The sequence below is a fragment of the Candidatus Bathyarchaeota archaeon genome (assembly GCA_026014465.1).
Lineage (GTDB): Archaea > Thermoproteota > Bathyarchaeia > Bathyarchaeales > Bathycorpusculaceae > JADGNF01.
Map to the genome: position 1 here is coordinate 1,592,231 of JAOZID010000010.1, position 57,671 is coordinate 1,649,901.

A 57,671-nucleotide genomic window follows, 5' to 3' on the forward strand; every position below is an offset into this window, starting at 1 on the left:
TATTTTAGGTCAGTATCGGGTAGGTTGAAGCTGGGTGCTTTCTCTCCTACCTTTGGAGTAACTCTGGCGTGTGGACTGTGTGACATTTGGAAACCTCACCAAACAAATGCGTGTTGCCAAATAAAACACTAACGCTACTTGCCAAAGCTAAACGCGGACGGGCACAACTGGCTTATGACGCACAGGTCGCATTTTGGTTTTTTTGCATTGCACACACGTCTGCCATGAAAAATCAACACATCCGTTAAATGCATCCACTGCTCTTTTGGCACCAACGCCATGAGGTCTTTTTCTATTTTGTCTTGCACTTTGTTTTGCGTAAACCCAAGCCGTTGAGATAACCTGTGAACATGCGTATCCACCGCAACGCCCGCTATGATTCCGTAAGCGTTAAACAAGACAATGTTGGCGGTTTTTCTAGCCACGCCTGGCAGCTCGACTAGTTCTTCCATGGTGTTGGGGACTTTACCGCTGTGTTTTTCCACCAAAATCCTGCTTAGCCCTTGAAGGTTTTTTGCTTTGTTATGGTAAAAGCCCGTGGAGCGTATGTCTTGCTCTAGCTGGGTTATGTCTGCGTTGGCGTAGTCTTGGGCTTTGGTGTATTTCTTGAACAACTTTTGGGTGACAGCGTTCACTTGTTCGTCTGTGCATTGCGCGGAAAGAACCGTAGCTACCAACAACTCTAGAGGGTTAGAAAAATTCAGTGCAATTTTAGCGTCAGGATGCTCTTTCTCTAAAAGCTCTATGATTTTTGCCGCGCGATCTTTAAGCTCAAAATCCTCCACAGACTTACCCAAACAACCACCCAGTTAAGTGTAGAGCCACAAAGTATATGGTTTTCCTCTTCTGTGCCGTTGGTGGCTCTTGTTTGTGTGGGTGCCTATCTGGTTGTGTCTGACTAAAACCGTTTTGTGTGTGCAAACGTGTATGTTTTCATAAATTTTATGAACAAATCTCAACTGGGTTTATATTGTTCAGTACATACGTGTGTGTATCGAAAAAGGTGATAACCAATGACCAGCGAGCTAATGGGAAGATTTGAAGAATACGCCGAAAAAACACACACAAACTGGATTGACTCCGCACTAAGAGAGTACGCATAGGAAAAAGGTTGCTGTTCACCACCCTCCTATGTGTGTGGTGGAGCGGACTTAGCAGTCAGAGTTCGCTTCACCCTCTCATGCGGGTCTATTTTGTCTTTTATCTTAAACGGTTTTTAGCCTGTTAACGCTTGAATGTTTGCCATTTCTCCCGTATCTGCCCAGATTCCCACGGCTATGCGGTTTATCTGCCCTGGATAGGTTTTGTCTAGTTGCAGGGTTATGTACCAGTAAGGAACCAAGGAGAGGTATTCGTCTCTGGGGTGTGGGATGAACTGTACTTTGGCGGGGGTTTCTAGTATGGTAAAGTTGCCGATTTGGGTGCCGTTGACTGTCCATGTGAAGGTTTCTGCGTAGGTTTTGGCGAGTTCTATGGCTTGTTCGCGTTGGATGTTAACTTGGGTGCTGCCTATATTTAGCAGGAACCAGCCGTCGGTAACTTCGACCAAAGTGTTGTCTTGGAAGACTACGCGCAGGCTTTTAGCTGAAAAATCTACGCCGTCCTCTGTATACTGCAGCAAGATTTCCTCTGTGGTTCCCGATGTTACTATGGTGAATTTCATGTTTGCATTGGTTGTTTGGTTGTTGCTGGATTCGTTTATGGCTTCCATAAGCTGCTGCATCTGCGCAAGGTAGGCGTCGCCTGAGTAGGTCTGGTATTTCTCGAGGATGGCTTTTGTGGTGGCTATCGCGTTTGTTGATTGGGGCTGCGTGTAGATGGGGGTGCCTTCTGCTATGTATAGTTGGTATCTGGAGAAGTGGTTGTCTCTGAACCTGAGGACTACGTCGATTTTGCTGTTGGAGCTGGTTAGGGAGTACTTGAGCACTTCCTCTATAACGCCGCCTAAATCTTCGCGGTACTCCACCGTGTCACTAAGCAACGTAGCCTGATAATGGGTCATGTCAATTTCTATGACGTCGCGTATGAATGCTATGGCTTTATCCGTTCCTGTGCCCCATGAAAGCAGCTGCTGGTTTTGGGCTGTGACCCTCTCCAAATCCGACTTTAATGCTTCTTGCTCGCTTGTTAGCTGGTTTAAAGTGTTGTACTGGATAGCCGAGAAACCCGCCAAAAGCACAACTATGACCATGAGCGCCCCAAAAAGAGTTTTCCATTTCAGGGGCAACGTGAAGAGGCTTCTTGATTTTAGGGCGGGGGCTTCTTCTACTCGTTCCATGGTACACACTGAGGCTTCTCCAAAAGCCGAAAGCTTGTATTTGCCGTCCTCCAACTTCGACAACAGTTCCCCCAAGCTTTCAAGATGATACGTCAAATGCGAACTGGAAATCCCAAGCTCCTCAAGCATCTGAGAAAACGTCATCGGCTTTTCCGAAAGCATCCGCAAAATCTTGCGACGCGCGGGATGCTTCAAAGAACTAAAAATGGTTGAGTAAATCTCTTCCTCTGAACCAGACATGCCCTTCACTCAGAAACACTATGGGTAAAACTCTTAGATAACTATGATGCAACCACGGAACACAAGTCAAGAAACCTTGACAAAAAGAACCTGCAGCACATTCTTTCTCTGGTCAAAAAAAGCTTACAAAAAACCATTTATTAAAAAATTTACGTCAAATGAAACATGTTACACACAGGAGAAAACCTCTCGCGGTCAAACATGAACTCCCCTGCAGTTGTTTCCTCAAGTTCTTATATTATCATTGTTTTATCTAAACTTTCAAGGTGGTTTACCTATGGATGAGCTTACTGGTTACGAAAAAGGTTTCGTCCAATGCTGCGACTGCAAAAACCTCGAGAGCTACTGGAAAGACGGCAACGTTGTTTTCTTCCTGTGCCGCTTCAAACCCGTGGCCATGAAAACCCTCTACCAACGCTGGAGACGCTGCAAATTCTTCACATACACCACCCAAACCCCCCTGGACCGAAGAAACAACATCAAATAACCCTCTCCTTCTCCTACAACCTAACCAACCAAAGGCGCTGTCAAGAAATCTTGACCACCCTCCCTGCCTGATTGGTCAATAAACCCTTACAAAAACCGTTTTATCTGCGGATAAGCCCTAGCAGTTGCCTGAGGAAACTAGTATGCAAAGCCGCCTTGTAGCAGAATTGCTTTTGTTATCTCTTTTATGCAGTGCGTTGGCTGCGTGTTTTTCGGGCAGTTTGGTTTACGCGGCTTCTTCCCCAAGAATAACCATCCTCGCCGACGGCACCATAGATGGCACAACCAGCATCCAACGCAGCGGCAACATCTACACCTTATCCGAAAGCCTCACCCTCCCCCTCTATGTGGAACGCGACAACATCATAGTTGACGGGGCAGGATATGCTGTGGACAGTGAAGAAAACCGCGGCGTGGTTTTAGAGCAACGGCAAAACGTGACGGTTAAAAACTTGGTTGTTTTTCTTGACGGCGGCTACCTTTTAGACCTTAGAAGCGCTTCAAACTGCAAAATTATAGATAACGTTTTGGTGGGAACTCCTAAGCCGTTGAGTATTCCTGGGTTGCCTGAGCCTTCTGAGCCCGTGCGGTTAATTGGACCCTTGGGCATGAACCTTTTGTATTCAACAAACAACCACATTGAAAACAACAGCATAACCAAAAGCTTCTACGCCATATCGCTTTCCTCCTCCCAAGACAACACAGTAATCCAAAACCGCTTCTACGACAGCATCGTAGGCATAGACATCGACCGTTCCAACGGCAACTTTCTAAGCGGCAACCAAGCAATCAACTGCGAACAAGGCATAGGAGTTCGCCTATATTCAGGCCACGACTACAACAACACAGTTGATTCCACAAACACCATCAACGGAAAACCCGTATATTACTGGCTAAACCACGCCGACAAAACAGTTCCTTCCAACGCCTCCTATGTTGTCTTGGTTAACTGCACACGCATCCAAGTTCAAGATGTGGATTCGCAAGGCGTGATTTTGATTCTCTCACAAAACTGCACAGTATCTAACAGCATCTTTATTGAAAGAGCCGACGGCGTCAGACTGCTCAACTCCTCTGAAAACACCGTTACAAACTGCACCATAAAAGACCAAGCTATAGGCATCCAGCTTGATGGCTCCCATGATAATCTTGTCACAGGCTGCACGGTTTCTAACTGCACTACCCGCGGCATAAACCTCGCAGGCTCAAACAACAACGTTTTCTCAAACAACAGCATCTCTGATTGCAACTCTGCTATGTCCAACTCTGGCGATGACGCCTCCAACAACAACCTCATACTCGCCAATCTGTTTGCAGACAACGGAAACACCATATCCGTACGCGGCGCACTAAAAATCCAAAACAACACTTTCATCCGTAACCAGCAAGCAATCCTGTGCGCCAGTGGTTCAAACAACATAACCGGCAATGTTTTTTCTGCAAACGGGCAAGCAGTAACTTTTCAGTCAACTAACAACATTCTCACAGACAACCAGTTCTTAGGCAACAATGAAAGCCTATCAATCTCCAGTGACTACTTCGCCAACAACGTTGACTCCTCAAACACCATAGACGCCAAACCCGTCTGTTACTGGGTCAACCAGCACAACCAAACCGTTCCATCCAACGCAGGATTTGTTGCCCTAGTCAACTGCTCCCAAATAACCGTTAAAAACCTAAACCTCGCAAACCAAACCCGCGGCATAACCCTAGCATTTACCCAAAACTCCACCATAACAAACAACCTCATAGCAAACAACACCAACGCCATCTACCTCTACGGCGCCCCAAACAACAACTTTACCGCCAACAACGTAACCAACAACGGCTACGCCGTCTACATAAGCGGCGGCAAAATCACGTTTCTGGGTGGACCCATGACATACACGCCCTCATCTGGCAACCTATTTTACCGCAACAATTTTGTAGGCAACAGCCAGCTTTTGTATGATTTGGCAGGTGCATACGATGTTGGCTCTTCCCCTTCAGCTAACCTTTGGGACAACGGCGAAGAAGGCAACTACTGGAGCAGCTACACTGGAGAAGATGCAGACGGCAATGGCATAGGTGATAGCCGATTTGTAGTCTACGCAAACAACAGCGACTACTACCCACTTATGCAGCCTGTCACCGTAACGATTCCAGAGTTACCCTTTGGAGCAATTCTGCTTTTCGCCGCCGCTTTTACCATTGCAGCTCTGGTAGCCAAGAAAAAACTACAATTCAAAACCCAAGGAGGCAAATTCCCATGAACAAGCCCGCCCTACTTCTTGTAGCTGCCCTATTCTTATCTGCGGTGCTGTTTCCCTTTGCTGTAACCGCTCAAACGCCGCCCACTTTGGTATTCATAATGCCTGATGGTACAGTAGACGGAACCGACTTTATCGAGCGCAGTGGCGACCTTTACACTTTAACCGCGAACACTTCTGCTACCATAACTGTCCAAAAAAGCAACATAGTCCTTGATGGCTTAGGACACGCTTTGGGCGGAGACGAATTTGATGATGACTCCGTCTCTGTTATTTTGGAAGACATATCCAATGTAACCATTCAAAACCTTGACATAAAAACCTCGGGCAGCGGCATGATGCTAACTCGCGCGCCAAACTGCAACGTCCTAAACGTGAACATCTGGGCAGAACGCGCTGGCATTAGGCTGCGTGAAGCAAACTCTACAACTGTAACTGGATGCTATGTGGAAGCGTTTGTCGAGTACGGTTTGAACATGTATGCTTCGCACGGCAGCGTAGTAACCAACAACTCCATCCTAAGCAGCATGATAGATACCCTAAACTGCGGCTCTAGTTCCAACTGCATACTCTCCGATAACCTCATCACCTACATCCCCTCCCAATACCCCTTGGCCCGAGGCATCCAAATCGACAACTCTGCAAACTGCACAATCGCAAACAACCGCATCAAAAATTACCCGCTAAGCGGCATTGACCTGCAACTTCATGCTGACAACAACCGCATACAAGCCAACCAAGTGCTAAACTGCTCCCGCGGCATAAACCTCAACGGCGCAAACAACAACCTCACCGCAAACCTAATTGCAGACAACAACGACACCGGCATAACCCTTAGCTCCGAAAACAACATCCTAAGAAACAATACCCTACAAAACAATGCCCAACCCCTAGCCGTTAGCGCCTACTCTTCTTCAAGCTGGATAAACGACGTCGACACCTCCAACACGGTAGACGGAAAAAGCATCATCTACTGGGTCAACCAAATCGACAGGGCGGTTCCTTTAGACGCAGGCTTTGTAGTGCTGGTTAACTGCACATGCATAACCGTTGAAGGCTTCACCTTTAACCACAACGCCAACTGCCTCATGCTATCTTCCACCACAAACTCCACAATTATCCACAACAACTTCCTCAACGGCTCAACCCTTACCCTTTACTCCTCCTCCGACAACAACCTCACCCAAAACAGCTTCACCAACAACAGCCACGGCATAAAACTAAGTTCCTTCTCCTTCAACAACATCATATTTGCCAACAACTTTGCAACCAACAGCTACGGCATCTACCTCTCAGAAAGCTCAAGCAACACCCTCTCAAGCAACAACTTTACACAAAACCAAAACGCCCTCTACTTTAGCAGCGCCTCAAACAACAACATCCTACTCAACAACTTCCAAAACAACACCAACGACGTAACCGACGCAGGCATGAACAACCCCTACACCGCTGTATCAACCGCCGCATCAACTTCGCCCAAAATTCAAACCCTTGCGTATTTTTCTGTGCAGCCACTTAACTTCATAGGTCCCCCGCCCTTATCCGCAAACAACTACGACAACGGCAAAGAAGGCAACTACTGGAGCAATTACACAGGCACCGACGCAAACGGTGATGGCATAGGTGATACTTCGCATTTTCTGTATGGCAACAACGCTGACAACTACCCGCTTATGCTACCCGCTGCAGTTACGATTCCAGAATTCTCTTCCCTGCTTGTGGTGGCTTTACTCTTCGCAGCTACCTCCCTGCTGCTTGGCTACACCCGTAAAACCCGCAAAAAACCCTAACCCTTTTTGTTTGTTGGTTGCCAAAAATTTTTTACCCTGTTGTGTGCTAAGGTTTTGTGTGAGGTTACCAATTTGGGTATGAAGCTTAAGGTAGATGGCGTGGAGATTCCCATGAACGAGTTTGTGGCGAAAATTTTGGAAGGCACCGTTGTCGGCGGCGTCTCTGCCCTTAAAGGGATAAAAGAAAACTGGGCGAAAATCGAAGTAGAAATCACCAAAACCTAACGTGGTTACTGCCCAGCAAATTCTACATCCACTTTTATTTGGGTGAACATTTCTTTTTTTGCCTTGCAAATCGGGCACACATACGGGGGGTCTTCCCTAAACACTACGTAACCGCATTGTTTGCAGTACCAGAACTTTTGGGTGCCCAATGTTCCCTCTATGAGTTCTTCTTTTTCTGTTTGGGTTTTGTTTTTGACGCGTTTTTTTGGGTTTTGGAATGCTCTGGCTTGTTTTTCTTTGGGGCGGCGTTCTGGAACTGTGGGTAGTTCTTTGGATTTGTGGATGTCTTTTCTTAGGTAGAGTCGGCAGTAGCATGCGCCGTATCGGTTTACGTCGGGGTCGCGGTAGTCGCAGGGGCAGATGATGTCGCGGTCGTATTCTATGGCTCCTGAGGCTAGTCTGCAGGGGCAGCTGGGGTAGCCGTAGCGTTCTTCATTGGTTTTTAAGCCTTCCAGCAAGCCTTGTAGCAGGTCAGGGTCAGAAACCAAACGGTACCCGTAGGTTTGCGCGTCCGCTTCAGCTCTTTTACGCACTTCTTCAATGCTTACCAAGCTCTAAAGCCTCCTTCAACAAATCCTTGCGAAAACCCGTAACCACCGTCTTATCATCAACAATTGTTGTGGGGTACCCCAAACTGGCACCTTTCTCTTGGATGTCCTTGCGAATCGATGCTTTATCCTCTTCACTGCACAAATCCACATCTACATACTCAAACTCAATATCATTATCCTTAAGAAACTGCTTCGTCATCTTACACCAAACACATGTACTGAGCGCGTAAACCAAAACTTTATGCCTCTTATCCCCGCCAGAAACCTTAAAAACATCCATAACAAACCACAACCCTACAAAACCCCCAAGAAACATATAACCCTTTAGCCAAAACAAAAGAACACTGACAAAACTTTTTGATTACAACCAACACGCAGCTGCTGTTTTGGTTAAAACTGCCTGTAGCGGGTCAACAATATTTCTTAACCCCTTGACGTCCATGTAGAAACCCTTAATATCGTTGTTTGGGTGAGTTATGGTGGTGATTTGTTTTTGCCGATTGATAATGATTTTAAGAAGAACTTGAAGGTTTCTGGTGAGCATAATGGTCATAAAGTTTGGGGCGGTGAATCTGGCAAACTTGGCGTTCATGGGACTAATGTGGCGGTTGACTGGGACGCATGTACGGGTGATGGTGTTTGCCTCAGTGCCTGTCCTGTGTCGCTGTATGATTGGGCACAGACTTCTGATGGGCAGAAAAAATCCGACCCCGTGCGCCAAGACGAATGCATCCAATGCTTAGCGTGCGAAACCCAATGCCCCAACCAAGCCATCAAGATCACCCCGCCTGAGTAACCCCGCCTTTTTTGCGGTTGCCCTTTTTTGTTTTTAGTAGTGCTTATTACTGGCTTTTTGGATTGGTTTGGTGTTTAGGAGAATTGTTATGAGCAAAACTGAAAAGAATCTTAAAGACGCGTTTGCTGGGGAGTCTCAGGCTAACCGAAAGTATTTGGCATTTGCCCAGAAAGCTGAAGAGGAAGGTTTTAGCCAAGTTGCCAAGCTTTTCCGCGCCGCCGCTGAAGCCGAAACCGTGCATGCCCTAAACCACCTGCGCATAACAGGCGAAATCCAAGGCACCCTTGATAACCTGTGCGCGGCGCTTACAGGGGAAACTTTGGAATTCGAAAAAATGTATCCCCAATTCATCGAAGAAGCCAAGCAAGAAGAAAACAAGCAAGCTGCCTGGAGCTTTGATGTAGCCAACCAAGTCGAAAAAATCCACGCAAACCTCTACAAAACAGCCATAACCGCCCTCAAAAACAAACAACCCCTACCCAACACCGACTACTACATCTGCAGCGTCTGCGGCAACGCCGTCGAAAACCAAGCCCCAACCAAATGCCCCATCTGCGGCGCACCCCAAACCAAATTCTACAAAGCCCCCTAACCCTTTTCTTCTTTTCTTCAAAACAGCTACGCGCCTTGTCTGCTATGATTTAATGCTGTTTACTCTTGTTTGTAATGTATTTGTAAACCCTTTTGTGGGCAGTCGTCTGGAAAGGTTTATGTTTGACCGCGGAAATCTAACTCTCCGATTTGACGGATCATCCGTGTCCGTTGGGATGTGGCCCTTTGGGCTGAACCGTAAACAGATGAAGACTTGATAGGTGAAAATGAGAGATGTCGTACAAGTATATAGCTGAGGAATGGCGTAAGCCTGAGAATAGTTTCCTTGATGAGCTTATGCGTCAACGTTTGATTCAGTGGCGCAAAGAACCAACCGTGTTGCGTGTTGAGAGGCCACTTCGGCTTGATCGTGCACGTAAACTGGGTTATAAAGCTAAGCAGGGTTTTGTTATTGCCCGTGTGAGCGTTCGCCGTGGTGGCTTGCGCAAGGTTCGCCCAAAAGCTGGACGTCGACCTAAACGCATGGGTGTTAAAAAATTCAAGCCCGCGAAAAGCCTGCGTTTGATTGCTGAGGAACGAGCAGGAAGAAAATTCCCAAACACAGAAGTTTTGAACAGTTACTGGGTAGGCGAAGATGGACGCCACAAATGGTTTGAAGTTATCCTCGTTGACAAGGCGCATCCTGTCATTAAATCTGACAAGGACGTTAACTGGATAACCGAGAAACAGCATAAACGCCGTGCAAACCGCAGCTTAACTAGCGCAGGCAAATCCGTCAGAGGACTGCGGCACCGCGGTATAGGCGCAGAGAAATTCCGCCCCCACCACAAATACGGCAGCACAGGAGTCCACGACTAATGCACCACATAAAACCCATCATCATTTCCCCCGGCGGCAAACCCCGCTTGGGCAAAGGTTTTAGCCCCAAAGAAATCACGGCTGCAGGCTTAACTGCTGTTGACGCACGCCAAATGGGCATACCTATAGACTGGAAACGCAAAAGCTGCCACCAAGACAACACCGACGCCCTCAAAGCCCACATCAAACGCGACAGCGACATATCCGACGATAAACCTTAAAACCAAACCGCCATATTTTTACATGTGCGGTGTTCCCCTTTGTCTTCTAAATTTCCTATCTCTTACATGGAAATCCGAGTTACCAGCCACGCTACTGAGGACTTAGAAAAAGTCCAAACAGCAGTCTGTAACACGCTCCCCGAAACCCTAACTGAAGACTTAACCTTCAACAAGGTCTCCTTAACTGGGCACCATGGTAACCCCATTGTTCTCGTATCCACCAAACTCTCCGACCGCACCACTTTGCCCTGTGCCTTAGAAAAGTTTGCTCAAGACCTAAACACGCTTGACAAAGACGCTTTAGCCGACGAAATTTTACATCACATAGAAAAACACAACCTGTATTTGCGCTTTGACAAACAAGCTGCTTTTTGCGGAGCCCTAAAACTCGCCTCCAACGACCCCATACACTTCAAAATCCACTTCAAAAACAAAACGCCTCAAGAAATCCAAGAGATTTGCAGGCAAAAAGGGCTACTCCCATGAAACGCAACTTCACCGATTTGCACCTGCGCCTCAAAACCAAAACCCCCTCCGACGCCCAAGCATACGCACAAAAACTCGCCGAGTTAGGCTACAAAACCGTAGGCGTCCCCCTCTCACCTGATGCCCGCCCCGAAGAAACTGCGCAATTCAGAGCTGTTTTTGCTGATGCGGGGTTGGATTTTGTTTCTCGCGTAGATTTGCGTCCTAAAAACCAGCCTGACCTGCTAAGCCAGCTGCGTCGGGTAAGGCGAAAATTTGAGGTGGTTTGTGTTTTGTGTGAAAGCAAGGATGTTGCGCGGCAGGCTGCTAAAGACCGTAGGGTGGATTTGCTGAATTTTCCGCTTTTTGATTACCGTCGCCGCTTTTTTGACCGCGCAGAAGCCGAGTTAGCTGATGTGGGTCTTGCGACTTTGGAGGTGGATGTGAAGCCGTTGCTGGTTTTGGAAGGTCCACCCAGGGTACGGCTGCTTTCTTGTCTGCGCCGAGAACTTAGGGTGGCTTTGGGTTTTCACATGTCCGTGGTGGTTTCCAGCGGCGCATCTGAGCTGATGCTTTTGCGCAAACCCCGCGAAGTTGCCCTCATTGCGTCACTGTTTGGCTTAGACGGCCAAGCTGCTTTAGACTCCGTTTCTGCAAACCCCGCGGCGATTGTGGCACGCAACCGTCAAAAACTTAGCCAAAGCTTTGTTGCTCCAGGCATACAAGTTGTCAGGCAGGGAAAACAATGCTAAAACGCGTAAAACGCCGCTACATAGCCTTGCAACTAGATATCCAATGCATGCCTGCTGAGCGCGAATTCATGGATGCCGTTTGGGGCTCCGTGACGCGGCTTTACGGCGAGTTTGGAGCAAGCTTTGCCGGGCTGGTCCTAATTGATTACGTCCCTGAACACAAACTGGCAATGCTACGAGTAAACTTGTGCGCCGCAGATTCCACACGAGTAGCCTTAGCAACTATTAGGAGCATTGCAGAACACGACGCCGCCGTGCATGTCTTGGCGATTTCAGGAACCATAAAAGCCCTGCGCAACAAAATACGCCTCTAACCTCCTTTCTTTTTGCTGCTTCCTTGGTGTACCCTCCCCTTTTTTGAAGAGCCTGTTTTACTTGCCTTTTTTGTTTTAGGGCTCAAAACGGCTGTTTCTTGCGTCACTATGTGTCCCTATGCGTCTCTGTGCGTCTTTTCTCGTCTTTTTGCGTCATGGCCTCTTTGGAGCTTCTTGCCTGCGTTGTCTGTTGATGCTTGCTGATGTCCATCGATGACTGTCGATATCCTTATATGTTCATTTATACATATTAATGGTGGGTAACGCCTTTGAAAGCCTTTTTCACTGTTAAAGCCGACGAGCTTAAAATTGCGCAGCTGCTTTCAAAATTTGCGGACAAATACCGCATGTCCTACAAGCTCAATCGCCGCGGAACTGCTTTCCTGCTAGAAGTCGATTTGAGCAGCGACGATTTAGGAGAATTCATCAGACGCATGAATCACCTCAAAGACGCAGAGTTCAAAATGGAGGAAATCCGCGGAGGCGGTTTTTTAGACCCGCTCAACGTCAGCTTGACAAGGACAAACGCAGATGTGATGATAGGCAAAGAAACATTTGCCAAAAACGACATAACCCCGCTTGACGGCGGAACCGTTCGCGTTGGCGGCGAATTGTGGCTGGCGCGGCCTGCAGATAACGAGGTTATTGCGCAGGGCAGCAAAGTGAGAGTGGTTCGCATCGAAGGGGTCACCCTAATAGTTGAAGGAGTGACTGAATAAAATTGTATGAACTAGAAATAATTGCTGTTATTGTTGTGGTCGTTATTTTTGTGCTGTTTTCAGCATCCGTGAAAAAGGTCAACCAGTACGAAAAGGGCATCGTGGAGCGGTTTAACGCTTACGAAAAAATGGTTGAGCCCGGGCTTCGAATGGTGGTGCCTTTTGTGGAGCGCATCTACCGCGTAAACATGCGCGAACAAGTAATCGATGTGCCGCCGCAGGAAATCATCACTGAAGATAACGTCGTCGTCACCATAGACGCCGTAATCTACTACCAAGTCATAGACGCCAAACGGGCGCTGTACGAAATCGAAGACTTCGAACTCGCCATCATCAAGCTAGCTCAAACCACTTTGCGCAACATCGTAGGTGAGATGTCTTTGGACGTGTGCTTGACAAGCCGCGAAAAAATCAACGTGGAACTGCGCAGCGTACTTGACCAGGCAACTGACAAATGGGGAACCAAGGTGAATCGCATTGAACTGCAACGCATTGACCCGCCCCAAGACATCCAGCTTGCCATGCACAAGCAAAAAACCGCCGAACAAGAAAGACGCCAACTACGCCTGCTCGCTACAGGACGCAAAGAAGCCGCAGAGCAAGAAAAACTTGGAGCCATCCTAACAGCGCAGGGAGCAAAGCAAGCTGCCATACTTGAAGCGGAGGGTGAAGCCAAATCCGTAGAGTTAGTTGCCGAAGCCCAAGCCAAAGCCATCAAAGTCGTCTCAGAATCCGCCAATCAGTACTTCAAAGAAAACGCGCAGCTAAACAAGAGACTAGACGTCGTGCAAGAAACCTTTAGCCAACAAACCAAAATCGTAGTCCCCTCAAACTCTGACATCCTAAACGTCATAGGACTCGAAGGCACAACCGTACTACCCCTAAACAAGGAAGCCAAGAAAACCACAAATGAGCGCGAGTAAACGGGGAAGTGAAACAACATGGACACTTCTCTTTTTATTCCTATACTCTTCCTGCTCCTGTTTGGTGTCGTCATGTTTCTTAGCCTAGTCGCGTCAATGAAGCAAAAAAAATCCTGGAACCAACAGCCATATCAAAGCAGCACAAACCCCCAAAATTCCCAATACAACCAACCCCCCACTGCCCCCCGCTACGTCACTTCCCCCGACGGCTTTAGCGACCAAATGGAACTCGACATCCGCTTACCCTACCGCCAATTCAAACTACTGCACCCAGAAAGCAACCTAGACTACGAACGCTACAAACAAATGCAAATGCAAAAAGCCTTCAAACGCTCCATAAGCTCCCAACAAAACAAACGCATGGTACGATAAAACCGCACCAAACCCCCAACTTTTTTGAAAACAAACAAAGAACGAAAAAGAAGAAAAGAGGTTTAGAGTAGGTGGCGTGCGATGCCTACGAGTTTGGGTTTTCGCATGAGGACTTTGGCTAGGGTGCCTAGTTTTGCGCCTCGGGCGAATTCGATGATGTCTTCGGGTTTAAGGGCATCTACGAGGTCGTTGAGGTCTTGGTCGGAGAGTTTTTCTAGGGTTTCGCGGAGTTTTTCGACTTTTTTGAGGTGGCTGCCGCGTTCGTCCCACCAGACTTCGTTGTAGGTGGAGAGTGCTTTTTTGGAGACATCATCTTTTTTGAGGCATGTTGTTATGGTGTCGGCTGCGAGTTGCCCGGATATGACGGCTTCTTTTATGCCCCCGCCGTGGATTGCGTTGACGTGGTTTGCGCCTTCTCCGCACAGTACGAAACCGTTTGCAACCATGTCTTTGACTAAGCCGCCCACGGGGACACAGCCCGCGTTAACTTCCAAAATCGAGCCCTTGCTAATTTCAGGGTGCTGCGCGAGGAATTGGTTCATGAATTCTTTGGGTTTTTTGTCTTGGGGCACGATGCCTAACCCTACGTTTGCTCGGTGTTCGCCTTTGGGGAAGACCCACACGTAGCCTCTGGGGGCTAGGACGCTGGAGAGGTAGATGTGTATGAAGTCAGGGTCAGTTTCGATGTTAGTCATCTCGTATTGGATGCAGGAGTCAATTAGGTTAACTTTTGAGTACACGCCCAAAGCTTGAGTACGCAAAGGAGACTCAGCGCCCGTAGCGCAGACAACCACTTTGGCTTTGTCCTCACACTCGTTGCCCAAAAACTCGGCTTTCACGCCCGTATAGTAGCCCCTATCGTCTTTGAGTAGGCTTGAAACAAACGTGTTCGCCTGAACCTGTGCGCCTGCTTTGACGGCTTCTTCAGCAAGCCATTTATCGAAAACTTTGCGCTCTAAAACCATGCCGCCCTTCTCCAACACAGCATCTAAGTGTCTGCCATCGGGAGCATATATTCTGGCGCCTTTGATTCTTCGGGCTATGCACCGTTCGGGGACTTTGCCTACGAAGTCTTGGCTGGCTTCGCTTATGCCTTCGCCGCATCGTTTGGGAGCGCCGATTTCAGCTCTTTTCTCATATACTTTGACGGAGAGTCCGTTTTCTGCAAGTTTTTTTGCGCAGGCGGTTCCTGCAGGTCCTGCTCCGATTACTATTACATCGTTCATTGTTTGGTCACCTTTATGGCTTCTACGGGGCATGCGGTTTGGCAGATTCCGCACAGCGTGCAGAGTTGGGTGTTGTTGATTACGTTGTCTTTTAGTTCTAGTGCGGCTGTTGGGCAAACAGAGACGCATCCGCCGCATCGCAGGCATCGGTTATTGTTTATTTTCCATGTCATAAGCTTTAACATCCGTACACAGGGTGTGGTTTTTATACCTTGTTGGATAAGTAAACTTGTGCTGTGGCTCTTATAAATCATAAAGTGAGCCGCCACACACCAGGTGTGCCCTAAATGAGCCCAAAGATTGCTCTAAGCGCTGAGCTGCGCAAACTTATCGAAAACCGCCTAGACCACACCCTCCAAGGCATACAAGCAACGCTCGCCGAAATCACCGAGAAACAAGAACTAAACCCCAAAGCCCTCGAAGAAGAACTAACCAGCCTAGAAGCCACCTTTGATTTGCTCTTCCAAAAATGGAACCTCAAAATCCTCTACACCCTCTTCCTCAAAGAAACCATGGGATTTGGCGAACTAAAAAACGTCCTCAACGTCAACTCGCGCACCCTAAGCGACAAACTCAAAACCCTCCAAACCCACCGCTACATAGACCGCAACGTCCAAAACGGACCACCCCTACGCGTAGAATACAAACTAACCAAAAAAGGCAAAAACACCGTTCTGCTCGCAGTGCCCCTGCTCTACTACGCCGTCACCGAAGAAGACCCAAAAAACTAATCCGTTTGCCGTTTTAGTGGCACCGCAACTTTAGTTGTGTCCTTGACGGTTTCAAAAACCATGCACGTTAGCGTTTTTTCCAGTCCGTTGATTATGCGCAGTTTGTCCACCACGAATTTTCCCACGGCGTCCACGTTTTCGGTTCGCAGCTTGACTAGCAAATCCCAGTCTCCCGTGATTATGTGTACTTCTTGAACTTCTGCGTGCTTGGCGATTTCTTCGGCTACCATGCGCTGCGAGATTGGCAAGCCATTTGCTGCTTTTTCCCGATACGAAACCGATGCTAAGATGAATGCTGCGGTTGCGGCTCCGAGTTTTTCGGGTGCGACGATGGCTCGGTATTGGCGGATTATGCCTTGTTCTTCCATGCGTTTGGTTTTGGCAAAGACGGTGGTTAAGGGGGTATTGGTTTTTTTGGCGATTTGTTTGGCGGTGAGTTTGCTGTTTTCTTGGATGAGCGCAAGTATGGCGAGGTCTTTTTCGTCTAGCCTGATTGCTGGCATAATTTGTAAATATTACAGCTTTAATTATTGAAGGTTATGGTTTTTTGTAAGAATTACAGTTTTTTTTATAAAAAATTTATAATGTAGCTTGCGCACCTACTGTCAATAACAACATCCGAGATGAACAATCATGACCTCAACCTGTTCACCCATAGATATACCCAAACCCCTAGACCAGCTAACCCCAGCTGAGCTTGAAAAAAAATCCCGCATAGGCAAAGTGATGACCTACACGCTTAGGCATCTAACCAGCAAACTCATGGACGATGGTTTCCAATGGCTCTTGCCCGTAGCCCTAAGCCAAAGCACCGACCCCCTATGGCCCGACCCAGGCGCCTCCATAGGCAAACGCATCGAAGTTGACATCTACGACACCACCGTACGCACAACCGCCAGCATGATCATCCACAAACTCGTCGCCTCCAGCCTAGCCTACCCCAAACTATTCATTGTCTCCCCAAACATACGCATCGAAAAAGCAGAACGCGCCAAAACCGGCAAACACATCTACGAATTCACCCAAATCGACTTTGAAGTCCAAGGCGCCTCCTCCAAAGACGTCTTCACCATGGTCGAAGACTGCATAGTCAGCTTGGTAACCAGCGCAAAACGCGACCTCAAAGACGAACTAACAGCTCTTTGCCGCTGCGACGAACTCAAAGTTCCAAAAGCCCCCTTCAAAGTCCTAGACAAAGACGACCTCGAAGCAGAGTATGGCGCCGAATGGGAAACCAGCGTAGCCACAGAATACGACGAGCCCGTCTGGGTCAAAAACATCCCCCGAGAATTCTACGACTTCGAAGACTTTGCCACAGGCAAATGGGACAACTATGACCTGTTCTTGCCCCAGTTTGGCGAGGTTCTCTCAGGCGCAAAACGCGAATGGGAATACTCCAAGATTCTAAAGAAAATCGAACGTGACCAAGTCAAAAAAGACAACTATTCCCTGCTGCTCAAGCTAGCTGAAGAAGGAAAACTCAAACCCTCTGCAGGCGGCGGAATCGGCATGGAACGCATCGTAGCTTGGATCACTGGCTGCAAACACATCGCAGAAACCCAGCCGTTCCCACGTGTACCTGGCATCGTACACCAACTCTAACAAGAAAAAACGGTGCCTAACACACCAAAAACCCCTTTTCCTTCTCTTTATTTGCTTTAGAAAAGGTTTATTTCGTATACTGAGGCTCAGAAAGGGACGAAGAGAAGTTTATTTGATAGGTGCAAATGTATGAATCCTTACCTTGAAGCGTTACAGCATAAGTTAAGTCTTGCTGACTACAAAAAATTATGTGCAATAGATAACCCAATTGTTCACGAGTTTGTGGCTAAAGCCAGCGACCTTTGTCATCCTGATAAAATTTTTGTGTGCAGTGATTCTGCTGAGGATATCGCGCATGTCCGACAAGAAGCCATAGCCACAGGTGAAGAACGCGCGATTTTTGAGCTTTCCGGACATACGGTTCATTTTGATGGCATGAACGACCAAGGCAGAGACCGCAAAGCAACCAAGTATCTGGTTCCACGCGGAGTTTCTCTTAGCAAAGCCCTCAACCAAATCGACAGGCAAGAAGGCCTAGCCCAAGTCAAGAATTTACTCAAAGATTCCATGAAAGGACGCACCATGATTGTGCGTTTCATCTCGTTGGGTCCAGTTGATTCAGTATTTACGATTCTTGGTTTACAATGTACCGACTCATGGTATGTTGCCCACACTGAAGATTTGCTTTACCGCCCTGGCTATAACCAGTTTGTTAAAGTTGGTTCAAAGAGTGATTTTCTGCGGGTGATTCATTCTGCAGGCAGGCTTAGCGAGGATATGGTCAGCATTGATGACGACAAGAAATGCATCTACATTGACAACATGGACAACACCATCTACAGCATCAACACCCAGTACGCAGGCAACTCTGTGGGCTTCAAAAAACTCGCCTTCCGTTTAGCCATACGCAAAGCCAACAGCGAAGGCTGGCTAGCCGAACACATGCTCCTCATGGGCGTACACGGACCAAACAAACGCAAAACCTACTTCGCAGGAGCCTTCCCAAGCGCATGCGGCAAAACCTCAACAGCCATGCTCCCCGGCGAAACCATCCTAGGTGATGACATAGCCTACATACGCGACATCGACTCCGTTGCCCGCGCAGTAAACGTCGAATCAGGAATCTTTGGCATAATCAAAGACGTAAACCCCCAAGACGACCAGCTAATCCACAAAGTCCTCAACAACCCCGGAGAAATCGTCTTCTCAAACATCCTAGTCAAAGACAGCAAACCCTACTGGCTAGGCATGGGCACACCCCTCCCCAAAGAAGGCATGAACTTTTCCGGTGCATGGTTTGAAGGCAAAACCGACGAAGCAGGTGTAGAAATTCCTCCTGCTCACAAGAACGCGCGTTACGCGGTTTCTTTGCGTGCGCTAGAGAACTGTGACCCTGAACTAAACAATCCCAACGGCGTAGCTTTAGGCGGCATCATGTACGGCGGTCGTGACGCGAAAGCATATGTTCCTGTGCAGCAAAGCTTTGACTGGTGCCACGGAATAATCGCGTATGGCGCCTCCTTGGAAACCGAAACAACCTTTGCTACCGTTGGAAAAGAGGGGGTTCCTGAAATCAACATGATGAGCATCCAGGACTTCATTTCGATTCCGCTGGGGCAAAACGTGCGCAACAACTTGGAGTTTGGCAACAAACTATCAAAGGCGCCGCTTGTTTTTGGCGTTAACTACTTCCTGCGCGACAAAGACAGCGGTGAATACTTGAACTCTCCACGGGACAAGCACGTATGGATAAAATGGATGGAACTTCGGGTACACAACGAAGTGGAAGCCCTAAAAGGCCCAACTGGTTACATACCCAAATACGAAGACCTAAAACGTCTATTCAAAGAAGTCCTAAACAAAGACTACTCCAAAGAAGACTACATCAAACAGTTCACCATCAGAATCCCAGAAAACTTAGCGAAAATCGAACGTGTACAAACATTCTACCAAAAGAACGTCTCCGACATACCCTTAGAACTCTTTGGCATTCTTTACATGCAACGCGAACGCCTCCTCGAAGCCCAAGCCCGCTTTGGCGACTACATCTCCCCCGAAAAACTAGAAAACTAACCCGCCGCACTTGAGTGCCCGCCGCGACGTATCAATCGCGTCTTAGTGCTGGGCATTTCAAAGTGTCCATCTTTTTACCGCCTATTCTACGTCAATCTTAAATGTGGGTTATGTACAGATTAATGATTCATAATTGTTAACTATCCTAAGGGGGTTTACTCATAGCAAGGAAAAAAACAACGAAAGGTGCAAAAGGCATGATTAAAAACGTGATGATGTCCCAAGAAAACAACGTGCACAAAGTAGACTTGTCCAAAATTGAAGGCGACGGCTCTTTTCCTTGCCCCACATGCGGAACCCTGATTTCTCCTGAAGACGAATCTGAAAAGGTTTACAACATACTTGAAACCAAAGTTGACAAAGACGAGTTAGTGGCGCTGGTCATTTCGTGCAAGACTTGCGGGACAGTTATAACCCTCACTGGATTCCAAATAACCGACGAATAAAATCCAAAGCAAACTTTGCTTTTTGCAGCCCCTTAGAACCTTTCTAAACAAGGATTATGTGGTGTTCTAATAATTGGACGCCCTGTTCTGGTTGGTGAACACTGCTGTTCTGCCTGTGAACTGGTTTTATCTGTGGAGTTGCTAAAGGCGCTGTTATGGTTTGCTTTTTTTGTTTTAAGGTGGTTTTATTAGGTTCCATATCTGTTGACTGATGAGGAGCAAACCTTGGTTAGTAGCGGTAGACGAAAGATGCTTGCCGCTAGAGATGACTTGGCGGACAAGATTGGCAAAATTGCTGCCCGTAGAGGCTTTACGGTTTTCAGCATGGTAAACGACCTGCTGGATTTAGCCATAAAAGTCGACAGTATGGGGGTAAGTCTGAAGGATGCTGTTTCGGCTTATGAGCTTGCACGTGAAGTCAAAGAAGCAAGCTTCACTTTGGTTTTAGAAAACCTTCTCTACGACACCACCCAGTTAGCCTATGACGTAGCAGCTGACCAGACAAAACAGATATGGTTTAACTCGGGTGTTTGGGTTGCGCAGCGGTACCTCGCTAGAGATGTAGATGACCCTATAGCCTCGTTTGAACGTGAACTGAAGGCTTTTGGCTGGAACATCCCTCAAGTCAACGTTGAACGTTCGGGCAACATGGTTTCAGCTAGAATTCTAAGCCCCCGATTCTCCGAGTCATACACTATCCTGTTCAACCGTTACCTAGAAGGATTTTTAACTACCTTAGGCTATGAGTTGACCTTCAATGAGGTTGGCAGAGGCAATATCCGCTTAGAAGCCGTAAAGAGGGGGAACTGATGTCCACAGGCAAAGGCAAAAAACTTGTTTATGTTTCTGAAAACCTAATTGAGCAGGCTGCCAAGGTCTCCCGCGATGAAGGCGTATCTTTAAGCAAACTAGTTGAAGCGGCATTAACCCAAGTGGTCAAAGTCAACGAGTTAGGCTACACTTCCAAAGAAGTCGCAGCTTTTTTCAACGTACTGCAGACTCACAGGGTTTTAGGAGGCTTATTTGTCCCTTCAGGCGTGCTAGATTATATGATCAAAAACTGCAGGCACAACGCTTCTCAAGTGCAACGGCTGTGGTTTGAAAGCGGACAGTGGAACGGCAAATACCTAAAGGAAACCTTTGACGACCCTGTTGAAGCGTTCAAAGATTTTATGGAGCTTAGCCGTTGGGACCTAAACGAAGTTGATATAAAGGTCGCTGGAGTTGATGTTGTTAAGGTGCGGTGTGTCTCTACCGTTATGACCTTAGAAAGTACCGCCCTGTTAGCTAAATATGTTGAAGGCGTCATGACAGGGCTTGGCTACACAACTCACAAACTAGACTGTCTAAAAGGCATGATTATTCTCGAATCCCGAAAGTAACCCTTTCGTGTCTATTATGCACATATATACGTCGCTACTTTAAGTGTATACAACCATTTTTTCGCGGTTAAACCTGTGTACACAAACATTAAATACGTCTTTTAGAGTATCCGTTACTCAGAAAAACTCTAGGAGAAAAAAAAGTAATGCAAATAAACAAAAAAGTATTCTCAACCGCGACAATGGCCCTTCTATTGCTCTCAGTCGTAGCAGTCGCAACCCCCGCATCCGCACTAACCGGCGACGAAGCACTTTACCCAGTCAACGTTATTACTGGTGCTATAGGTGCTCAAACAAACAGTTCAATAGTTAACAGCAGAATGCTCATCAACGGTACCGGTGCCACTGGCGGTGGTCCAGTACAAATTTACTTTGACAGCATCTCAACCGCCAATCTGCTTAACCAAACAACAGCAAACGCTGCAGGCACCTACTCCGCACAAATCACTATACCTTCAGCAACAAACGGTGTCCACACAATCTACGTTTATGACACCATTGCTGGCGCAACCGAAAACACCGTTTTGGTAGTTAATGCATCTCTCAGGCTTTCTACCTCAAAAGCTCTTCCAGGTGACTCTATTACCCTTACTGGTCATGGCTTTACCGCAAATAGTGCAGTTACCTCAACAATTTACAACGGCACCCACACATTCACGTTGTCTACTACTGGCTCAACAAATAGTACAGGTTCTGTAACACAGACAGTTGTTATTCCCAACTTAGCACTAAGCACAACACCCTACACTGTCAACATGACTGATGCCGCAGGTGTTAACGTAACAACCACCATCACAATCAACTATTACCTGACAGTTTCACCTTCCTCTGGTCCACCAAGCATTGACATAACAATCAACGGTAGAATTCCACCCAACACACTAGCTAACATCCAAATCGACGGCGTAAATATCGGTCAATCTACTTCAGCAGCTGACGGTACACTTACTTTCGATTATACCTTGCCTGACCTAATCGGTGCAGGTAACCGTACAATCCACGCCGTTTGGGGCGTCACTAACTACGTAGAAGCATTCTTCTTCGTTACTGCACCCCCATCTGCGCCTGTACTCTCAGCAGCTAACGGCCAAGCTGGCGTTGTAATTGGCATAACTAACGGCACTAACGTATTCACTGCAAATGCAAACATAACCTTGACCATTGGTACCACAGAAGTAAACAGCACTGCAACAGATGCCCGCTTTGGTCCAACCGACATGTACGGTGCATTTGACACTGAATTCTCAGTTCCAAACATTACACCTGGCACGTACACTTTGACCATTACAGATGAAAACGGTGCATCTTCTTCAACGACCTTCACTGTAAGCCCAACTCCCGCAACCACTATTACCCTCAACAGCAATTCCTACGTCCAAGGCGATAGACTAAGCTTCACCATCTACACTACAGAATCAAGTTTGGGCACAATCAATGTCACCATTAGAGACCCCAGCGGCAACGTTTGGTGGACTGCTATATGGGCATTAACTGCTAACCCTGACAGTAGCCAAAGTGTCCGCTATCAAAACCAAACAGTACCCGCTAGCAACGGAGCCGTCACTGGTAACCCAATTGTCTTGCCCAATGATGCCCCACTAGGCTCATGGAACTGGACAGTTGCTTATACCCCTGCTAGCACTGGCGTTGCTGCAAAAGCAACCAACCTATTCGCTGTTGGCTTAGGTGGAACTGGTGGTGTTGTTAACGCAGTTAACGACCTTGAAGGAATGCTTGTTGACATCAGCGGCGACATTGCAACTGTAATGACCGACATCGGCGAAGTTCAAGGCACTGTAACCAGCATCAAGAACAGCGTTGCAACAATCAACATCCCTGACTTAGGCACCATCACCACGACCCTTGCAAGCATCGACGCAGTTCTCGGCGATGTAGCAGGAAGAGTCGTAACCATCGAAACATCTGTTGGCTCATTTGAAACCACACTAGACTCAATCAACACCAAAGTTACTGGTCTTAACGGCGACATCGCAACAATCAAGACTGACCTAGGCTCACTCCAGGGTACAGTCACCTCAATCAGCGGCAACGTAGCAACCATCCAAACTGACATCGGCACACTAGAAGCAGACATCAGCGGCCTACAAAGCGAAGTCAGCGACACTCAAAACAACGTTAGCGGCATACCCACACTAGTCTACGTAGCAATCGTCTTAGCCCTTATCGCAGCAATCGCAGCAATTGCATCAATTATTTTGATGCGCCAAAAAATCGCAGGGTAAAAACCCTTCAAAACCAAACAACAACCTCTTTTCTTTTTTTTGATTCTTGCTTTCTAAAACAAGTTTCTATGTACAGCATCACTGCGCCTTTTACTTGAGTTGAAACCTGTTTTCACGTTTGAGTTTGTCAGCCTCAACTTTTCTGATGGGGCATCGTAGAAGTTATTTCTGTCTTTGCTTGCGTAGAAAAATAACTTAGAAAAAAATAAAAAGGGTTTTTGTTGGATTGTTGGTTATGTGGCGGTGACTACGCCGTTTTCTGTGACAAGTTTTTTCTCGCGTAGCATCTGTTCGTAGACTTCTTGGGTGACTTCCTTGATTTTCTCTCCGCCATGCGTGAATCCGAAAACTTTGCCTGTTTCTGTAATCAATGCTTCCGCGTCTATCCCAAGCGAGTACTGGGCAATCATCTTCATGGCTTTCTCGATTTCTTCAGGGGGAATATGTTCAGGCAACCTCTTTGATTCAGGAGCGTTTACCGCTGGCACCCTCACGTCAACCTCAACCATATCCACAGGCCACAAGAAATCATCGCGAACAAGTACGCGTTTTTCTCGAACCAGCAAATCCAAAGCTTCCTGCACTGCCTGCGTAACTTTTGGGCTTACCCGTTTAAGACCCCACGCTGATGCTAATCTTTGAACGGCGTATTCAAAATGAACTGGGCCTTCAGCTTTCACCAGCTCGGCTAGTAGGCGTCTTTGTTGGGTGCGGTTTTCGGTGAAGTGGAACTCGTTTTTTTGTTTCTCGCTGTAGGGCGGCTTGCTTATGGTTACTTTGACGTAGGGTTTGACGGTTGCTTTTAGTTTGTGTACCTTGTATGGGACGCCGATTTTTTCGATGCCTGCAAACTGGACTTTTCTAACTTCGACTTTGCGGGTGGTGTCAGGTTTTGTTTTGTCTTGTGTTGGGGTTTGGGGTTTTGGTTTTTTCTGGGGTTCGCCTGCTTTGGTGAGTGCTTCTTTTAAGCGTCTGACTTCGCTTTCTCTTCTGGCAACCCACGCGGGTGACCAAACACGGTGAATATTCCACCCTAAACGTTTGAGCACTTGCTCGCGTAGTCGGTCGCGGTCTCTGGCGCTGCTGCTAGAACGGTACGTTGGGCCATCGCATTCTATGCCAAGCAGGTACCGTCCAGGATTTGCGGGGTCTACTACGGCTATGTCGATGCGGTATTCGCTGCAGCCCAGTTGCCTTTCAACTTTAAAGTCCATGCGGCGAATTTCCTGAGCTACATCGTCTTCCAAAGGTGCATCGAACTTGGCGGCTTGCTCTTTGGTTGCCTGCAAAATTTCAGGTCCTTTCTCTGCGTACTCCAAGTAATCGTGCAATGTTGCTACTCCTGCGGCGCGGGTGGCTCTTGTGTCTATGTCTGAGGCTTTGATGGAGGTTACCAGGACGGTTTTTTCTCTGGCTCGGGTTACTGCTACGTTTAGGCGTCGTTCTCCGCCTGGCTTGTTTAAGGGTCCAAAATTCATGGTTATGGTGCCTTGCTGGTCTTTGCCGTAGCCTACGCTAAACATCATGACGTCGCGTTCGTCGCCCTGTACGTTTTCGAGGTTTTTGATGAAAAAGCCCTCTAAGCGGTCTTCTCTGAAGAACTCTTCAAATTTGGGTTCTTGTCTTAGGCGTTGCTCTATGGCTTCTTCGACTGCGTCCATCTGTGCGATGCTAAATGTGACTACTCCTAGCGTCTTGTTGGGGTGTTGGGTGAAATGCTCAAAAACCAGGTCGGCGACGACTTGGGCTTCTCTTTGGTTGTCTCGGTTGCCTCCGCGGTCATAGATGCCATTTTCTACGTAGCACAGCTTAACGCCCAGTGCGTGGTGGTTGGATTCGGCTGAGGGGAAGGTTACGAGGTTGCCGTCGTAGAAGTGGTTGTTGGAGAAAGCGATGAGATCTTCGTGTCTGCTTCGGTAGTGCCAACGTAGAGTCTTTACGGGCAAACCAATTCCCAAGCACTCATCCAAAATGCTGTCAAACACTTCCACGTCGTCATCGGACATTTCATCCCAATCCACCTCGTCAATGAGGGTCTTTTGGAAGAAGCTTGTGGGGGGTAGCTGTTTGTTGTCGCCTGCAACCACTACTGTTTTGCCGCGGTAAATTGAGCATATAGCGTCTTCAGGGACAATCTGTGAAGCTTCGTCAAAGAGGACTAAATCAAACTTCATCATTTCAGCGTCAAGGAACTGGCTAACCGAGATGGGGCTCATGAGCATGCAGGGTTTGATTCGGGGCAGTATGTGCGGGATTTTCTGGAGCAATGTGCGAATGGGCATGAGGCGGCGTTTTTTGGCGGCTTCTTTGAGTAATGTGTTGACTTCGGAGTCGGTTGCTTGAATAATTATGTCTTGGGGTTTTCGGCTGTTAGCAGATTGTATGACTTTGTTGGAGGCAAGTTTGATGAGTTCTTGGTCTAGTTTGCGGAATTCCTCTATGAGTCCTTCATGGTTTTCTCGTCGGAACCGTCCCAACCGCAAATCCTGCTTGTAGAGGTCATTAATCCATTCTTGATATGCGCCTTTGCGGAAAACTTGGATAAGTTCTTCACCTCGCGGATGCTGCTCCACTAAACGGTCAAAGAACTCTTCTAATCCAACAAGGGCAAAACGGCTCTTGGTCTCTTTGAAGTCCACCAAAATCTGCAAATCATCCACGCGGTCACGCAGCGTCGTAATTCGGTCATACAGCATTTCTAAGTCGATGTCTTGCAGTTTCTGGTTCGGATATAACGTGCCGTTCTCAAACTTTAACTCTATTAGCGATAGGTCTTTGGGCGCTGCTTGATAGAATTTTATAAGCTCCTCTCGAGACGGAACAGCTTCAGGTCCCTGAGCGATGATTTCCGCTGCTTCTTGGGGCATGGGCGAAACTTCAATGAAGTCCTGGGTTTTCTTTGTCCACTCCAGCACCAACAAGATGCCATCCCAATCTGTTTCTAAATCCGCGAAACGTGAACCAAACGTGTTTTGCAGTACCTCTTTTTCGTTGAGGATTTCTGCTTCTTTTCTTCTTACGCTTTCGGCGGTCTTCAAATCCTCTATAAGAGCGGCGTAGTTGGCTGGTTCTTCGTCTTTGGCTGAGTAAAGGATTTCTTTGGTTAAGTCGTAGAGGGGCATTAGTTGGCGGGCGGTTTCGTTTGCCCACTGTACTAAGCGGGGTAGGGGGGTTTGGTTGATGGACAGGTTTGAGTTGGGTAGGAAAGCGGGGATGACTTCTTCTAGGTCGTTGACGAGTTGGCTCCATTTTTCTATGGACTCACCCAGTTCGTTGCCTAGTTGTCGTATTCTTTGGGGCGCAATAGTTGGGAACGAGATTTGTTCTGCTAGGCTTTGGGGTATTGTGGGTACTGCTGCAAGCTTGAATGCTTCGTCGGTTACTTTAAGCGCCTCTTGAACTTTCTCAAAATCTGTGTCGTAACCCTTGTAGTAGTGACCTAGCGCTTCTTTGACTTCTGTTGCTTGTTCGTCGATTTCTGCTTTGAGTGTCTTTACTTTTCGGGCTTCAAACAAGTCCTTGAGCACGGTTTCAGGAACCTTGCCGTCGTGTGTCAAATGTGCTAAGTGTTTTTGGTCTTTGCGGTAACCCGAACTTAGCCCGCGCAGGAATCCCTTGTATGTGCCGTTGTAGCGTTTGATGTATTCGTCAAGGTCTAAATCGTAGATGCCGTCAGTGTAGCTTTTTTTGAGTTTACCGCGTAGGATGTTGTATTCTTGGTATGTGTTTTGTATGTCTCTGAGTGCTTCTTGGGCTTGCTCAAAGACTGTGTGGTCAAACCAGCGGGCATCAGGTTTGTTCTCGGCAAAACACAGCAAAGCCAACCGCGATAACTGCTCAACACGCTCTGCAGTCAGGTTCTCCGCAGATAAACCAAACAGGTCAGCAAGTTCTTGGGCTTTCTCGCTCCAACGCGACGCCAAATTCGGAGTATCCCTAACCAGCTTAAGCAGGTTTTCCCGTTTGCTTAACAGGTCACCTTCAATTATGCTTGCAGGCGTGACAAGGTTAGATATTTCCGTGAGTTCTTTTTCCAGTTCTGCGGGTATGTTTAGCATGATGGTGAAAAATGAGGGTTCATAGCGTTGCAGTAGCGTGTTTCGGGTTGCTTGGCACCAATGGATGGTTTCGCGATGTGCTTTGGCTTGGGTTACGAGTTGGTCTACGTCTGGGTTTAGCAGCCAGCTTTCCTCAGGCTTGGGGCTCTCCAGCATCAAATCGCTTAACTCAATTAGCCACTTCACCCTGCTTAGCGTGGGCGGAGCTTCTAAACCCAACTGCTGAGCGTAACCCGAAGATTCTATCCTAAGCATATCCATTGATGAAAGCGCTTGGTCAAGCTGTGCCGTTAACTCTGCACGAATTTCCAAGTTGTACCTGTTGCCGCGGTAGCCCCGCCATGGAAACTCGGGTTCATCAATTACTTGCCAGACGTTTTTAAGCGTCGTCATTAGCTCTTCTAGTTCTTGCATTTTCTGCGGTGTTAGGCTTTTGGGGCTTGAGAGTCCAACTGCAACGTAGGGTACCTGCTGAAGCGCTGCTAGTTCGCCTAAGGCTTCATAGGCGCTTTTTTGCAGAACTGGCTGTTTGGTGTGCAGGGCTTGGACGTATCCGTTGAGTTGGTCTCGTTGCCGTTTTAGTTTTTCGAATTCGTGTGCTGAAGGGATTTTGCCGTGTACAAGCTGCTCGTCAAGGCACCGTTTCAACTCGGCGACAACTTCTTGCTTGTTAGCCTTACTACTGTGCAACTCCAAACAAAAATGAGCCAACCCCACATCACTGAGCCTTTTGTAAACAACCTCCAACGCAGCCATCTTGTCACTAACAAACAAAACCGACTTGCCCCGTGCGATGCATTCGGATATGATGTTTGCAATGGTTTGGCTTTTGCCCGTGCCTGGGGGACCTTGCATGACAAAGCTTTGCCCCTCCAACGCGTAGTCTATGGCGACTCGCTGGCTGCTGTCTGCATCCAAAACTCGGAAGCTCTCCTCAGGCTTCTCGATTTTATCTACTTCTTTTTCTTCGGGCAAATCCTCTAGCACTAGCTGGGTGTCTTTGATTCCAACGACCGCCCTGATTATGGGGTGCTGACCAATTACTTGTGAGTTGGCTTCAAGGTCTTTGTAGATGACTAGTTTGTGGAAGGAGAAGAGCCCGATTTCCAAGTTTGTTTCTACTGTCCAGCCCATCTCGGCGACGGCTTGGCGTATTTTGTTTAGGTATTCTGTGAAGCTGCTTTGTTCGGGGTCTTCGGGGAACGCGGGCAACTCGATTTTGTAGTCGTTTTTTAGTTTTACTTGCAGGGCAGGGTTTAGGACGGCTTCTTCTTCTACTTGAGGAACTGAGATAGAGAAGGGTTTGCGGATGTTTTCGCGGTTAAGCTCTATGGGCACCATGACAAGCGGGGAACGTATCTCCTCAGACGTGGCAATATCCTTCCACACTAAAGTTCCAAACGCTGCATGTAAAATTCTAACACCGCGTTCCCTGTAATCCGAAAGCGACCTGCGGTGCAAACTTTTCAGAACTTTTTCTATTTCTTTTCTGTTTGGGTTCTCGCAGACCAGCTGGGTTGCTTCAGGCGCTTTTGCCTGCTTTGCTGTATCGTTGGGTTGCGGCTGTTCTTCTGTCTGTTTCTCTTCGGTGGGCATCCAAAATTCTAAGTGGTTTTGTTTTACCACGAGTTTGTTGAATATGGTTTCTGCGTCTGGGTTGGTTATTGTGAGTTTTCCTCGTTTGGAGGGTTTGGAGTAGAGAAGGTTGTTTCTTTTTGAAAGGTCGATTAAGCGGTATTTCCAATCTTCAATTCGCCTAGACATCTGCGTTCTGTATTCGTCTTGTATGGGTGAAGACCTACTATTTTGCATCATTACATGACCCCGCGTAATATCCACTAATACGTTGGCTGTACTGTGTTACACTATGGTTTTCAGAACAAAACTCTTTTTGTAATGAACATGTATAAAACCTGTTTGGTGGGTGCGAAAATGTGTGGGTAACTGCTGATTTTTGTTGGAAAAGCGTCTAAAACAGTCAAAACAGGCTTCTTTAATGAAATCAAGTACAAACCTTCCTCAAAACAGGCAGCCCTAATTTGAGCTATTTGCTTGTATGCCTTTTAAGCGGGGGTTTGCGTGATTTGTTTTTCTTTTTTGTTTTTGGAGAGCAGGCGGCTGAAGAGTTTCCTGATTTCCTCAGCTATAACCACTATGCCTGCGAGCGCAAACAAGAATACCCAGTCAGCTGCTTCTAAGGGTACGGTTCCAAATACTGGCTGCATGAACGGCACATAGATTATTGCTGCAACTATGATTAGCTGGGCTGCTATGCCAATTAGTATCCATTTATTGGCTCTAAAGCTTGCTTTAAACGTGGACTGCTTGCTGGTTCGGCACGCCAAAACGTTTCCCACTTGTCCCATAACTATGCCTGCAAACGCCATGGTTATGCCTTTGAGGTAGTAGTAGTTGCTGGTTATGTCTGCGCCAAAGCTCCAGTTTGTTGGTACGGGCATTCCGATGGTCCAGCCACCTGCCGCCCAAGCGCTTAAGCATCCAATCATGGCGCCTGCAGCAATTATTGCACCGATGAACACTGAGCGTGAGAGAACTTTGAGTGAGAACAGCTTCTCTGTGGTGCTTCTTGGCGGTTCATTCATTATGCCTGCTTCGGGGGGTTCACGGCTCAACGCCAACGAGGGAATAACATCTATACCCAAGTCAATGACCAAAATCTGCTCCACCAGCAATGGCAGGGGCATTCCTGTTAGGGCGTAGAGTATGTAGGGGATTAGTTCTGCCCAGTTGTGGGAGAACACGTAGACTATGAATTTGCGCAGGTTTTCGTAGATGGTTCGTCCTGACTCTACTGCTTTTACGATGGAGGCAAAGCTGTCGTTAAGCAAGACGATGTCTGCGGCTTCGCGTGCAACGTCTGTTCCTGAGGCCCCCATGGCAACGCCGATGTCTGCTTCTTTGAGCGAGGGGGCATCATTAGCACCATCTCCTGTAACTGCTATGACCTCGCCGCTGTCTCGCAGGGTTTTGACTATGCGCAGTTTTTGTTCTGGTGAGACTCTTGCGAAAATGACGTTGCCTTTTTTCACTTCATCCACGATGGCTTTGTTATCCAAGTTGTCTAAGTCTACGCCGCGTATGATCTGGCAGCACTGTTTTTCGACGATGCAAACTTCCTGGGCTATAAACTCTGCAGTTGGACCATAATCGCCCGTGATTATGACGGTTTTTATGCCTGCCTGCTTTGCCTTCAAAACAGCGTCTCTAACTTCTTCTCTTGGAGGGTCACGCATTGCAGCTAAGCCAACAAAAATCAAATCCTTCTCCACATCATCGCCCTTAGAGTACTTTGCGGCAGGCAGTTTATTGTAAGCCACAGCGATAACGCGCAAGCCCTGATTTGCGTATTCGTGAACCTTGTTTGCGATTTCCTCTCTTTTTTCCTCGTCTATATTTTGGACTTTGTCGTCCACGATTATCCTGTTGCAGATGTCAAGTATGTTTCTGGGGGCGCCTTTGGTGTACACGTAGATTTCATCGTTTAGCTGGTGCACGGTGGTCATGCGTTTGCGTTCAAAGCTAAACGGCAAAATATCCACGTTTGGCTTCTCAACTAAAGTGTCTTCTATGGTTAATCCGTATTTGAGGGCAGCAACTAGCAAGGCGCCGTCGGTGGGGTCTCCGATTATTCCCCATCGTTTGTTTTTGTCTGAGGGCGGGTCAATCTTTGCGCCGTTGCATAACGCCACGGCTTCAAGCAGCATCTCTAACGAGGAGCTTTCTGATTCGCGCAGGGGCTCGCCGTTTACGGTAAACTCGCCAATAGGGTTGTAGCCGATGCCTGAAACATCCACCGACTGGTTGTGGTCTCTAATCCAGATCTTGTTAACGGTCATTTCGCCCTTGGTTATGGTGCCTGTTTTGTCTGTGCAGATGACTGTGACGCTTCCCAAAGTTTGCACGGAAGACAGGCGTTTGACCAGAACGTTTTGTTTAACCATCTTCAAGACGTTAATTGCCAAGGCACTGGAAACTGTAACCTGCAAGCCTTCAGGAACACAGCAGACCATAACACCAATCATGAAAAAGATGCTTCTGTAAAAGTCAATGTGCAGCAGTAAGTTGCTAGCTAAGAAAAAGATGGCGCCTACGACGATGGCTATGATGAAGTCGTATTTTGCGGCGTTTGCGATTTCTTTTTGCAGGGGGCTGTCGTCGTCGCGTATGGTTTGGGTTAGGCTGGCGATTTTGCCAAATTGGGTTTGCATGCCTGTGGAGTAGACGATGGCTTTTCCTTGTCCTCTGGCTACGCTGGTGCTCATGAAAATCAGGTTTTGAGAATACAAAAAGGCTTTCTCAATCTTCTTTGATGGCTCTGCAACCCGCGGTTGAGGCTCCGACTCGCCTGTTAAGGGAACATTGTTAGTCCACAAGTCAAACGCTTCAATAAGACGAGCATCCGCGGGAACCCTATCGCCCTCTTCAAGAACTATGATGTCGCCTGGAACGATTTCGCGTACCAAGATTTTTTGGAGTTCGCCGCCGCGGATAACTTTGGCGTATTCGGGCATCCAGCTTTTCAGGGTTGCCATGGCTTTTTCTGCGCGGGATTCTTGGAACAGGCTAAAGAAGATGTTCATGAAGACGACGGCGAGTATGATTATGCTGATTTGGGGGTTGCCGCTGATAAAGGAGAGGAAGCTTGCAAAAATCAGGAGCAGACCAAACAGGTCTTTGAAGTGCTTGATGAATTTGTAGATCAAGGGGACCTGTTTTTTTTCTTCAAGCTTGTTTAAGCCGTGCTTTTTAAGCCGAGATTTAGCCTCTTCGCTAGTTAATCCGTCAGGAGACGAATCCAAGGCATCAAAGACCTCGTTTAGAGACAGGGAAGAAGCTTTCTCCACAATAATCAACTCATAAATTCTTAGAAGAAAACGCCTTAGGAGTAATAATCACAAAGGCAGAAGACTGCAGCTTCACTTGAAAATACTTTATTGAAGCTGTTTTTCTGCAATCGAACAGTTATACGACACACATGCATCCTCAACTGCGCTAATCACCGTGCTATCGAACTTGCCTTAAGGCTTGTTTTGCCTACAAAACCGCAAGATACATTTAAACCAATCGGAAAGAAAACCCTTTTCGTCAAGTTTCCTTATAAATAAACGCCAAAACAGCAATGTAAACCCGCGGCTCAGATGGGCAATTCCGTTTTTAATGCATCGTGAAAACCTCAAACTTGCTTAGTTAGGCAGGGTTGGTGGGTTATTTTTTCCACGGCAACTCTAACTTTTATGGTGTGGCTTTGTCGGAATCTTTTTTTCTTGTCCAAGCTGTTTATGTAAGGTGTTCCATAAAGTTAATAGGCTACAGTCTCAATTTCCATGTAGCTTGCTCTTTAGAGAGAATTAGAAAGATGCTTTGCCCTCTTAAAATGGTAGCCTTTCAGGTTAATAATGATTCATTAGATATGGAGAATGTATAGGTATGGCTCGTTATAGACAAACAGATGAAATTGTAAAATTGATGAATGACCCAAAAATCATTAGGAACACCAGTATTATCGCCCACGTAGACCATGGAAAAACCACCTTATCCGACAGCCTCTTGGCGTATGCTGGAATCATCAGCACCCAAACCGCTGGACAAAAACTGTTCCTTGACTCATGGGATCTTGAACAAAAACGCCAAATGACCGTTTTCGCCTCAAACGTTAGTTTGGTGCACAAATTCGACGATAAAGACTACCTGATCAACCTCATCGACACCCCTGGACACATCGACTTTAGCGGCGCAGTCACCAGAAGCCTAAGAGCCGTAGACGGCGCCCTCGTAGTCGTCGACGCCGTAGAAGGCCCCATGACACAAACCGAAACCGTGCTCATGCAAGCCCTACGCGAACGCGTCAAGCCTCTTTTGTTCATCAACAAGGTCGATAGGCTTATAAAAGAAATCAAACTCACCCCCCAAGAAATCCAGCGCAAATTCGCTAAGATTCTCCTGCGCGTAAACACGCTTATCCAAAAATATGCGCCTCCCGAACACAAACAGGACTGGCAAGTTAAAATCGAAGACAGCCGCGTAGCTTTTGGTTCTGCCCTGCACAAATGGGGACTAAACCTTACCCACATGAAAAAGAAGCAAATTTCATTCCAAGACATCATCGACGCATACACAGGCGAGCCCGAAGACGTCGGCAAAAAAGTCGATGCCCTAAGCAAGAAAGCACCCTTACCCGAGCCAATCCTTGACATGTTCTGCGAACACCTCCCTGGACCCTTGCAAGCTCAGCCTTACCGTCAACCACAGATTTGGCCAGGCGACCCAGAAAGTGCAACTGGCAAAGGCATGGCAACAGTCGACCCCAACGCGCCCCTGCTCATGTGCATATCCACTATCGAAGTTGACCCCCACAGCGGCACCGTCGCAATCGGGCGTATCTTTAGCGGTTCCATTACCAAAGGCAAACAGGTCCAGCTTGTCAGCAGACGCCAAAAAGGCACCATCCAGCAGGTCTTCATGAGCATGGCAACTGACCGAGTTATCGTTGACCGCGTTCCCGCAGGAAACATCGGCGCAATCTCTGGTTTGCCCTCCCTACACGTGGGTGAAACCATAGCTGAAGACGGCATAGAAGCCCAATCCTTTGAAGGTCTACAGTACGTTTCTGACCCAGTCGTCACCGTAGCAGTTGAGCCCGAAGACGTCAAGGACATACCAATGTTTGATAAGGTCATGCACAAAATCACAACTGAAGACCCCAACTTGCACTTCAAGATGAACAAAGAAAGCGGCGAATTCCTGCTCTCAGGCATGGGTGAACTTCACCTTGAAATCACCGCTTACCGACTAGAAGAAGCAGGACTAAAAGTCAAACTCAGCAAACCCATCGTCATCTTCCGCGAAACCATCAGCAAAGACTACGATGGACCCGCAATCATGGGCAAAAGCCCCAACAAACACAACAAAGTCTGGATAACCCTTGAACGCCTCTCTGACGAAGTCATCGAAGCCATCAAATCAGAAAAAATCACTGACATGCAAAGCAAAGACGAACGAACCAAACGCCTACGCGAACTTGGCTGGGCACCCGACGATGCTAAAGGCGCAGTAGCAGTTGAAGAAAACAACATCCTCGTCAACCGCATCAAAGGCCGCCAGTACGTCGACGAAATCATTGACCACGTAAAAAGCGGTTTCCGCGAAGCAGTCCACACCTCCCCCTTAGCCAAAGAACCTGCGTATGGCTTGAAGATTAACCTTGAAGACGTTACCGTGCACGAAGACCCTGTCCACCGTGGACCCGCCCAAATCATCCCCATGACCTGGCGTCCCATCTACTGCGGTATCCTGCTAAGCAAACCCAAACTACTTGAACCCCTAATCAGCTTCGAATGCAAAGTCCCAAGCGACTTCGTCAGCGCAGTCATCACATTGCTAAACAAACGCCGCGGCAAAATCCTTGACATGCCCTCCGAGGAAGACATGATAACCGTCAAAGCCGAAATGCCCGTCTCCGAATCCTTTGGTATCGCCGACGAACTACGCAGCAGCACCCAAGGCAGAGCCTTCTGGGCAACCCAGTTCAGCCGCTGGGCATACGTCCCCGAACAAATGCAAGCCGACACAATCAAAGCAATCCGAGAACGCAGAGGACTCTCACCCGTACCACCCAAACCAGAAGAATACTTTGAATCCGAATAAACCCACAACCTCCCCTCTCCCTCTCTTCTTCTTTGTTTCTTTTTTCTGCCACGTTTTTTGGCTACGTGCAAGTAGGCATGCTTATATCACAATCCTAATCCTATGTACTCACGTTGCTTAGAGGAACCGCGATGGTCTGTTCAATTAAACTCGACGAAATACCCCAACTCAACAACCCCATACTCATAGAGGGCTTGCCTGGCATAGGTTTTGTAGCCAACATCACCGCCCTGCACTTGATAAAAACGCTTGGGGCTAAACGGTTTGGAGAAATTGTTTCCGCAAGCTTCCAAGACCTAGCGATTCTCACTGAAGATGGCGATGCGCAGTCCCCCATAAACGAGCTCTACTACGTCAAACGAGAAGACGGCGGACGCGACCTTCTCATTTGGTTTGGCAACACTCAAGCCCTAACTACGCCTGGCCAGTACGAACTCACAGGCAAAGTCTTAGACATCGTGCAGAATCTGGGGTGCCAATTCGTGGTTTCCCTTGGAGGCTTCAAAAAAGACGAAGTCACCACCGCGCCTTCCCTGTACTGCGCCGCTTCCGACGAAGAAACCCTAAAAGAAGCATTAAGCTTGGATATGGGGCACAAGGTTATGGTGGGGCACATTTTTGGCATTGCAGGGTTAGCGTTGGGTTTGAGTAGGCTTAGGGGCATGCGTGGGTTTGCGTTGCTCGTGGATACCGTGGGCATGGAACCTGACCCTACCGCAGCACGGGTCGCCTTAACCGCGATAAACCGCTACCTTAAGCTGAATGTGGATTTATCGGATGTGGAAGAAACTGCCACGCAGACAAAAAGCATGCTCGAAGCGTTTGGTTTAATTCGTGATATTCAAGAAGAAAAGAAGAAAGAGGAACAGGAGCTGCGCTGGTTCATCTAGCCTAGTGGCTACTCGTTTTTGGTTTCACTCATGAACAAGTCGTAAACTCTTTGGACACGCTCTGCTGCGGGACCTGCGCCTTCAGCTATGCCTTTTTCGGTTACTTTGACTTTATCCATGACCCAGATGAAGCCTTGGTCTTCGTAGAGTTTAACCATTGTTGGGAAGACCTTTTCAAGCCGTGTTGCTAAAGCTTTCATGTCGAAGGGTTTTTCGGTGGTTGCGATTTGAGCGACTACGTTGCCGTTGAGAAAAACTCGGTGGCTAACTTGTCCAGTTTCATCTTTAGCTTCAGAAATACACAAGCTCAAGTTATCAGGGTTAACGCCTTGAAGTACGCCAGTGAAAACTTTACCGTTAGTAGTATTCACGGTAACAAGCTTCTCAACCAGCGCCGCAACTTCTGTAAAGAATTTCCTTTGCGCTACAGACACAATAATACCTCCATCTAATCCATACGATTGTACCTTCCAACTATTTATCTTTGATTAAACAAAAACCCCAATAAACAAACTTTCAGCACTCATTGTAACTCAACAACTCCCTCAAAAAGAAACAAAGCCCGTTTTGCCTGTGCACCAAAAAGCCAAACAAACACGCCGTCGAAAACTCTACTTTGCTTGTTGCTCCTCATCTTGCTTGAGCAATGCTTTGGTGTTTGCTGGTAAGTCGCGGTTTGCGGTGTAGTTTGCTCCTATCCATGTGTTGTTTCCGATTTTGACGCCTGGCATGAACAGGGCGTTGATGCCTGTTTTGACGTTATCGCCTAGGATGGCGCCGAGTTTTCGTCGTCCCGTATCCACGACTTGGTCTTTGATTTTCATCTTGACGTGCCCGTCGTCAAAGCGCAGGTTAGCAGTTAGGGTGCCTGCTGCCAAGTTGCAGTTCTCGCCAATGATGCTATCGCCAATGTAGGAGAGGTGTCCGACGTGGGTGTTGTTCATGATTATGGTGTTTTTGACTTCGCAGGCGTTTCCAACGCGGGCGTTTTTGCCTACGCTGGTGCAGGCTCGCAGGTAACAGTTTGGGCCAACATCGGCGCCTTCGTCTATGAAGCAGTGACCTTCGATGTATGCGCCAGAGCGTACCCGCGCGGTCTTTGCTACGGTTACTGCGCCGATTAGGTGTGCGCCGTCTTCCACTGTTCCCAAGACCTCGGGTTGCATGCGCCGTAGCGTCCAAGCGTTAGCGTCGAGCAAATCCCATGGTCTGCCAATATCAAACCAGTCCTCCCGCGGTATCTGCGCCGACACCACTCGCTTGCCTTCATCAGCCAGAAACGTTACGGCGTCGGTGAGTTCCCATTCTCCGCGGACTGAACGCTTAACCTTGCGCAGCGCATCAAAAACCTCTTGGGAAAACACGTACAACCCCGCATTTGCCAAGTTCGAGGGGGCATCTTGCCTGTTGGGTTTTTCCACAATTCCCGCTACGGTGCCGTCGGGTTTGGGTTTGATTATGCCGTAGCTCTCAGGGTTTTCTACGGGAACAACAGCCATTGCTGCGTCGGCGCCTTCACGGTATGCATCTAAAAGCTGCTTGACTGCCTGCTCCGAGAACAGTAAATCCCCATAAACCAAAACGAAGTCGTCTTTTACGTAGGGTTCGGCTATGCTTGCAGCGTTTCCTGTGCCTAGCATCTCTGTTTGATTTGCGTATTCGATTTGCATGCCCCGCTGGGAGCCGTCCCCAAAGTACGCGCGTATGGCTTCTCCCATGTAGTGCGTGATGATAAGGGCTTGTTTTACGCCGTTAGCTTTCAACGCATCCAAGCAGTGCTCTAAGATGGGTTTGCCGCCCAACGGAATCAAATGCTTCGGGCGCGTTGCTGTTAAGGGCAGTAGCCTAGTGCCTTCGCCTGCTGCAAGTAAAACCGCTTTCACGCCGATGCTTCCTCCAACTCATCTTGTAAGGTCTTTATGCCTTTTTGCATTATAGTTTTTGCTGCCTGCATTGTTTGTCCTTCGACGGTTATTCGGATTAGCGGTTCGGTGCCTGAAGCCCGAATAAGCAGCCAACCATCCTCCAACGCCAAACGCACGCCATCAACTGTGGATAAATCCTTAAACGCTGGAAAAGCTTCTGGCAGGGCTTTTTCTAACGCGCCAATAACTCGCTGTTTTTGCTTGTTCTCACAAACAACGTTCTCCCTCAACGTCACATACTCAGGAACCTCGCCGACGAACTCTCCTAAGGTCTTGCCCTCCTCTTCTAGCGCCTTTAGCAGCAGCATCGCCGAAAGCGGACCATCAGGACACCAATGCACATCTGGGTGCACCCACGCTCCACATGGTTCCCCGCCAAAAACTGCGCCGCAACGCGCCATTTCCTCCGACAAGTAAACATCGCCAACTCGTGTGCGCACAACTTTGCCGCCGTGCTTCTCAGCCATGGTTTCCACGCACATTGACGCTTCCACGTTAGTGACCACTGTGCCTTTGCCGTTGTTGCGTTTGAGGGCGTAAGCGCAGTATGCTGCCAAGACTTGGTCAAAATCGCAGAACTCGCCTGTTTCGTCCACAAAGGCTACGCGGTCTCCGTCTCCGTCGAATGCTACTCCAACATCAGCGTTTAGCGCCTTGACTGTTTGGGAGAGGTTTTGCAGGGATTTGGCGTTGGGTTCAGAGGTTCGGGCGGGGAAGTACCCGTCGGGTTGCGCGTTTAGGGCGGTGGTTTTGCAGCCTGCCGTGTTGAGCATTTTAGGCGCTACGTGGTAGGTGGCTCCGCAGCCTGGGTCTACGACGACTTTCCAGGGTTTGGATAGTTTGACGGTTTCTTTTAGCATATCCCAGTACTGGTGTGTGGCGTCTTTGCGGACTGCTTTGCCTATATCTTCCCAGCTTGCGCGGGTGTAGCTGTTTTGGGCGATGGTTTCTTCAACTGCGTTTTGTTGCTCATCTGTGAACGAGAGCGTGTTTGCGTTGAAGACTTTGATGCCGTTGTACTGCGGCGGATTATGTGACGCCGTAAGCATAAAGCCCGCGTCTGCGCCTAACGCTTTGGTTATGTAAGCTACCGCTGGAGTAGGAACCACACCGACTAATGAGACATCTGTACCCGCGGCAAGCAACCCCGAAACCAACGCGTTCTCAATCATGGCACCTGAAACCCTTGTGTCACAACCAACAACTGCCCTACGCGCCTTCACCTGCGTAGCGACCGCCAAACCCACCTTACACGCTAACTGCGGCGTCAAAAACTCGTTAACCTTTCCGCGTACCCCTGAACTTCCAAACAGTTTTCCCAACTTAACTTTCTCCAAATCAAGTGTACTCTGCCTTGTTAAACGCCAGTGGGCTTAAAAGATTTAGCTATGGAAACTATAGCTCACGCGGTTTGGCGGTTTCCAAAAACTCCAAGACTTTTTCCCTGCTTGGATGCACTCCTTTAGGGCTTAAGAGGTAACAGGCTGAAACCGCGTTTGCCAACAGCAACCGCATCTGGTCTGAGACCCCGTTGTAGTCGCCTATTATGTTGCCTGCATCCCACGCATCACCCGCGCCCGTTGCCCTTTGCGGCGTAACCTCAAACGCTGGCACAACAACTTCCCTGTCAGGGTAGACCGTGGCGGCAAATCGTGTCGTGTGCAAATCAATTCTTGCGCTTAACTGCTCTGCTAAAACCCGCGCCGCCTCCAAAGCTAAAATGTCGAGTTTTTCTTTTCCCTGCCGCGTTGCGATGTCGGGACTGAGCATGGCGCCGTAGCATAAGGCTTCGTTCTCGTTTAGGCTCAAGATGTCTGCAAGGTCAGTTTTTAGGACCTGCTCTAGCAGCTGGGGCATCTGCACCTTGTTAGCGGTGGGGTCAGCTGTGGCGTAGTACGTTTTGCAGCCGCTGTTTTTTGCGGTTTTGAAGACATTTTGGGCAAGCGCTGTTCCGTGTTTTCGAGTTCCCGCCCAGTTAAACAAGCACACGTAATCCGAGTTCCTAATTAGTTGGTGGTCGGCTTCGGTGAGGTCGCCTGGTCCAAAATCCTCTAGCGAACCCACGTCCCTGAGCATAACGTTTGCTTTGTCCTCCTCTCCTGCGAATTCTAGGGCGGTGGTGATGGAGGCTTTATCTTTGGTTTTGATGTGGGAGGTGTCGATGTCGTAGGCTTGCAGGTGGCGGCGTATTTGTTCTAAGCCCCGATGGTTTGTGCAGACAATTGGGGTGACGTTGGCTTCTAGAGCGACTAAGGCTGCGGCGACGTTGATGGCGTTTCCGCCGTACAGGTCGGTTTGGCTGATTTGGTCTATGCTCCCGCCTTTGCGCTGCGCAATTCCCTCTATAACCGCGGCGAATTCTCCTACGTTGCAGTCTAAAGTTACTATGCGGTCTAAGAAAAAGTCAGGTAAAACCGTTACTTTCGGCGTTTTTTGGGGGTTTTGCAGGAAATCTGCAAGTTTTTTTAGTTGCGCATTCACACGTTATGCCTTCTTCTGTCTTTATCAGCCAAAAAACTAAAATAACCTTTCTTCTACTGCTGAGAAGGACGAATTAAGAATTCGGGGAACTTACGTGTTAAAGTTCAAAATTGAAATAGCATTGCTGCTGATTTCGATAGCTTTGTTCGCTGTCAGCACTCTTTGCTACTCCTACGCAACAAGCGCCAACGCAGCAACCTTTGCGTTCAGCAACTCCCACCCCTACCGAGTGTACGCAATACCCTTCGTAAGCTTTGGATCAGTACTCATGGCAGCCGCCACGCTATCATACTCCAAACGAAGCAAAAACATGGTCTAACCCCAAAACGGGCAACTCAACAACCTGTTTTGCAACTCTTTTTTTATCCTAGAACATGCGTGATAAATATCCAAATTAAATCGCCAAACACCAAAGCAAGCAGCAAACCCGCCGTAACAAAAATAAGCATAGGCAAACCCGGTGTTGCCCAAACACGCGACTTAATCCTCCCCGCCTGCGCCGCGTCCGATAAACGTTTCACAATTGCCTCGCGCGCTTCATCATCGGGCATAACAACTAAACTGCGTTTCTCCACATCACCTTTTGTGTTGATGTCTTCTAAGGGGTAAACGTGCCATTTCGCTTCTAAGGTGGATACTAGAACTTTTTGTCCCGTAACCAAAACCAGCAGCTTCTTGAAGACTGATTCCTCTTTTAGGGTGCCCTCGAACATGGGCGTTTTTTCTGTGTGGTTTGCTATGTTGCGCAGTAGCATGTAGATTCCGCTTGCCGCCGCGATGAGCACCGAATTGCTAAGTATGGCTATGGGGAATACGGTTTGGGCGAGGGGAGATACTCCTTGGGGTATAAGGGGTGTTAGCAGCGTTTGGGGATAAAATGGCAGGGCTAGGGCGATGCACATGAACGCTTTCGAATCCGCGCCTCCAAAACTGCCCGAGTAAAACAGTGTCACGGCGATTCCAACAGTTACCGCGGCGCTAAGCCCAAACCACAGCAACCTTGATGGGTCATACAAAACCAGCTCAGGCAAAACCAACGCCGCCGCCAACGGAGCATACACAACCCACACGCGGTCACTCACCATACGCTCCTTATAATCACTCCAAGAAGCATACAGCAAAAACACCACTGAAACCGCTACCCGCGCCGCCGCAAAGACTTCCTGCATTCTCAAAGCGCCCCAAAAAGAGCAAAACGCGGTCGCATATTAACTGCGTGTACCCCCAATCAAGATTTACGCTATTGCTTAGGATGGGCTTTTGTGGTGTGCCTGTTTAGGTTAGTCCGCGTAGGAAGGGGTTGACTCTTTTTTCTTGGCTTATGGTGGTGGTTGGTCCATGTCCGGGGTAGACTTCGTAGTAGTCGGAGAGGGTTGCTAGTTTTTTTAGGGATTCTTGCATGGCGGTTTGGGAGCTTCCGGGGAAGTCGGTGCGTCCGATGGAGCCTGCAAATAAGGTGTCGCCTGTGAAGACTTCGGTTTCTGCTAAAAACACAACGCCGCCTGGGCTGTGTCCGGGGGAATCTACAACTTTCAAGGTTACTTCGCCAACACTTATCGAGTCGCCATTATGTAGCAGGACATCTGCGGGGGGTGAGACCTGTTTGAACCCAAAGTACCGTGCGGTTTCTTTGCCTGATTCTCCGAGCATGTACGCGTCGGCTTGGTGGATGCAGATGGGCACATGGTATTTGTCTTTGACTAAACCGTTTCCGCAGGTATGGTCAGGATGCCCATGCGTGTTAACGATGTACTTTAGCTTCAACGCCCTGCTCTCAATGAAGTCAAAAACTTCCTTGGCTTCTGTTTGACCGCAAAACCCAGGGTCAATAACTGCTGCTTCTTTAGTATCCTTGCAGTAAACCACGTAACAGTTAGTTGAAAGCACGCCAACCATAAACATCTTGGTCCTTAGCATGAAATCTTCATCCCCTCAATTCTATAGCTACAGAGCCCAATTACCTATATAAATTCAAGCAGCCCGCTGGGCGTGGGTGTTGGGAAAGCTTATGTGTTTGGGTGGGTATTGGTTTTTGATGGTTATGCTTGTTGTTGGAGTTTGTGGCAGCCCACGCCAGCAAGCTACAGAGCATGTTTTAAAAGAGGCGTTGGGTCTGCTTGAAGAAAAAGGGTTCACGACAAAGTTTTGGTCTGTTCGCGGGAAACGTTTAGGTTTTTGTTTGCACTGCGATTTTTGCCTAAAAAACAAGGTCTGCGTCCTCAAAGACGATATGCAAGAACTCTACGCGCTGCTCAAAGAAGCCGACGGCATAATCTTTGCAACCCCCGTCTACAACGGAGCAGTCAGCGCCCAAACCAAAGCAGTCATGGACAGGTGCCGCGCCGCCGTCGCCAGCGACAAAGACTTCTTCAAACACAAAACAGGCATGGGCATAGCCCTAGGCGGCGACCGAATGGGCGGACAAGAAGCAGCCCTAACACAGATTCACACGTTTTACATTCTTAACGCCATGGTGCCCGTTAGCGGAGGCTTTTTTGGCGCAAACCTAGGCGCTACGTTTTGGACAAAAGACACTTTAGAAGGCGTGAAAGAGGACACTGAAGGATTTAGGAGCTTGAAAAAAACCGTGAAAAAATTTGCCAAACACTTAGATGAGTACAAGGGTGCTGTGGGAGTGAAACAGCCATGAGTACCGATAAAGGTGAAGTTAAGAAACGCAAAGTTGCGTGGGGAATTTCGGGTGCAGGTGACCGTATTGAGGAGTACGTTGAAGTCATGAAGGCTTTGCAGCGCCAGTACGCGGACACGTTAGATATTCATGTGTTTGTTTCCAAAGCAGGCGAGATGGTCTTGAAATTCTACAAACTCGAAACCACCATCAAAGAAGCCTTCCCCAAATTCATGGTTGAACTCAACGCAAACTCGCCCTTCCTAGCAGCTTGGCTTCAAATGAACAAATACGAATTCTTACTCATTGCGCCTGCCTCTTCAAACACCGTAGCCAAAATAGCCAACTGCATCGGAGATACCATGCTCACCAACGCGGCAAGCATGAGCCTAAAAGCGTTTGTTCCCGTCTACGTTGTCCCCGTGGATTACGAAGAAAAAACCCTCATCACCAAGTTGCCAAACGGCAAGGACATGAAGCTGCGTGTGCGAAAAGAAGACGCCCAGCAAGTACGCAAACTCGAGCAAATGGAGGACGTGCACGTGTTAGCTGACCCCCACCAAATTCCCGACGCCTTCAAAAAACACTTTGGTCAAAAGCCCGCCTAAAAGATTGACCCCAGCAGCCCCAACGTTATCCCCAGAGTCAACGGAAACGGCAATCCCGGAAACATCCCGTGCCTCTCAAGCATCCAAAACGTCAAATAACTCCCCACAACAATTCCCGCCACCGACAATGCGCAGGGAATCCAGCCAAACCGTATCAGCATAGAACCCGCCAGCAACGAATAAAAAACCAAATCCCCCAAGCCCATCTGGATGTCTTTGAATGCAAAGCTTACTCCCTTAATCTGCTCAAGCCCCGATGACGCGATTTTTCCTATGGGACCATAGTAGACGGCTAAGGTGTCGTAGATTGATAGGACTCCTAACAGCAGCAGAACAGTTGAGATGCTAAGGAATGCGCCAAAAAACGCTCCCAACGCGCCGCCCAACACAACAATTACAAAGTCGCTTGTTTTGCCGCCTAACCTAAAAACCGCCAAATCCCCCAAAACCGCAACCACTACAGCAACCACCGCCCCAACCACCGTGCTATACTGCGCGCCAGCCAGCACCGACACCGTGTAGATAAAACCCAAAAGCAAAAACGCCAACGTCACCGCAACCCCCATAAGCAAATTCAAAACGTTACGGCTGCGATATTTTATTAGCAAATACACGCCACTTGCCCCAACAGCCATCAACGCAAACAGGTAGACCGCGTTAAGGTATGGACCTGCGGGGGTGTTTTGGGGGATGGGTGTAACTGGAACCGCGACGGCTTGCGAGGAAGGGTTTTGCAGTAGCAGAGCGCAAAAAATGGTGATAATCAGGCTTGCCAGTATGGGCGTTAGGTACACGAGTTGGGCTTGAAACTCTTTTGGTTCGGGTTTTGCCACGTTGTTTTCCTTGCTTGCTGTTTTGCTCTATGGTGGCAGTTATCGCAAAAGAAGGTTTGCTAAAAAAGGCTGCGGCGCTGTTTAGAGACCAAATCCTGCTAAACCGCCTGTAAGCAGCAAACTGGATATGACGTAGCCAAGTATGGCGCCTGGGCAAAGGAAGGGGAGTCCTGCTTGGGGTTTGCCTTTTATGACAAAAACCATGAGCCCTGCAAAGCCGATGAGCGTGCCTATCATGATGGATAAGCCAATGAGAAAACCGTTCATGCCTCCGATTGTGTAGTATGCTGCAACAGCCAAGATGCCTGGGAATACGGTGTCGCCTACGCCAAGGAAGAATGCCTCACGTTCTTCGCCTGAGTCAATTTTCTCTTTCAGGTTCTTCTCTTCGTTAATTAAAGAGTAGCCGCGTTTTTTGGGGATAACAAAGAGGATGGGCAGCTTCAAATCCACCAGCACATCAGCCAAGTCAATCATGTGCTTTGTCTTGTACACTGATATAGCATCGTATGTCGCCATCACAATTAGCAACGCCACAACAATAAGAACCGTCAACGAAATCCCAAGCATAGCCACCGCGCCAACAGCTGTCATAACACCAGTAATATCCAGTATGTACCATTCAGGGTACTTTATGAGCAAATACGTTAAAACTGCCATAGCCGCTACAGCCACGCCCAACGAGATTTCCCAAGGCAAAATAATCGACAACAACGGGTACAATACGTAAACGCCAAGCAAACCCGTGGAACCCAAAAATATGCCCTGAATAACATGTTTCTTACCGTACTTGGCAATAACCAAAATAAACGCAGTGAAAACAACCAAAACCACAAAGAAAAACACCAAGTTCCCCCAATCCCCAGGGTTCTCAAAAGCGCCCACACCTGCCGCCTCAAACGGACCTGTAACCACAAACGCCAGCAAATCCACAACAACAAACAACGCGCCCATAACAAACATGGGCATAGTATCGGCAGCTTTCATTTTCGGTGTCCCTTTTTTCCTCCTTAACAAAAGCGGATACCTATTTATGCCTATTTCCTATTCTCAAAACATGCCCGCCAAACAAGCATCACCAACCAAATCTTTTGGTGCCCGCCTGCTGCTTTACTGGGGTTGTGGTTTTTAGATTTTGTATTTGTTTCCTGTTTTGGGTGCGACGGCTTTTAGTCCGAGTTCGGTTTTTGCCCATTTGGCGAGTAATTCGCAGTTGCCTTCTGCGCCGTGGACTACGTAGATTTTGGGGTTGCCTTTGATGTTTTGTAGGGTTTGTTTGAGTTGGGTTGCGCCGCTGTGGCTTGAGAAGTCGAAGTGGCGGACTTTGGCTTTTATTTTACGGACTTTGCCTTCGATGGTGCAGATGCCTTTTTCAAGCAGTTGCTTGCCTGGGGTGCCTGGGATTTGGTAGCTGACTAGGAAAACGGCGTTGGCTGCCTTTTTGCCGATTTTGGATATGTAAAACATGGAGGGGCCTCCTTTGAGCATGCCTGCGGGTGAGATGATTACGCTGGGGGTTTTGATTGCTTTGCGCCGGTCTCGCCAGCCTTCTATCCACCGTACGGAACGCATGGTGTCTGTGAACAGTTTAGGGTCACGCAAAAACTCTTTGCCATTTAGCATAACCCTGCTGGCTTCTCTTGCCATGCCATCAAGTATGACTGGGTATTCAAAGCGGTTTCCGAAAAGAACGCTGACGATTTCTTGCGAACGCCCCACGCCAAACGCTGGCACCAAAACCGTCCCGCCCCTCTCCACAACTTCAGTGCAGGCGGCAACGAAGCTTTTTTCGATGTCGGCTCTGGGGGTGTGGTCTTCGTTGGCGTAGGTGCTCTCTATGATTACTGCGTCTAGGTCGCCGTAGTTGGTGTCTGCGCCCTCTAAGAGTTTGCTGTCTTCGGTGTTGAAGTCGCCCGTGTAGAGCAAGCGTTTTCCTTCGCCTTCTACGATTACTGAGGCGCTCCCGGGGGTGTGTCCAGCGTTTAGCAGCTGCAGGGTCATGTTACCTACTTTTTCTACAGCTCCGTAATCTAAGTGCTTGTTGCTGCGACTCATCGTCCTAAGTTCAATGTACTCGAAGGGCAAATAGTATCCTGACAGGTGGATGAAGTCTTGAATCAACAGTTGCGAAAGCTCCAAGTTTAGCCTGTTCGTGTACAACGGCTTCTTCCCATCAATATAGAACATGGGAATCGCGCCTGAATGATCCAAGTGGCTGTGCGTCAAAACTATGGCGTCTACTTCTTTGGGTGGCACATGCATAGGAAAACCCGGTTGACGGTCCATCATCACGCCGTAGTCAAGCAGAAACTGGGTTTTACGGCTCTTAACCGATATTCCTATTCTCCCAACTTCCCGAGCTCCGCCTAAAAACTTTATCTGCACCGTAGAATCAACCCTGTCTTAAGTTGTCGGATTAAACCATGAAGAAGGCTTTTAAAAAAGGTATTGACTTCACGTTAAAGACGCGTGAACCCTGCCTTTTTTGATGGCAGAGAGGATATCGTCCACGTTTAGGTCGGCTTGGATTTCAGTGTAGACCGTGTAGAGTTCGTGGGGCTGGTGTGCGTCGCTTCCTCCTGTGCCTGGCAGCTTCATACGCTTAGCAAGTTCGTGCGCCTGCTTGTTCGCAAAGGAGGGCGAGCCGCCGTTAATGACCTCTATCGCGTCTACATTGCTGGTTTTCGTGTAATCTGCTAAGCCGTATTCGCGGTAAGGATGCGCCGCCACCGAAACATATCCGTTATCCCTGGCAAAGCCCACGACGTTTTCTACTGACCACGGTTTAGGCGGCAACTGCTCCGTACCCAAAACCAACACGTCCCCCAACGGAGTGCTAATTTCTACCCCTGGCAAAATCAAAATGTCGGGGTATGGCGCGGCGAGTTTTCGGACGGTGTCTATGCCTTTTACGCTGTCATGGTCGGTTACGGCGGCAACTTTGATGGATGGATGTGCTACGAGTTTTTCCACTAAGGTTTTAGGTGAAATCTGCGAATCATCCGAAAAGGTGGTGTGTATGTGTAAATCGGCTCGAATCACATTTACCCGCTCAACTGTCTATGCAAAACCATCTCTAAATAGGATAAAAACTCTTTGCTTGACATGCCCTTACGGCTCAATGCTTCAAAGCCTACGCCTCTCTTAGCGCAGACCGCTTTGCATTTACTCTTCACTATAGAGCCCCACATGTCCGCGTCCTCAACCAAAACCACTGACTTATAGCTGTACAGTTTCACGTACTCTGCGACTTGACGCGCCACGTACTCCACGGTCTCAGTTTCCAAGGGCAGTGCGGTTTCATGCTGCGAAAGCGGGTAAACCTCAGTTAGCTCTAGTGGCGTAACCCCAAACGGAGCCGCATAGAAACAAACATGCACTTTTTCGTAGTCTTCTTCGAGGCGCTGAGCCGAGCGGCGGGCTTCTTTGTATTCTTCGCTTTTGTGGAACGGCTTGATTCGGGTCTGGGGCAGTAGTAGCAGTAACTGGGTTTTTGGTGGGGGCGTGTAGCGGGCGTGGAGGCGTTTGCGGTAATGGGTAACTTCGGGTCGCGAGAGACCAATGGAGTCAAAGAAGAACAGTCCGCTGGGTTTAACCGTTGGGCTATGTTCTTCAATGAAGTCCTCATAGTTCTTGACTTTCTTAAGCGCCGTGAGCAATGCAGGGTGGGCGTGAGCGCGCATCTCCACATGCTCCCAGAGCCTACCTTCCTTGATGGCTTGCTTGATGCGTTTAAGCTCCGCAACGCAAACGTGCAAGTTATGCTCGGCTAAGAAGACCTCTTTTTCCTTCTTGGGCATGTTCCAGACTTCTTTGGGCGTGGCGGTTGCGCATTTGGGGCACTGACACGGGAAATAATCCATCTCGTTAAGACGCCAAGTGCCGTTTTCGGTCATGTAACGGTTCTCACGAGCATACAACGCGTACGCGGCGGAATCAAACAAATCACAACCCATCGCAACAGCCAATGCGAGCATATGCGGGTGTCCAGCGCCAAACAGGTGCAGGGGACGCTCTAAGGGCATGTTCATCTTGGCGGTTAGTATCATGTCAACAAGCACGTCATAGCGATACGATTCCATAACTTCGGTGGGGCTGCCCAATGCGTGAATTGGAAACGGCAACTTGCCCATGTCAACTGCGGATTTCGCGACCAAATCAAGATGTTTGCCGCCTTGTATAGGTCCAACCCACAAGGTGTCGTCGCGTTTTTTAAGTTTGAAGAAATCTTTAGCACGCCTAAGCGTCTCGGCGACGGTTTGCTGGGCTTTTTCTTTAGGAACATGCCACCCCGTGGGAATGTCAAGTATGGTTGCTATGTCGCTTCCTATGCCCTCTTGGTACTCGACGATTTGAGCTTGATTAACCTCCACGTTCCCATACACTAGGATTTGGTATGCGCCAGAGTCGGTCATGATTGCACCGTCAAAATCCAAAAACCCGTGCAGCCCCTCTTTTACGGGTTGGTCTTGGAAGCGTTTTCTTAGGATGTACGCGTTGGTTATGACGGCTTCAAACCCAAATTCCTCTTTGAGTCGACGCGGAGAAACCAACTGGACACTCGGGTTAATAACTGGAAACAACAACGGCGTCTCAACAGTGCCGCTCTTCGTCTTCAACTTGCCAATTCGCCCAAGCAAATCCTTATCCTTAACTTCAAAGCTCATAACAACCAACTAAGAACAAACAACATAAAAAAGCAACTATAAAAAACACGCCCCACAACCAACCCAATAGCACCCTGTCAGCGGTTCGAATAGACACTATGTGTAGATACATAAGGACCGCTAAAGTTGATACTTCAGAAAAATTGAGCCTCTGGTCTTGAACATATAGACTGGATGTTAGCTTATATATTGAGCGAAAGTAATAAGGACTCAGTGTGGTAAGGCTGAAATGCGTATTGAAGAACTATCTGATTTTGGTCTCAGTCAAACGATAATTGACCGACTTAGCCACATAGGTTTTGAAAGCCTCACAAAAGCACAGGAAGAAGCAGTTCACTTAGGTCTTTTTGACGGCAAAAACCTTCTTGTTAGTGCTCCAACAAATACTGGTAAAACGTTCATAGGAGAACTTGCAGCTCTAAACGCTTCAAAGAAACAAGACCGAAAGAGTTTCTTTTTAGTGCCTTTGCGAGCATTAGCTGAACAAATGTACAAGGACTTTGAAGATAAATATGCTGATTGGGGGCTAAAAACAGCAATCTCTACATCAGACCACTATGAATTTGATAATGAATTGCTTTCATTTGATGTAATAATTGCAACCTATGAAAAACTTAACTCATTAATAATGAAAAGGCCCAAAATTTTAGACAACATAGGTTTAGTTGTGATCGACGAAATACAACACATAGGCGATAATGCGCGAGGGCTTTCCCTCGAAATGCTGCTTACACGGTTAATTTTATTTACAAACGACATTCAAATTATCGGACTGTCTGCTACAATAACAAATGCCGATGTGTTCGCAAAATGGCTCAATTGTCAGTTAATAAATATTCAAGAGAGAGATGTTGAGCTTAGAGAAGGTATTCTTTACACCGGAACAAATCCTGTAAAATTTCGCGGACATAGCCTCAATAATAGAGATTTCTTATACAGAGAATTTAATTCTGGGAAAATCGGGGTGGAAAAAGGTTTAATGATGCAGACATATGACGAAATTGTACAAACAAGCAAAACAGAACAGTGTTTGGTTTTTGTTAACACACAAGGTAAGGCCGAGGAACTTGCTGAAGGTTTGGCGAGGGAGATGCCGAGATTTCCTCAACTTGAACATGAATTGGAAGAACTTGATGAGTTGTTGGAGGCAACACCTACTACTGCTAAGCTAAAGAAAGTGGTTCCACATGGTGTATCTTTTCATCATTCCGGTTTACTAGCCGATGAGCGTAGATTTGTAGAGAAGGAGTTTAAAAATGGTGGTATTAGAATAATTTGTTCTACTCCAACTCTGTCTGCTGGAGTCAATACGCCTGCAAAGAATGTAGTGATTCTTTTCATAAGATATTACAATGGTCAACCGCTTTCAGTATCCAGTTACAAAAATATTTCAGGAAGAGCTGGAAGGTTAAGGGGGCTAGACCAGATTGGGCGATCAGCTTTATTGGCTTCTGATGAAAGAAATTTGGAATATCTCTGGGATAATTATGTAAATACTAAACCTGAAAGGATTACTTCTCAAATTGCTAAGAGCGATGGTTTGGATTGTTCTTTATTACAGTTGATAAGCTCTGCAACTTGTTCTAACATAGATGAATTAGCTTTCTGCCTTCAAAACACGCTTTTTGGTTTTCAATTTGCTACTGATAGACCAGCGACTTATGAACGCGAAATAGCAGAAATGATAATGAAAGAACTAACCGTTTTAAAAAACGGTGGCTTAGTTAATGAAAATGGTAAATTAGAGGCTACTGAGATAGGTTTGAGATGCGCTGAAGAGCTTCTTACACCAAAAGCAGTAATTCTTCTTTATACAATTCTTCAAGCAAGCGAAACAAAGTTTTCCAAGGGTAATTATGAATCAATTACTGAGGGAATTATTCATCTCTGCTGTTGTACTGATGTGGCTGAAAGAGTATATCCCCCTAAAAGTCAAGCTGAAACACAAGAATTGCAGGCAATATGGACCATGCATAACGATGTGTTCATTCACAAACCTGCTATATCTATCTTCCTAACGAGTTTGAGAACTACCCGAATGCTTTTAAGGTGGATAGAGGGAGCGCAATATGTCGAATTAAGCCAATATGCGCCTCCCGGTACAATCAATAAGGTTGCCAGCAATATTCAATGGATTCTTCACGGTCTCGCTCACTTAGCAGAGAGGCCTCTTTTCAATTTTGATGATGATTTTGTTAATTTCCTATATGACTTGTCGGAACGGATTTGTTTTGGTGTTCCAAAAGAAGCACTTCCGATAATCAGGTTAAGGATTCAGGGTATACATCGAAGACGTGCCATGAATCTGGTTAAGGCAGGCTTCGTTAATATTGATAGTATTCTTGGAGCTGCAGTTGAAGAGTTGGCGAAAGTACCCAATATTGGAAATGCTTTAGCTCTGAGAATAAAAGAGGCGGTTGAAACCTATATTAAAAATGAGGCAGAGCGAAAGAAATCTATTCAAATTAGACTTACCAAGAAAATGGGTAAGGAAACAGGCGTAATTCTAGGTCTTTATGACACTCACGGGGATGACTTAGCAAGACACTTGTCCCAGATATTTGTTGCTGAGTTTGGTCTAAACTCTCAATTTATTGGAGACAAAGACCAGCACGGTCCAGACGTCCTGGTTACTGTTCCAGATGGATTAATTGCCGTTGAAGTAAAACGGAAAGAACGTGGAAGAGTTTCAGCTATTGAGGCCGAAGAAATTCTCGGAAAAGGTGCAAAGTATAGCCCCATAATAAGCATGACTATAGGTTATCCAGATTTCGTTGAGGTTGCAAAGGCTAATGCTATTAGTTCAAAAGTGACCATGATATCCGCTCCCATTATTGGTGATATGGTAGTTCAGTTTTGGCAGGGTAAACTCACAACTGACAAAATAATTGAGTTGTTTAAATCCAACAAAGCTCTGCATGGCATAACTCCTGATGACCTTTAAAGACGTGGTACCTTTTACTTGCCAAAACCTGTTTTAGGTATGTTTTCTTCCTCATCTATAACGGTAAAATTACGCATTAACTCACTGAACTACCTAAAACACTTTTTTCATAGACGGCATCAAGACTGACTGTACCGATTAACTGACTGTAAACATCAAATACACTTAGGGGTTATAGGAAACTTGGGTCTTTAATTGCCTCTCAGAACCTATTTGCTGTCTATTAGGTTCCAAATATTAATTCTATGCAGAAAGGGGGAGGGGGTCTGTTCTTTGGGTTGGATGCGTGCCTGTGTGTTCTTTTGGGGGAACGTTTTGTTCTTTGGGGAGAGCTAATAGCGGGGGCATCAGTATTATGGTAGGGTGTTTAGGGTATGGGTAATCGTTTGGTTGTGGTGGTGCTTGTTTGTTTTTTGTTTGCTTCTGCTTTGGTTGTTGTTGGTGGCGTTGAAGCTGAGCCTAGGACCCTTATTGTCCCTGACGAGTATGCAACTATTCAGTATGCTCTTAACTCTGCTGCGGATGGTGATGTGGTTTTTGTTAGAAGCGGAACTTACCATGAAGACTTGGTAATCCAAAAGCAACTCACGATAATTGGCGAAAACAAACAATCCACCATTGTCACGGGAGAAGGCAACAGCGCATGCGCAATAACACACGATAACGTGACCGTAACTGGCTTTACGTTTAAGCGTCCCTCAACAATGCGCTGGTACTACGGTATCCATCTGTTAAACGTTAAACACTGCAACATCTACGAAAACAATGTAGAGAGCACCTTCTATGGCATTTGGCTCTTCGAATCCTCCCTTAACAACATCTACGAAAACGTGTTAAACGGCAACTGGAACGCAATCTACCTAGCCAACTCTCACGACAACAACATCTCTGCAAACAACGCAACGGCAAGCCACGACATAGGAATCACTGCCAGCGGCTCAAACAACAACAGCATAACAGGCAACTACGCTGCCTCAAACGGCTGGGCAGGAATCACACTCGACGGCAATGAACCCAACAAAAACAACCTTATCGCAGAAAACACTGTAACTGGAAACGGAGACATCGGCATTGGCATAAGTTCTTCGGGTTCCTCTTTTAACAGAATCATTGGGAATAACATAACGGCAACTGGCAGTGAAGACGGCGGAGACGTGGGTATTTTGCTCGCTTGGGATAATAACTTGGTTCTTGCTAATCGTATTGTAGCTAATCAGGCGGGCATTAAAATTGACGGCGCCCAAAACAACACTTTACGTTTAAACCTCATAGCGGATAACCCTCAAGGGGGCATCCTAATTCACAGCCCACCCTATCGAGCAGCCTATGACAACCTTATCTACGAAAACAACATCATCAACAACCCCGTCAACCTAACTGGAAACGTCAAACCCCACTTCTGGGACAACGGAACCACAGGCAACTACTGGAGCAACTACAACGGAACCGACACAGACGACGACGGCATAGGCGATACCCCCTATACAATCGACACCACAAACACCGACCACTACCCCCTAACAAACCCCGCAAACCTGCCAAACACCACCCAACCACAACAAACCCCCACGCCCACTCCAACCCCAACCCCTACGCCGCTACAAACCCCAAGCACCTCTGCTTCTCCACAACCTACGCCCTCGCCCCAGCCAACTCAGCCACAAACCAACCCCCCTCCAACTGAACTCTTCATTGTTGCAGGAATCCTCACAGCCACCACAATCACCATACTCGCGTTACTTCTCAAACGCAAACCTTCCCCATAGCGCCCCTTTGGCTCCTTGAAAGGTTTTTATGCAAAACAGCGTACATGTTGATTGATGTCGGGCAAGGACTTTTTTGTCAAACGCTATCGGGAACTGGGTTGGGACTTCAAACCCGTTGAGGCTAAGCAGGCAATTAGGATAAACCAGTGTAACGCTAAAGGCAAGAATCTGCCACAGAGAATGCACAGTTTAGGTTTATCGTTAGAGCCGATTTCTTTTTTGGATTCTGGTTACTGGGTAGGTAAATCCAAAGTTTCCGCAGGCGCCACTGCCGAGTACCTGATGGGGCTGTATTCAATTCAGGAAGCTGCTGCCCAAATCCCCGCTTCCTTGTTTTCTGATTTGAAGGGCAAGACCGTGTTGGATGCATGCGCTGCGCCTGGAGGCAAGACCGTGCAGCTTGCGGATTTGATGCAAAACCGTGGCGTTGTGATGGCTTTGGACGTGAATAAACGGCGGTTGACTGCTTTGGCGAATCATCTGGAACGCTGCCACGTTAGCTGCGCAGTAGTTCGTGCGTTAGATGCACGGCAAGTCGACGCATTAAATCTGCAGTTTGACAGGATTTTGCTTGATGTGCCCTGTTCGGGGAATTTTGCTTCAGATAAACTGTGGTTTAAACGGCGAACCCTAAACGACATAGAACACAACGCAGCTGTGCAACGCGAAATCCTCTCGGCGGCGGTGAAATGCCTGTCTGCAAAGGGCGAACTTGTGTATTCAACGTGTTCGCTAGAGCCTGAAGAAGACGAGTTGAACATGGATTGGGCAGTAAAGAATTTGCCGCTGCAGATTGTGCCTGTGGATTGCCATGGCGAAAACGGCTTAACAACGGTTTTTGGCAAAAAACTGCATACGTCGGTAGCGAACTGCAAACGCATCTGGCCAGACCAAACACAGGGCTTCTTTGCTTGCAAACTAAAACGAAGGACGGCGCAGCCATGAAAGACATAGCAGTTTTTGCTTCAAGGTTTGGCGCTAAAATTGCTCTAAACCCCGAATTCATGGTGCAAAAAGCGGGTCGTTACTACCTGTTAAACCCACGCCTAAAAGAGCTGTGTCAGGGCAGCTTTTACTATGCGGGTTTGTATTTGGGGAAAACTAAGAACGGCGTTTTCTTCCCAAGCTTTAATCTGCTTAACTTGCTTTTGGACGTGGCTCAAAACAGGGTCGTGGTTGATAAACGGGCGGCGTGGCTTTTCATATGTGGCAAGGATGTTTTCCAAAACGGCATCAAGAAAGCTTGTGGTTCTCAAAAGAAGGGTGAGTTGACTTTGGTTTTGAATCAGCATGGTGAATGCTTGGGTTTTGGGAAAGTAGCCGCCAAGGCTGGTGAGGTGCATGGCAAGGTGGTTGTAAGAAACATCTTGGATTTGGGTGATTTTCTGCGTCGTGAACGTTAATCTGCGTTGGGGCTGGGCGGTTTTTTCCTGCGCATTTTTTGTTTTCAAATCAGTACATGCTTCCAGACAAGAGAAATTTGATTGAACGTTTATCTACTGGAAAGGGGGATAAGCTTATATATGTTTACGATTAATGTGTTTTCTATAACATATGAAAAGTAGGACTAACATAAGTGAGGTAAGAAAATGAAAAACTTCAAAGATGCAGTTTGGAAAAAGAACGTGACCCAAGTAGTCCAGCAAATCCAAGAACAAGAAATCAAATTCGTCAGGCTCCAATTCACCGACATAAACGGCGTCATCAAAAACTTGGCAGTATCCTCGAAAAACGTTGAAGCAATGTTTGAAAACGGTCAACCTTTCGACGGCTCCTCCATTACTGGTTACAGACCAATCGAAGAGTCCGACATGGTTTTGTTCCCTGACCCCACAACCTTTGCTGTGCTGCCTTGGAGACCTAAAGAGAAATCCTCTTGCAGGCTAATTTGTGACGTGTACACTCCTGACGACAAACGTTTTGATGGTGACCCACGTTACGTGCTTGAAAGAACCCTTGACAAAGCCGCTAAAGCAGGCTACTCGTTCATATGTGCCCCCGAACTTGAATTCTTCGTTGTAAAAGAATGCGAAGACGGTGGCTTGCCTACTCCAATTGACATGGCAGGTTACTTTGACTTCCACGCTGGCGACCTAACTGACGATCTGCGCAGAGAAATTGCTGACACTGCAGCTGCTTTTGACATAGAAATCGAGATTTCTCACCACGAAGTCGCTTTTGGACAAAACGAAATCGACTTCAAATACGGCGAAGCCCTAACAACTGCTGACCGCGCCATAACCATGAAGATGCTCACCAAAGTAGTTGCAGCCAAAAACGGTTTCATCGCAACCCACATGCCCAAACCCTTCGCAGGCATAAACGGCAGCGGCATGCACACTCACCAGAGCCTTTGGAACAAAGACTGCACAGAAAACCTCTTCTACGCAGACGACGCCAAGAGGGACTACCTCTCAGACATCGCCCGCAACTACGTCGGCGGACAACTAGCACACGGACGCAAAATGTGCGCAGTCCTCAACTCATGGCCAAACAGCTTCAAACGACTAGTCCCCGGCTACGAAGCACCCGTCTACCTCGCATGGGCACACAAAAACCGCAGCCCACTCATTCGCGTACCCAACTTTGGCGGACGCAAAAACGCAGCCAGATGCGAAATCCGATGCCCAGACGGCTCAGGCAACCCCTACCTACAATTCGCAGTACTGCTCGCAGCAGGTCTTGACGGCATAAAAAACAAGATTGACCCCGGAGAACCAGTAGAGCTAAACGTTTACAAGATGAGCTACGAAGAACGCAAAGAAAAAGGCATCGTCTCATTGCCCGAATCACTAAAAGAAGCACTCGACGAAATGGAAACCAGCGAACTCATGCGCGAAACCCTAGGCGAAACAACCTTCGAAAACTACCTCACCGAAAAACGCAAAGAATGGGACCTCTACCGCACACAAGTCACCGAATGGGAAGTCGAACGCTACATCACCAAACTCTAACAAACCAACCAACAAACAAAACCTTGAAGCCTCATTTACGAGGCACAAACCTTTTTCTTTTCTTCCCGCTGGAACCTGCCTTTCGGCTTGCTGATTCTTTGTTCAATAACGCAGAAGAAGTGTTATTTTCCAAGTTCCTCTGGCAGTTGTGGGATTTGCACTTGGGTTTGTGTTCTTTGCTTTAGGTCTTTGACTGTAACTTTGCCTTCTTGGAGTTCTCTTTCGCCAACCAAAACGGCGTAGTCCATGTTTCGTTTGTCGGCGTCTTCTAAGGCTTTGCCCATTTTTCTGCCCATGACTTCAAACTCTGCTGGTACATCCGCGTCCCTGAGCATCTGTGCAATCCTAAACGCCTCTTTTTTCTGGGCGTCCTTAATGGGAATAACCACTACCCGCTTCTTCTGTTTGGTGTTTAGCTGGGTTTGCTGGCTTTGCATTGCTAGTGCGGTGCGGTCTATGCCTGCTGCCATGCCTACCGCGGGGGTTGGTTCGCCCCCGAAGGCTTCGATGAGTTTATCGTAGCGTCCGCCTCCGCCCAATGCAATGTCGAGTTGTGGGACGTAGACTTCGAAAATCATGCCTGTGTAGTACTCTAATCCTCTGGCAAATGCGGGTTCTACGTTTTCGATTTCGCAGCCGCCTGCTGTTATCAACTCCAAAATCGCTGAGAGGTTCTCAACAGCTTCTAAGGCTTGGGGGTACTCTTTGAGGTACGCGTGCATGTTCTGCACGGTCTGCTCTGCGGTTTCGCCTTTGAGCTCTAAGAGTCCTTGCAGGGTCTGCTGGCACTTCTCCGAGCCAATAAGCGCGAAAGCTT

At 47.8% G+C, this 57,671-nt stretch carries 53 protein-coding genes (2 of these 53 running past the window's edge); 31 read left to right on the forward strand and 22 right to left on the reverse strand.

Annotation, left to right across the window (positions count from 1 at the left end; all coding sequences use genetic code 11):
- From NWF04_10370 to NWF04_10380, 3 genes are all read right to left on the reverse strand, one after another.
- Positions 1-86: the start of a peroxiredoxin gene (locus tag NWF04_10370; GenBank protein MCW4006974.1), read on the reverse strand. The gene continues 412 nt to the left of window position 1, outside the view; only the first 86 of its 498 coding nucleotides appear in the window; the start codon lies at positions 84-86; its stop codon lies off the left edge, out of view.
- Between the two features lie 48 nt (positions 87-134).
- Positions 135-797: an endonuclease III gene (gene nth / locus NWF04_10375; GenBank protein ID MCW4006975.1), complete on the reverse strand. Its 663-nt coding sequence runs from the start codon at positions 795-797 to the stop codon at positions 135-137.
- Between the two features lie 419 nt (positions 798-1,216).
- Positions 1,217-2,518, reverse strand: a complete 1,302-nt coding sequence (locus NWF04_10380) for a winged helix-turn-helix domain-containing protein (GenBank protein ID MCW4006976.1) — start codon at positions 2,516-2,518, stop codon at positions 1,217-1,219.
- Positions 2,519-2,795: 277 nt separating this feature from the next.
- On the opposite strand from NWF04_10380, the gene NWF04_10385 reads away from it, so the two are divergent.
- From NWF04_10385 to NWF04_10400, 4 genes are all read left to right on the forward strand, one after another.
- Positions 2,796-3,005, forward strand: coding sequence for a hypothetical protein (locus tag NWF04_10385; GenBank protein MCW4006977.1), 210 nt, complete (start codon positions 2,796-2,798; stop codon positions 3,003-3,005).
- Positions 3,006-3,147: 142 nt separating this feature from the next.
- Positions 3,148-5,256, forward strand: coding sequence for a right-handed parallel beta-helix repeat-containing protein (locus NWF04_10390; protein MCW4006978.1), 2,109 nt, complete (start codon positions 3,148-3,150; stop codon positions 5,254-5,256).
- Positions 5,253-7,043: a right-handed parallel beta-helix repeat-containing protein gene (locus NWF04_10395; protein ID MCW4006979.1), complete on the forward strand. Its 1,791-nt coding sequence runs from the start codon at positions 5,253-5,255 to the stop codon at positions 7,041-7,043. The genes NWF04_10390 and NWF04_10395 overlap by 4 nt, the downstream gene beginning before the upstream one ends.
- A gap of 78 nt (positions 7,044-7,121) precedes the next feature.
- Positions 7,122-7,268 carry a hypothetical protein gene (locus tag NWF04_10400; GenBank protein MCW4006980.1) on the forward strand — a complete coding sequence of 49 codons (147 nt, stop codon included), beginning with the start codon at positions 7,122-7,124 and terminating at the stop codon, positions 7,266-7,268.
- A 5-nt stretch (positions 7,269-7,273) separates the two neighbouring features.
- Here NWF04_10400 and NWF04_10405 read toward each other — a convergent pair whose 3' ends face one another.
- Both NWF04_10405 and NWF04_10410 read right to left on the reverse strand, forming a co-directional pair.
- Positions 7,274-7,819, reverse strand: coding sequence for a ferredoxin:glutaredoxin reductase (locus NWF04_10405; GenBank protein MCW4006981.1), 546 nt, complete (start codon positions 7,817-7,819; stop codon positions 7,274-7,276).
- A complete protein-coding gene (locus tag NWF04_10410; GenBank protein ID MCW4006982.1) occupies positions 7,806-8,099 on the reverse strand; it encodes a glutaredoxin family protein in 294 nt (97 codons plus the stop codon). The genes NWF04_10405 and NWF04_10410 overlap by 14 nt, the downstream gene beginning before the upstream one ends.
- Before the next feature lie 213 nt (positions 8,100-8,312).
- On the opposite strand from NWF04_10410, the gene NWF04_10415 reads away from it, so the two are divergent.
- From NWF04_10415 to NWF04_10460, 10 genes are all read left to right on the forward strand, one after another.
- Entirely contained in the window at positions 8,313-8,615 is a 303-nt protein-coding gene (locus tag NWF04_10415; protein ID MCW4006983.1) for a ferredoxin family protein, read from the forward strand.
- A gap of 88 nt (positions 8,616-8,703) precedes the next feature.
- A complete protein-coding gene (locus NWF04_10420) occupies positions 8,704-9,207 on the forward strand; it encodes a rubrerythrin family protein (protein ID MCW4006984.1) in 504 nt (167 codons plus the stop codon).
- Positions 9,208-9,440: 233 nt separating this feature from the next.
- A complete protein-coding gene (locus NWF04_10425; protein ID MCW4006985.1) occupies positions 9,441-10,025 on the forward strand; it encodes a 50S ribosomal protein L15e in 585 nt (194 codons plus the stop codon).
- Positions 10,025-10,246, forward strand: coding sequence for a ribosomal protein L13e (locus NWF04_10430; GenBank protein MCW4006986.1), 222 nt, complete (start codon positions 10,025-10,027; stop codon positions 10,244-10,246). Before NWF04_10425 ends, NWF04_10430 begins: the two co-directional genes overlap by 1 nt.
- A 39-nt stretch (positions 10,247-10,285) precedes the next feature.
- Positions 10,286-10,732, forward strand: a complete 447-nt coding sequence (locus tag NWF04_10435; GenBank protein MCW4006987.1) for a hypothetical protein — start codon at positions 10,286-10,288, stop codon at positions 10,730-10,732.
- Positions 10,729-11,463 (forward strand): hypothetical protein, encoded by a 735-nt coding sequence (locus NWF04_10440; GenBank protein MCW4006988.1) that lies wholly within the window; start codon positions 10,729-10,731, stop codon positions 11,461-11,463. The genes NWF04_10435 and NWF04_10440 overlap by 4 nt, the downstream gene beginning before the upstream one ends.
- Complete coding sequence (locus tag NWF04_10445; GenBank protein ID MCW4006989.1) at positions 11,457-11,777, forward strand: Rpp14/Pop5 family protein; 321 nt, start codon at positions 11,457-11,459, stop codon at positions 11,775-11,777. The genes NWF04_10440 and NWF04_10445 overlap by 7 nt, the downstream gene beginning before the upstream one ends.
- Before the next feature lie 269 nt (positions 11,778-12,046).
- Positions 12,047-12,496: an NfeD family protein gene (locus NWF04_10450; protein ID MCW4006990.1), complete on the forward strand. Its 450-nt coding sequence runs from the start codon at positions 12,047-12,049 to the stop codon at positions 12,494-12,496.
- Between the two features lie 2 nt (positions 12,497-12,498).
- Positions 12,499-13,419 carry a paraslipin gene (locus NWF04_10455; GenBank protein ID MCW4006991.1) on the forward strand — a complete coding sequence of 307 codons (921 nt, stop codon included), beginning with the start codon at positions 12,499-12,501 and terminating at the stop codon, positions 13,417-13,419.
- 18 nt (positions 13,420-13,437) lie between these two features.
- On the forward strand, positions 13,438-13,791 hold the full coding sequence (locus NWF04_10460) for a hypothetical protein (protein ID MCW4006992.1): 354 nt from the start codon (positions 13,438-13,440) through the stop codon (positions 13,789-13,791).
- Between the two features lie 62 nt (positions 13,792-13,853).
- Here NWF04_10460 and NWF04_10465 read toward each other — a convergent pair whose 3' ends face one another.
- Entirely contained in the window at positions 13,854-15,017 is a 1,164-nt protein-coding gene (locus NWF04_10465) for an NAD(P)/FAD-dependent oxidoreductase (GenBank protein MCW4006993.1), read from the reverse strand.
- Entirely contained in the window at positions 15,014-15,190 is a 177-nt protein-coding gene (locus NWF04_10470; protein ID MCW4006994.1) for a 4Fe-4S binding protein, read from the reverse strand. Before NWF04_10470 ends, NWF04_10465 begins: the two co-directional genes overlap by 4 nt.
- Before the next feature lie 114 nt (positions 15,191-15,304).
- Between NWF04_10470 and NWF04_10475 the strand changes: the two genes are divergently transcribed.
- Positions 15,305-15,748 (forward strand): helix-turn-helix transcriptional regulator, encoded by a 444-nt coding sequence (locus NWF04_10475; GenBank protein MCW4006995.1) that lies wholly within the window; start codon positions 15,305-15,307, stop codon positions 15,746-15,748.
- On the opposite strand, the gene NWF04_10480 is transcribed toward NWF04_10475, so the two are convergent.
- Positions 15,745-16,251, reverse strand: coding sequence for an Lrp/AsnC family transcriptional regulator (locus NWF04_10480; protein ID MCW4006996.1), 507 nt, complete (start codon positions 16,249-16,251; stop codon positions 15,745-15,747). The two genes, NWF04_10475 and NWF04_10480, sit on opposite strands and share 4 nt — an antisense overlap.
- A gap of 130 nt (positions 16,252-16,381) precedes the next feature.
- Here NWF04_10480 and NWF04_10485 point away from each other — a divergent pair, with 130 nt between their 5' ends.
- The 6 genes from NWF04_10485 to NWF04_10510 all read left to right on the forward strand — a co-directional run bounded on the left by NWF04_10485 (position 16,382) and on the right by NWF04_10510 (position 23,434).
- Entirely contained in the window at positions 16,382-17,350 is a 969-nt protein-coding gene (locus tag NWF04_10485; GenBank protein MCW4006997.1) for an asparagine synthetase A, read from the forward strand.
- A 129-nt stretch (positions 17,351-17,479) separates the two neighbouring features.
- Positions 17,480-19,363 carry a phosphoenolpyruvate carboxykinase (GTP) gene (locus NWF04_10490; protein ID MCW4006998.1) on the forward strand — a complete coding sequence of 628 codons (1,884 nt, stop codon included), beginning with the start codon at positions 17,480-17,482 and terminating at the stop codon, positions 19,361-19,363.
- Between the two features lie 197 nt (positions 19,364-19,560).
- Complete coding sequence (locus NWF04_10495) at positions 19,561-19,809, forward strand: hypothetical protein (protein ID MCW4006999.1); 249 nt, start codon at positions 19,561-19,563, stop codon at positions 19,807-19,809.
- A gap of 204 nt (positions 19,810-20,013) precedes the next feature.
- The gene (locus NWF04_10500) at positions 20,014-20,619 is read left to right on the forward strand and encodes a hypothetical protein (protein MCW4007000.1); all 606 of its coding nucleotides are present in this window, start codon (positions 20,014-20,016) and stop codon (positions 20,617-20,619) included.
- On the forward strand, positions 20,619-21,191 hold the full coding sequence (locus NWF04_10505) for a hypothetical protein (GenBank protein ID MCW4007001.1): 573 nt from the start codon (positions 20,619-20,621) through the stop codon (positions 21,189-21,191). The genes NWF04_10500 and NWF04_10505 overlap by 1 nt, the downstream gene beginning before the upstream one ends.
- A 146-nt stretch (positions 21,192-21,337) precedes the next feature.
- Complete coding sequence (locus NWF04_10510) at positions 21,338-23,434, forward strand: hypothetical protein (protein MCW4007002.1); 2,097 nt, start codon at positions 21,338-21,340, stop codon at positions 23,432-23,434.
- 233 nt (positions 23,435-23,667) lie between these two features.
- Here the strand turns inward: NWF04_10510 and NWF04_10515 are convergent, their stop codons facing one another.
- Both NWF04_10515 and NWF04_10520 read right to left on the reverse strand, forming a co-directional pair.
- Positions 23,668-29,307 carry a DUF3320 domain-containing protein gene (locus NWF04_10515; protein MCW4007003.1) on the reverse strand — a complete coding sequence of 1,880 codons (5,640 nt, stop codon included), beginning with the start codon at positions 29,305-29,307 and terminating at the stop codon, positions 23,668-23,670.
- A 248-nt stretch (positions 29,308-29,555) separates the two neighbouring features.
- Positions 29,556-32,357 carry a cation-transporting P-type ATPase gene (locus tag NWF04_10520; protein ID MCW4007004.1) on the reverse strand — a complete coding sequence of 934 codons (2,802 nt, stop codon included), beginning with the start codon at positions 32,355-32,357 and terminating at the stop codon, positions 29,556-29,558.
- Positions 32,358-32,940: 583 nt separating this feature from the next.
- On the opposite strand from NWF04_10520, the gene NWF04_10525 reads away from it, so the two are divergent.
- Together NWF04_10525 and NWF04_10530 are read left to right on the forward strand one after the other, a co-directional pair.
- Positions 32,941-35,157, forward strand: a complete 2,217-nt coding sequence (locus tag NWF04_10525; protein MCW4007005.1) for an elongation factor EF-2 — start codon at positions 32,941-32,943, stop codon at positions 35,155-35,157.
- A 131-nt stretch (positions 35,158-35,288) separates the two neighbouring features.
- Entirely contained in the window at positions 35,289-36,047 is a 759-nt protein-coding gene (locus NWF04_10530) for a PAC2 family protein (protein ID MCW4007006.1), read from the forward strand.
- An 8-nt stretch (positions 36,048-36,055) separates the two neighbouring features.
- On the opposite strand, the gene NWF04_10535 is transcribed toward NWF04_10530, so the two are convergent.
- The 4 genes from NWF04_10535 to NWF04_10550 form a co-directional block, all read right to left on the reverse strand.
- Complete coding sequence (locus NWF04_10535) at positions 36,056-36,481, reverse strand: Lsm family RNA-binding protein (GenBank protein MCW4007007.1); 426 nt, start codon at positions 36,479-36,481, stop codon at positions 36,056-36,058.
- A 177-nt stretch (positions 36,482-36,658) separates the two neighbouring features.
- Positions 36,659-37,930 carry a sugar phosphate nucleotidyltransferase gene (locus tag NWF04_10540; GenBank protein MCW4007008.1) on the reverse strand — a complete coding sequence of 424 codons (1,272 nt, stop codon included), beginning with the start codon at positions 37,928-37,930 and terminating at the stop codon, positions 36,659-36,661.
- Positions 37,927-39,309 carry a phosphoglucosamine mutase gene (gene glmM, locus NWF04_10545; GenBank protein MCW4007009.1) on the reverse strand — a complete coding sequence of 461 codons (1,383 nt, stop codon included), beginning with the start codon at positions 39,307-39,309 and terminating at the stop codon, positions 37,927-37,929. The genes NWF04_10540 and glmM overlap by 4 nt, the downstream gene beginning before the upstream one ends.
- A gap of 58 nt (positions 39,310-39,367) precedes the next feature.
- The gene (locus NWF04_10550; GenBank protein MCW4007010.1) at positions 39,368-40,453 is read right to left on the reverse strand and encodes a carbohydrate kinase family protein; all 1,086 of its coding nucleotides are present in this window, start codon (positions 40,451-40,453) and stop codon (positions 39,368-39,370) included.
- 94 nt (positions 40,454-40,547) lie between these two features.
- Between NWF04_10550 and NWF04_10555 the strand changes: the two genes are divergently transcribed.
- Positions 40,548-40,772 carry a hypothetical protein gene (locus tag NWF04_10555; protein ID MCW4007011.1) on the forward strand — a complete coding sequence of 75 codons (225 nt, stop codon included), beginning with the start codon at positions 40,548-40,550 and terminating at the stop codon, positions 40,770-40,772.
- A 43-nt stretch (positions 40,773-40,815) separates the two neighbouring features.
- Here the strand turns inward: NWF04_10555 and NWF04_10560 are convergent, their stop codons facing one another.
- The gene (locus NWF04_10560) at positions 40,816-41,622 is read right to left on the reverse strand and encodes a prepilin peptidase (GenBank protein ID MCW4007012.1); all 807 of its coding nucleotides are present in this window, start codon (positions 41,620-41,622) and stop codon (positions 40,816-40,818) included.
- A gap of 106 nt (positions 41,623-41,728) precedes the next feature.
- Positions 41,729-42,370, reverse strand: coding sequence for an MBL fold metallo-hydrolase (locus tag NWF04_10565; protein ID MCW4007013.1), 642 nt, complete (start codon positions 42,368-42,370; stop codon positions 41,729-41,731).
- Positions 42,371-42,488: 118 nt separating this feature from the next.
- Here NWF04_10565 and NWF04_10570 point away from each other — a divergent pair, with 118 nt between their 5' ends.
- Positions 42,489-43,103 (forward strand): flavodoxin family protein, encoded by a 615-nt coding sequence (locus NWF04_10570; GenBank protein ID MCW4007014.1) that lies wholly within the window; start codon positions 42,489-42,491, stop codon positions 43,101-43,103.
- Positions 43,100-43,690 carry an archaeoflavoprotein AfpA gene (afpA, locus tag NWF04_10575; protein MCW4007015.1) on the forward strand — a complete coding sequence of 197 codons (591 nt, stop codon included), beginning with the start codon at positions 43,100-43,102 and terminating at the stop codon, positions 43,688-43,690. Before NWF04_10570 ends, afpA begins: the two co-directional genes overlap by 4 nt.
- On the opposite strand, the gene NWF04_10580 is transcribed toward afpA, so the two are convergent.
- The 5 genes from NWF04_10580 to tgtA form a co-directional block, all read right to left on the reverse strand.
- A complete protein-coding gene (locus NWF04_10580; protein MCW4007016.1) occupies positions 43,687-44,523 on the reverse strand; it encodes a hypothetical protein in 837 nt (278 codons plus the stop codon). The genes afpA and NWF04_10580 overlap by 4 nt on opposite strands.
- A gap of 81 nt (positions 44,524-44,604) precedes the next feature.
- A complete protein-coding gene (locus NWF04_10585) occupies positions 44,605-45,510 on the reverse strand; it encodes a presenilin family intramembrane aspartyl protease (GenBank protein ID MCW4007017.1) in 906 nt (301 codons plus the stop codon).
- Positions 45,511-45,651: 141 nt separating this feature from the next.
- Positions 45,652-46,908, reverse strand: a complete 1,257-nt coding sequence (locus NWF04_10590; protein MCW4007018.1) for an MBL fold metallo-hydrolase — start codon at positions 46,906-46,908, stop codon at positions 45,652-45,654.
- A 69-nt stretch (positions 46,909-46,977) separates the two neighbouring features.
- Complete coding sequence (locus NWF04_10595) at positions 46,978-47,565, reverse strand: CehA/McbA family metallohydrolase (protein MCW4007019.1); 588 nt, start codon at positions 47,563-47,565, stop codon at positions 46,978-46,980.
- 2 nt (positions 47,566-47,567) lie between these two features.
- Positions 47,568-49,190: a tRNA guanosine(15) transglycosylase TgtA gene (gene tgtA / locus NWF04_10600; GenBank protein ID MCW4007020.1), complete on the reverse strand. Its 1,623-nt coding sequence runs from the start codon at positions 49,188-49,190 to the stop codon at positions 47,568-47,570.
- A 229-nt stretch (positions 49,191-49,419) separates the two neighbouring features.
- Between tgtA and NWF04_10605 the strand changes: the two genes are divergently transcribed.
- The 5 genes from NWF04_10605 (at position 49,420) to NWF04_10625 (ending at position 56,854) form a co-directional block, all read left to right on the forward strand.
- Entirely contained in the window at positions 49,420-52,134 is a 2,715-nt protein-coding gene (locus NWF04_10605) for a DEAD/DEAH box helicase (GenBank protein MCW4007021.1), read from the forward strand.
- 374 nt (positions 52,135-52,508) lie between these two features.
- Entirely contained in the window at positions 52,509-53,900 is a 1,392-nt protein-coding gene (locus NWF04_10610) for a right-handed parallel beta-helix repeat-containing protein (protein ID MCW4007022.1), read from the forward strand.
- A gap of 54 nt (positions 53,901-53,954) precedes the next feature.
- Positions 53,955-54,845 carry an RsmB/NOP family class I SAM-dependent RNA methyltransferase gene (locus tag NWF04_10615; protein MCW4007023.1) on the forward strand — a complete coding sequence of 297 codons (891 nt, stop codon included), beginning with the start codon at positions 53,955-53,957 and terminating at the stop codon, positions 54,843-54,845.
- On the forward strand, positions 54,812-55,303 hold the full coding sequence (locus tag NWF04_10620) for a hypothetical protein (GenBank protein ID MCW4007024.1): 492 nt from the start codon (positions 54,812-54,814) through the stop codon (positions 55,301-55,303). Before NWF04_10615 ends, NWF04_10620 begins: the two co-directional genes overlap by 34 nt.
- A 186-nt stretch (positions 55,304-55,489) precedes the next feature.
- On the forward strand, positions 55,490-56,854 hold the full coding sequence (locus tag NWF04_10625) for a glutamine synthetase family protein (protein ID MCW4007025.1): 1,365 nt from the start codon (positions 55,490-55,492) through the stop codon (positions 56,852-56,854).
- Positions 56,855-56,976: 122 nt separating this feature from the next.
- On the opposite strand, the gene hisS is transcribed toward NWF04_10625, so the two are convergent.
- A protein-coding gene (gene hisS / locus NWF04_10630; protein MCW4007026.1) for a histidine--tRNA ligase crosses the window boundary here: on the reverse strand, positions 56,977-57,671 show its 3' portion. The gene runs 580 nt beyond the window's last position; the window shows 695 of its 1,275 coding nt (coding positions 581-1,275); its start codon lies off the right edge, out of view — the gene reads right to left on this strand; the stop codon is at positions 56,977-56,979.

Coding starts and splice junctions, on each gene's coding strand:
- NWF04_10380 (MCW4006976.1), bottom strand. CDS start 2,518: ATGTCTGGTTCAGAGGAAGAGATTTACTCAACCATTTTTAGTTCTTTG.
- NWF04_10385 (MCW4006977.1), top strand. CDS start 2,796: ATGGATGAGCTTACTGGTTACGAAAAAGGTTTCGTCCAATGCTGCGAC.
- NWF04_10390 (MCW4006978.1), top strand. CDS start 3,148: ATGCAAAGCCGCCTTGTAGCAGAATTGCTTTTGTTATCTCTTTTATGC.
- NWF04_10395 (MCW4006979.1), top strand. CDS start 5,253: ATGAACAAGCCCGCCCTACTTCTTGTAGCTGCCCTATTCTTATCTGCG.
- NWF04_10400 (MCW4006980.1), top strand. CDS start 7,122: ATGAAGCTTAAGGTAGATGGCGTGGAGATTCCCATGAACGAGTTTGTG.
- NWF04_10410 (MCW4006982.1), bottom strand. CDS start 8,099: ATGGATGTTTTTAAGGTTTCTGGCGGGGATAAGAGGCATAAAGTTTTG.
- NWF04_10420 (MCW4006984.1), top strand. CDS start 8,704: ATGAGCAAAACTGAAAAGAATCTTAAAGACGCGTTTGCTGGGGAGTCT.
- NWF04_10425 (MCW4006985.1), top strand. CDS start 9,441: ATGTCGTACAAGTATATAGCTGAGGAATGGCGTAAGCCTGAGAATAGT.
- NWF04_10430 (MCW4006986.1), top strand. CDS start 10,025: ATGCACCACATAAAACCCATCATCATTTCCCCCGGCGGCAAACCCCGC.
- NWF04_10440 (MCW4006988.1), top strand. CDS start 10,729: ATGAAACGCAACTTCACCGATTTGCACCTGCGCCTCAAAACCAAAACC.
- NWF04_10445 (MCW4006989.1), top strand. CDS start 11,457: ATGCTAAAACGCGTAAAACGCCGCTACATAGCCTTGCAACTAGATATC.
- NWF04_10460 (MCW4006992.1), top strand. CDS start 13,438: ATGGACACTTCTCTTTTTATTCCTATACTCTTCCTGCTCCTGTTTGGT.
- NWF04_10465 (MCW4006993.1), bottom strand. CDS start 15,017: ATGAACGATGTAATAGTAATCGGAGCAGGACCTGCAGGAACCGCCTGC.
- NWF04_10470 (MCW4006994.1), bottom strand. CDS start 15,190: ATGACATGGAAAATAAACAATAACCGATGCCTGCGATGCGGCGGATGC.
- NWF04_10475 (MCW4006995.1), top strand. CDS start 15,305: ATGAGCCCAAAGATTGCTCTAAGCGCTGAGCTGCGCAAACTTATCGAA.
- NWF04_10480 (MCW4006996.1), bottom strand. CDS start 16,251: ATGCCAGCAATCAGGCTAGACGAAAAAGACCTCGCCATACTTGCGCTC.
- NWF04_10485 (MCW4006997.1), top strand. CDS start 16,382: ATGACCTCAACCTGTTCACCCATAGATATACCCAAACCCCTAGACCAG.
- NWF04_10490 (MCW4006998.1), top strand. CDS start 17,480: ATGAATCCTTACCTTGAAGCGTTACAGCATAAGTTAAGTCTTGCTGAC.
- NWF04_10495 (MCW4006999.1), top strand. CDS start 19,561: ATGATTAAAAACGTGATGATGTCCCAAGAAAACAACGTGCACAAAGTA.
- NWF04_10505 (MCW4007001.1), top strand. CDS start 20,619: ATGTCCACAGGCAAAGGCAAAAAACTTGTTTATGTTTCTGAAAACCTA.
- NWF04_10510 (MCW4007002.1), top strand. CDS start 21,338: ATGCAAATAAACAAAAAAGTATTCTCAACCGCGACAATGGCCCTTCTA.
- NWF04_10515 (MCW4007003.1), bottom strand. CDS start 29,307: ATGATGCAAAATAGTAGGTCTTCACCCATACAAGACGAATACAGAACG.
- NWF04_10525 (MCW4007005.1), top strand. CDS start 32,941: ATGGCTCGTTATAGACAAACAGATGAAATTGTAAAATTGATGAATGAC.
- NWF04_10530 (MCW4007006.1), top strand. CDS start 35,289: ATGGTCTGTTCAATTAAACTCGACGAAATACCCCAACTCAACAACCCC.
- NWF04_10560 (MCW4007012.1), bottom strand. CDS start 41,622: ATGCAGGAAGTCTTTGCGGCGGCGCGGGTAGCGGTTTCAGTGGTGTTT.
- NWF04_10565 (MCW4007013.1), bottom strand. CDS start 42,370: ATGCTAAGGACCAAGATGTTTATGGTTGGCGTGCTTTCAACTAACTGT.
- NWF04_10570 (MCW4007014.1), top strand. CDS start 42,489: ATGGTTATGCTTGTTGTTGGAGTTTGTGGCAGCCCACGCCAGCAAGCT.
- afpA (MCW4007015.1), top strand. CDS start 43,100: ATGAGTACCGATAAAGGTGAAGTTAAGAAACGCAAAGTTGCGTGGGGA.
- NWF04_10585 (MCW4007017.1), bottom strand. CDS start 45,510: ATGAAAGCTGCCGATACTATGCCCATGTTTGTTATGGGCGCGTTGTTT.
- tgtA (MCW4007020.1), bottom strand. CDS start 49,190: ATGAGCTTTGAAGTTAAGGATAAGGATTTGCTTGGGCGAATTGGCAAG.
- NWF04_10605 (MCW4007021.1), top strand. CDS start 49,420: ATGCGTATTGAAGAACTATCTGATTTTGGTCTCAGTCAAACGATAATT.
- NWF04_10610 (MCW4007022.1), top strand. CDS start 52,509: ATGGGTAATCGTTTGGTTGTGGTGGTGCTTGTTTGTTTTTTGTTTGCT.
- NWF04_10615 (MCW4007023.1), top strand. CDS start 53,955: ATGTCGGGCAAGGACTTTTTTGTCAAACGCTATCGGGAACTGGGTTGG.
- NWF04_10625 (MCW4007025.1), top strand. CDS start 55,490: ATGAAAAACTTCAAAGATGCAGTTTGGAAAAAGAACGTGACCCAAGTA.